General features: G+C 65.6%; 53 protein-coding genes and 1 tRNA gene (2 of these 54 running past the window's edge). 26 read left to right on the top strand and 28 right to left on the bottom strand.

Annotated elements, in window-relative coordinates; translation table 11 throughout:
* Positions 1-763 carry the 5' portion of an outer membrane protein assembly factor BamA gene (gene bamA / locus ACSFB7_RS28105; protein WP_435475604.1) on the bottom strand. Its footprint begins 1640 nt before the window's first position, so 763 of the gene's 2403 nt are visible here — the first part of the coding sequence; it begins with the start codon at positions 761-763; its stop codon lies off the left edge, out of view.
* 75 nt (positions 764-838) lie between these two features.
* Positions 839-1492: a nuclease-related domain-containing protein gene (locus tag ACSFB7_RS28100; RefSeq protein WP_435475603.1), complete on the bottom strand. Its 654-nt coding sequence runs from the start codon at positions 1490-1492 to the stop codon at positions 839-841.
* 712 nt (positions 1493-2204) lie between these two features.
* On the opposite strand from ACSFB7_RS28100, the gene ACSFB7_RS28095 reads away from it, so the two are divergent.
* The 6 genes from ACSFB7_RS28095 to ACSFB7_RS28070 all read left to right on the top strand — a co-directional run bounded on the left by ACSFB7_RS28095 (position 2205) and on the right by ACSFB7_RS28070 (position 8239).
* The gene (locus ACSFB7_RS28095) at positions 2205-3365 is read left to right on the top strand and encodes a porin (protein ID WP_435475602.1); all 1161 of its coding nucleotides are present in this window, start codon (positions 2205-2207) and stop codon (positions 3363-3365) included.
* 94 nt (positions 3366-3459) lie between these two features.
* Positions 3460-3777: a hypothetical protein gene (locus ACSFB7_RS28090; protein ID WP_435475601.1), complete on the top strand. Its 318-nt coding sequence runs from the start codon at positions 3460-3462 to the stop codon at positions 3775-3777.
* 194 nt (positions 3778-3971) lie between these two features.
* Entirely contained in the window at positions 3972-4694 is a 723-nt protein-coding gene (locus tag ACSFB7_RS28085) for a response regulator transcription factor (RefSeq protein ID WP_435475600.1), read from the top strand.
* A complete protein-coding gene (locus ACSFB7_RS28080; RefSeq protein WP_435475599.1) occupies positions 4691-6058 on the top strand; it encodes a sensor histidine kinase in 1368 nt (455 codons plus the stop codon). The genes ACSFB7_RS28085 and ACSFB7_RS28080 overlap by 4 nt, the downstream gene beginning before the upstream one ends.
* 147 nt (positions 6059-6205) lie before the next feature.
* The gene (locus ACSFB7_RS28075; protein WP_435475598.1) at positions 6206-6694 is read left to right on the top strand and encodes a tripartite tricarboxylate transporter TctB family protein; all 489 of its coding nucleotides are present in this window, start codon (positions 6206-6208) and stop codon (positions 6692-6694) included.
* 33 nt (positions 6695-6727) lie between these two features.
* On the top strand, positions 6728-8239 hold the full coding sequence (locus ACSFB7_RS28070; protein ID WP_435475597.1) for a tripartite tricarboxylate transporter permease: 1512 nt from the start codon (positions 6728-6730) through the stop codon (positions 8237-8239).
* Positions 8240-8256: 17 nt separating this feature from the next.
* Here ACSFB7_RS28070 and ACSFB7_RS28065 read toward each other — a convergent pair whose 3' ends face one another.
* Positions 8257-9177, bottom strand: a complete 921-nt coding sequence (locus ACSFB7_RS28065) for a LysR family transcriptional regulator (RefSeq protein WP_435475596.1) — start codon at positions 9175-9177, stop codon at positions 8257-8259.
* A gap of 145 nt (positions 9178-9322) precedes the next feature.
* Between ACSFB7_RS28065 and ACSFB7_RS28060 the strand changes: the two genes are divergently transcribed.
* Both ACSFB7_RS28060 and ACSFB7_RS28055 read left to right on the top strand, forming a co-directional pair.
* Positions 9323-10192, top strand: coding sequence for a pirin family protein (locus tag ACSFB7_RS28060; RefSeq protein ID WP_435475595.1), 870 nt, complete (start codon positions 9323-9325; stop codon positions 10190-10192).
* Between the two features lie 109 nt (positions 10193-10301).
* Entirely contained in the window at positions 10302-10829 is a 528-nt protein-coding gene (locus ACSFB7_RS28055; protein WP_435475594.1) for a hypothetical protein, read from the top strand.
* A 27-nt stretch (positions 10830-10856) separates the two neighbouring features.
* Here ACSFB7_RS28055 and ureG read toward each other — a convergent pair whose 3' ends face one another.
* The 7 genes from ureG to ACSFB7_RS28020 form a co-directional block, all read right to left on the bottom strand.
* Positions 10857-11507: an urease accessory protein UreG gene (ureG, locus tag ACSFB7_RS28050; RefSeq protein ID WP_435475593.1), complete on the bottom strand. Its 651-nt coding sequence runs from the start codon at positions 11505-11507 to the stop codon at positions 10857-10859.
* 19 nt (positions 11508-11526) lie between these two features.
* Positions 11527-12216: an urease accessory protein UreF gene (locus ACSFB7_RS28045; RefSeq protein ID WP_435475592.1), complete on the bottom strand. Its 690-nt coding sequence runs from the start codon at positions 12214-12216 to the stop codon at positions 11527-11529.
* A gap of 349 nt (positions 12217-12565) precedes the next feature.
* Positions 12566-13177: an urease accessory protein UreE gene (gene ureE / locus ACSFB7_RS28040; protein ID WP_435475591.1), complete on the bottom strand. Its 612-nt coding sequence runs from the start codon at positions 13175-13177 to the stop codon at positions 12566-12568.
* Between the two features lie 88 nt (positions 13178-13265).
* Positions 13266-15008 carry an urease subunit alpha gene (gene ureC, locus ACSFB7_RS28035; protein ID WP_435475590.1) on the bottom strand — a complete coding sequence of 581 codons (1743 nt, stop codon included), beginning with the start codon at positions 15006-15008 and terminating at the stop codon, positions 13266-13268.
* A gap of 2 nt (positions 15009-15010) precedes the next feature.
* Positions 15011-15316 carry an urease subunit beta gene (locus tag ACSFB7_RS28030; RefSeq protein WP_198785080.1) on the bottom strand — a complete coding sequence of 102 codons (306 nt, stop codon included), beginning with the start codon at positions 15314-15316 and terminating at the stop codon, positions 15011-15013.
* A gap of 7 nt (positions 15317-15323) precedes the next feature.
* Complete coding sequence (locus tag ACSFB7_RS28025) at positions 15324-15926, bottom strand: HupE/UreJ family protein (RefSeq protein WP_435475589.1); 603 nt, start codon at positions 15924-15926, stop codon at positions 15324-15326.
* 24 nt (positions 15927-15950) lie between these two features.
* Positions 15951-16253, bottom strand: a complete 303-nt coding sequence (locus ACSFB7_RS28020) for an urease subunit gamma (protein WP_435475588.1) — start codon at positions 16251-16253, stop codon at positions 15951-15953.
* A gap of 104 nt (positions 16254-16357) precedes the next feature.
* Here ACSFB7_RS28020 and ACSFB7_RS28015 point away from each other — a divergent pair, with 104 nt between their 5' ends.
* The 3 genes from ACSFB7_RS28015 (at position 16358) to ACSFB7_RS28005 (ending at position 21795) form a co-directional block, all read left to right on the top strand.
* Complete coding sequence (locus ACSFB7_RS28015) at positions 16358-19981, top strand: hybrid sensor histidine kinase/response regulator (protein ID WP_435475587.1); 3624 nt, start codon at positions 16358-16360, stop codon at positions 19979-19981.
* Positions 19982-20001: 20 nt separating this feature from the next.
* A complete protein-coding gene (locus tag ACSFB7_RS28010; RefSeq protein ID WP_187114151.1) occupies positions 20002-21006 on the top strand; it encodes a response regulator transcription factor in 1005 nt (334 codons plus the stop codon).
* A gap of 132 nt (positions 21007-21138) precedes the next feature.
* The gene (locus tag ACSFB7_RS28005) at positions 21139-21795 is read left to right on the top strand and encodes a hypothetical protein (protein ID WP_435475586.1); all 657 of its coding nucleotides are present in this window, start codon (positions 21139-21141) and stop codon (positions 21793-21795) included.
* A gap of 28 nt (positions 21796-21823) precedes the next feature.
* Here the strand turns inward: ACSFB7_RS28005 and ACSFB7_RS28000 are convergent, their stop codons facing one another.
* The gene (locus tag ACSFB7_RS28000) at positions 21824-22744 is read right to left on the bottom strand and encodes a LysR substrate-binding domain-containing protein (RefSeq protein WP_435475585.1); all 921 of its coding nucleotides are present in this window, start codon (positions 22742-22744) and stop codon (positions 21824-21826) included.
* Positions 22745-22837: 93 nt separating this feature from the next.
* Here ACSFB7_RS28000 and ACSFB7_RS27995 point away from each other — a divergent pair, with 93 nt between their 5' ends.
* Both ACSFB7_RS27995 and ACSFB7_RS27990 read left to right on the top strand, forming a co-directional pair.
* Positions 22838-24067: a pyridoxal-phosphate dependent enzyme gene (locus ACSFB7_RS27995; RefSeq protein ID WP_435475584.1), complete on the top strand. Its 1230-nt coding sequence runs from the start codon at positions 22838-22840 to the stop codon at positions 24065-24067.
* 282 nt (positions 24068-24349) lie between these two features.
* Positions 24350-25330, top strand: coding sequence for a Bug family tripartite tricarboxylate transporter substrate binding protein (locus ACSFB7_RS27990; protein ID WP_435475583.1), 981 nt, complete (start codon positions 24350-24352; stop codon positions 25328-25330).
* A 35-nt stretch (positions 25331-25365) separates the two neighbouring features.
* Here ACSFB7_RS27990 and ACSFB7_RS27985 read toward each other — a convergent pair whose 3' ends face one another.
* Positions 25366-25992 carry a helix-turn-helix transcriptional regulator gene (locus tag ACSFB7_RS27985; protein ID WP_435475582.1) on the bottom strand — a complete coding sequence of 209 codons (627 nt, stop codon included), beginning with the start codon at positions 25990-25992 and terminating at the stop codon, positions 25366-25368.
* Positions 25993-26082: 90 nt separating this feature from the next.
* On the opposite strand from ACSFB7_RS27985, the gene ACSFB7_RS27980 reads away from it, so the two are divergent.
* Positions 26083-27231 (top strand): threonine synthase, encoded by a 1149-nt coding sequence (locus ACSFB7_RS27980; RefSeq protein ID WP_435475581.1) that lies wholly within the window; start codon positions 26083-26085, stop codon positions 27229-27231.
* A gap of 12 nt (positions 27232-27243) precedes the next feature.
* Here ACSFB7_RS27980 and ACSFB7_RS27975 read toward each other — a convergent pair whose 3' ends face one another.
* Positions 27244-28230 (bottom strand): ornithine cyclodeaminase family protein, encoded by a 987-nt coding sequence (locus ACSFB7_RS27975; protein ID WP_435475580.1) that lies wholly within the window; start codon positions 28228-28230, stop codon positions 27244-27246.
* Positions 28231-28290: 60 nt separating this feature from the next.
* Entirely contained in the window at positions 28291-28599 is a 309-nt protein-coding gene (locus ACSFB7_RS27970) for a hypothetical protein (RefSeq protein ID WP_093238002.1), read from the bottom strand.
* A gap of 195 nt (positions 28600-28794) precedes the next feature.
* Here ACSFB7_RS27970 and secA point away from each other — a divergent pair, with 195 nt between their 5' ends.
* The 6 genes from secA to ACSFB7_RS27940 are packed head-to-tail and all read left to right on the top strand — an operon-like array spanning position 28795 to position 38180.
* Complete coding sequence (secA, locus tag ACSFB7_RS27965; protein WP_435475579.1) at positions 28795-31581, top strand: preprotein translocase subunit SecA; 2787 nt, start codon at positions 28795-28797, stop codon at positions 31579-31581.
* Positions 31582-31611: 30 nt separating this feature from the next.
* On the top strand, positions 31612-32841 hold the full coding sequence (gene argJ / locus ACSFB7_RS27960) for a bifunctional glutamate N-acetyltransferase/amino-acid acetyltransferase ArgJ (protein ID WP_435475578.1): 1230 nt from the start codon (positions 31612-31614) through the stop codon (positions 32839-32841).
* Positions 32838-33713 carry an ATP-binding protein gene (locus tag ACSFB7_RS27955; protein ID WP_435475577.1) on the top strand — a complete coding sequence of 292 codons (876 nt, stop codon included), beginning with the start codon at positions 32838-32840 and terminating at the stop codon, positions 33711-33713. Before argJ ends, ACSFB7_RS27955 begins: the two co-directional genes overlap by 4 nt.
* Positions 33710-34171 carry a (deoxy)nucleoside triphosphate pyrophosphohydrolase gene (locus tag ACSFB7_RS27950; protein WP_435475576.1) on the top strand — a complete coding sequence of 154 codons (462 nt, stop codon included), beginning with the start codon at positions 33710-33712 and terminating at the stop codon, positions 34169-34171. The genes ACSFB7_RS27955 and ACSFB7_RS27950 overlap by 4 nt, the downstream gene beginning before the upstream one ends.
* A gap of 43 nt (positions 34172-34214) precedes the next feature.
* Complete coding sequence (locus ACSFB7_RS27945; protein ID WP_435475575.1) at positions 34215-36179, top strand: acyltransferase family protein; 1965 nt, start codon at positions 34215-34217, stop codon at positions 36177-36179.
* Between the two features lie 30 nt (positions 36180-36209).
* Positions 36210-38180, top strand: coding sequence for an acyltransferase family protein (locus ACSFB7_RS27940; protein ID WP_435475574.1), 1971 nt, complete (start codon positions 36210-36212; stop codon positions 38178-38180).
* Between the two features lie 19 nt (positions 38181-38199).
* Here ACSFB7_RS27940 and ACSFB7_RS27935 read toward each other — a convergent pair whose 3' ends face one another.
* From ACSFB7_RS27935 to ACSFB7_RS27890, 10 genes are all read right to left on the bottom strand, one after another.
* Positions 38200-38409, bottom strand: coding sequence for a DNA gyrase inhibitor YacG (locus ACSFB7_RS27935; RefSeq protein ID WP_435475573.1), 210 nt, complete (start codon positions 38407-38409; stop codon positions 38200-38202).
* Positions 38406-39161 carry a cell division protein ZapD gene (zapD, locus tag ACSFB7_RS27930; RefSeq protein WP_435475572.1) on the bottom strand — a complete coding sequence of 252 codons (756 nt, stop codon included), beginning with the start codon at positions 39159-39161 and terminating at the stop codon, positions 38406-38408. The genes ACSFB7_RS27935 and zapD overlap by 4 nt, the downstream gene beginning before the upstream one ends.
* 31 nt (positions 39162-39192) lie before the next feature.
* On the bottom strand, positions 39193-40215 hold the full coding sequence (locus ACSFB7_RS27925; RefSeq protein ID WP_435475571.1) for an alginate O-acetyltransferase AlgX-related protein: 1023 nt from the start codon (positions 40213-40215) through the stop codon (positions 39193-39195).
* 1 nt (position 40216) lies between these two features.
* Entirely contained in the window at positions 40217-41710 is a 1494-nt protein-coding gene (locus ACSFB7_RS27920) for an MBOAT family O-acyltransferase (RefSeq protein WP_435475570.1), read from the bottom strand.
* A 73-nt stretch (positions 41711-41783) separates the two neighbouring features.
* The gene (gene coaE, locus ACSFB7_RS27915; RefSeq protein WP_435475569.1) at positions 41784-42392 is read right to left on the bottom strand and encodes a dephospho-CoA kinase; all 609 of its coding nucleotides are present in this window, start codon (positions 42390-42392) and stop codon (positions 41784-41786) included.
* A gap of 13 nt (positions 42393-42405) precedes the next feature.
* On the bottom strand, positions 42406-43371 hold the full coding sequence (locus ACSFB7_RS27910; protein WP_435475568.1) for a prepilin peptidase: 966 nt from the start codon (positions 43369-43371) through the stop codon (positions 42406-42408).
* Positions 43371-44600 carry a type II secretion system F family protein gene (locus ACSFB7_RS27905; protein ID WP_435475567.1) on the bottom strand — a complete coding sequence of 410 codons (1230 nt, stop codon included), beginning with the start codon at positions 44598-44600 and terminating at the stop codon, positions 43371-43373. Before ACSFB7_RS27905 ends, ACSFB7_RS27910 begins: the two co-directional genes overlap by 1 nt.
* Positions 44601-44624: 24 nt before the next feature.
* Complete coding sequence (pilB, locus tag ACSFB7_RS27900; RefSeq protein WP_435475566.1) at positions 44625-46358, bottom strand: type IV-A pilus assembly ATPase PilB; 1734 nt, start codon at positions 46356-46358, stop codon at positions 44625-44627.
* A 113-nt stretch (positions 46359-46471) separates the two neighbouring features.
* Positions 46472-46548, bottom strand: a tRNA-Pro gene (locus ACSFB7_RS27895).
* Positions 46549-46597: 49 nt separating this feature from the next.
* Positions 46598-47590 carry a polyprenyl synthetase family protein gene (locus tag ACSFB7_RS27890; RefSeq protein WP_435475565.1) on the bottom strand — a complete coding sequence of 331 codons (993 nt, stop codon included), beginning with the start codon at positions 47588-47590 and terminating at the stop codon, positions 46598-46600.
* 181 nt (positions 47591-47771) lie between these two features.
* Here ACSFB7_RS27890 and rplU point away from each other — a divergent pair, with 181 nt between their 5' ends.
* The 4 genes from rplU to proB all read left to right on the top strand — a co-directional run bounded on the left by rplU (position 47772) and on the right by proB (position 50723).
* Complete coding sequence (gene rplU, locus ACSFB7_RS27885; protein ID WP_187111866.1) at positions 47772-48083, top strand: 50S ribosomal protein L21; 312 nt, start codon at positions 47772-47774, stop codon at positions 48081-48083.
* A gap of 12 nt (positions 48084-48095) precedes the next feature.
* Positions 48096-48356, top strand: coding sequence for a 50S ribosomal protein L27 (gene rpmA, locus ACSFB7_RS27880; RefSeq protein WP_013543198.1), 261 nt, complete (start codon positions 48096-48098; stop codon positions 48354-48356).
* 71 nt (positions 48357-48427) lie between these two features.
* Positions 48428-49504 (top strand): Obg family GTPase CgtA, encoded by a 1077-nt coding sequence (gene cgtA / locus ACSFB7_RS27875; RefSeq protein ID WP_435475564.1) that lies wholly within the window; start codon positions 48428-48430, stop codon positions 49502-49504.
* Between the two features lie 76 nt (positions 49505-49580).
* Positions 49581-50723: a glutamate 5-kinase gene (proB, locus tag ACSFB7_RS27870; RefSeq protein ID WP_435475563.1), complete on the top strand. Its 1143-nt coding sequence runs from the start codon at positions 49581-49583 to the stop codon at positions 50721-50723.
* 47 nt (positions 50724-50770) lie between these two features.
* Here the strand turns inward: proB and ACSFB7_RS27865 are convergent, their stop codons facing one another.
* The gene (locus tag ACSFB7_RS27865; RefSeq protein WP_435475562.1) at positions 50771-51334 is read right to left on the bottom strand and encodes a CNP1-like family protein; all 564 of its coding nucleotides are present in this window, start codon (positions 51332-51334) and stop codon (positions 50771-50773) included.
* Entirely contained in the window at positions 51321-51980 is a 660-nt protein-coding gene (locus ACSFB7_RS27860; RefSeq protein WP_435475700.1) for an RNA pyrophosphohydrolase, read from the bottom strand. Before ACSFB7_RS27860 ends, ACSFB7_RS27865 begins: the two co-directional genes overlap by 14 nt.
* A 134-nt stretch (positions 51981-52114) precedes the next feature.
* Here ACSFB7_RS27860 and ACSFB7_RS27855 point away from each other — a divergent pair, with 134 nt between their 5' ends.
* A complete protein-coding gene (locus tag ACSFB7_RS27855) occupies positions 52115-53860 on the top strand; it encodes a proline--tRNA ligase (RefSeq protein WP_435475561.1) in 1746 nt (581 codons plus the stop codon).
* Positions 53857-54561 (top strand): lytic transglycosylase domain-containing protein, encoded by a 705-nt coding sequence (locus tag ACSFB7_RS27850; RefSeq protein WP_435475560.1) that lies wholly within the window; start codon positions 53857-53859, stop codon positions 54559-54561. The genes ACSFB7_RS27855 and ACSFB7_RS27850 overlap by 4 nt, the downstream gene beginning before the upstream one ends.
* A 15-nt stretch (positions 54562-54576) precedes the next feature.
* Here the strand turns inward: ACSFB7_RS27850 and paeA are convergent, their stop codons facing one another.
* Both paeA and ACSFB7_RS27840 read right to left on the bottom strand, forming a co-directional pair.
* Complete coding sequence (gene paeA, locus ACSFB7_RS27845; protein WP_435475559.1) at positions 54577-55887, bottom strand: polyamine export protein PaeA; 1311 nt, start codon at positions 55885-55887, stop codon at positions 54577-54579.
* Between the two features lie 87 nt (positions 55888-55974).
* Positions 55975-56382: the 3' portion of a cupin domain-containing protein gene (locus ACSFB7_RS27840; RefSeq protein WP_435475558.1), read on the bottom strand. The gene runs 105 nt beyond the window's last position; only the last 408 of its 513 coding nucleotides appear in the window; the start codon falls outside the window, past its right edge; it ends in the stop codon at positions 55975-55977.

The following is a 56382-nucleotide window of genomic DNA, read 5'->3' as shown; positions in this document are numbered from 1 at the left end:
TGTCGGGCGAGATCGCCACCTGCGTGGACTCGATGCGGAATTCGAGATACCCGCGCGTGATGTAGTAGGAGCGCAGCGTCTCCAGGTCGGCGTTGAACTTGCTGCGCGCGTACTGGTTCGACTTCGTGTACCAGGCGAGCCAGCCGCCGCTGTCCTGGTCGAACAGGTCGAGCAGCGTGCTTTCGCTGAAGTCCTTGTTGCCGACCACGTGCACTTCCTTGATGCGCGCCGTCTCGCCTTCGGTCACGGTGAAGGTGAGGTTGACGCGGTTGCGCTCGATGGGCGTGACGGTGGTGATGACCTGCGCGCTGTAGAGGCTGCGGCTGATGTACTGCTGCTTGAGTTCCTGTTCAGCGCGGTCGGTCAGCGCCTTGTCGTAGGGCTGGCCTTCGGCAAGGCCGACTTCGCGCAGCGCCTTCTGCAGCGCGGCCTTGTCGAATTCCTTGGCGCCGACGAAGTCGACGTCGGCGATGGAGGGGCGCTCTTGCACGATCACGACGATCACGTTGCCGTCGACGTCGATGCGCACATCCTTGAAGAGGCCCAGCTCGAACAGCGCACGAATGGCGGCGCTGCCGCGCTCGTCGCTGTAGGTGTCGCCGGCCTTGATGCCCAGGGTTGCGAAGATGGTGCCGGGTTCGACGCGTTGCAGGCCTTCGAGCCGGATGTCCTTGACGGTGAAGGGATCGGCGGCCCAGGCCGGAAGGGTAGCGAGCGAGGCGAGCAGCGCGGCGATGGTCGCGAGGGACTTGGGTAAGTTCATCGCCGCATGGTCTCTGCCAATGTCGGAGAAATTTGGGACCTTTCTCCTCTCTCGCTGCTTTACCGGTGTTTCTATTTATTGCAATCCGATGGCGGTTGCGTTGTTCCATCCGGTGACTGCATGCGCGCTTCTTGTGCGGCAGTTCTGCATGTGATGCGCGAGAGACAGGTCGCCTTGAATATCGATCAGGCGCTGCACGGTGCGGTCGATGGCGTCCGCATCGAGCAGCGGGTAGGTTCGCGCGGTGCGGCCGTTGTTGCGAACCAGCCGTGCGATGTAGGGCAGGTCTTGCTGGGTGATGACTGCGGCGGGCATCACGCCTTCAAGCTCGACGCCTTCGCAAGGCAGCAGCACGAAGTACTGCAGGCGAAGGTCTTCGGGCAGAAGGCTGCGCAGTTGCGTGGTCTTGCGGCCGCCTTGCCAGGCGGGGTCTTTCACTTCGCGCGCGCTGCTGCAGCCGTTCAGGCGAAGAAACCAGCGCGGCGGGGCCTGGTCGGACTTCTTCCTGTAGACGAAGGCGTTGCGCCAGGCCTTGATCTCGAACAGATAGACGCCGGTTTCGCACACCAGCACGGCGTCGATCCTTGCGGTTCGCACCATGCAACCTTCGGGCATCGGAATGATGAGGTTGCGAAGAATGCGCAGGTGGGAGAAGGCGGGACTGAATGCGCTGGCGAGCTGCTGCACACCCAGGGACGCGGCGATGGTGCTTTGCAATGCAATGGTCATGTTGGGCTCCTTCGAGGGGCTGAGCATTGCTTGGCTTTTGGGAGACTTTTAGTACGTTGCTTGTTTTGTCTTGTTCTTTTTTGGAGGGCGCCCGGTATGCGGCGCGGCGTGGTCGGCCCCGCTGTGCCGGCCCTTCGGGCTTCCCTGCGGTGCTCGCATTTCGCGGGGTCTCGCAGAACTCGCTTCGCTCAAACAGCTGCGAGCCCTGATCCGCGAAACGCTGCGCTCCTCGGCGGCCCAGAGGGGCCGACCGCGCCGCACCGCATACCAGGCGCTTGTCGTGACGTTGATGCCGCTGCCCTCACCCGAGCCCTCTCCCAGAGGGAGAGGGAGTAATTCGGGGGCGCGGTCTTGAAGGTGGAGGAAGCACCACGGCTCTGCTTACGGTGATGGGGGTTGTGCGTTGGGGTGGCCGTTGAGGCACCGCCGAGCAGCGCAGCGACGGGCGGATCAGGGCTCGCAGCTGTTTGAGCGAAGCGAGTTCTGCGAGACCCCGCCCGTCGTGAGCAGCGCAGGGAAGCCGCGAAGCGGCCGGTGACGTCGGCCGCCCCAACGCACAACCCCCATCACCGCGCCCCGAAAAACAACGACAACAAAACAACGAGAGCGAAAAAAACAACAGTCAAAGCCACCCACCAGATTCCTCCAAATTTGAACGAGACCATCCGTTCCAGCTGCTCGATGAAGAGCTGCTCAAACCGGAGAAACCTGAATGAAGAAATCCCTCACGGCACTCGCCGCGCTGGCCGTTACCGGCCTGGCCTCTGCCCAATCGTCCGTTACCTTGTTCGGTGTCGTCGATGCGGGTGTGAGCTATCAATCCGCCACATCGCGTGACCCCGTCACCGGTGCCACCAGCAAGCAAAGCCAATGGAGCCTTGCCAACTCGGGCTACAACTCCAGCCGCATCGGCTTCCGTGGCACCGAAGACCTCGGTGGCGGACTGGCCGCGAGCTTCTGGCTCGAAGCACCGATCAGCAACGACGACGGCTCCAACGGCATCTCCAGCTTCAATCGCCGCTCCACCGTCAGCCTCTCCGGTGGCTTCGGTGAAGTGCGACTGGGCCGCGACTACACCTCGACCTTCTGGAACGACACCGTCTTCGATCCCTTCGGCACCAACGGCTCGGGCACCAACGTCATCAGCACCGTGGGCGGGAGTACCGGCATCGGCAACACCAACTACGCGCGTGCCAGCAACATGGTCGGCTACTTCCTGCCGGCCAACCTCGGTGGCTTCTACGGGCAGGTGCAGTACAGCTTCAACGAGAACACACGCACCAGCGGCACCGACCTCACCGCAGCCACCAGCAGCAACGCCGGCCGCTACATCGGTGGCCGCTTCGGCTATGCGAACGGGCCGCTGGACGTGGCGTTGGCCGTGGGCCAGAACGTCGTGGTCGATACCACTTCGCTCACGCAGAAGGTGCAGACCATCAACCTGGGTGCGTCCTACGACCTCGGGCCGGTCAAGCTGTTCGGCGAAATCTCGAACGTGCAGAACAAGTTCGACATCGCCGCGGTGGGCAACAGCCACGACAGCTACAAGGGCTACCTGCTCGGCGCCAGCGTGCCGGTCGGCGCGGGCCTGATCCGCGCTTCCTACTCCACCGTGCACTACAACGAAGGCGTGCAGGGCATCACCGGCGAGAACCCGCGCGTCAACAAGTTCGCAATCGGCTATGTGCACAACCTGTCGAAGCGCACCGCGCTCTATGCCACCGTCGCGCGCGTGAACAACCGCAACGACGCGGCCTACACCGGCGACCTGACCGCCGCCAGCACCACGGGCTATGGCAGCACCGGCGTGGGCTACACGGGCCTGCCGCGTTCGTCGACGGGCTACGACTTCGGCATTCGCCACGCGTTCTGACAGACGAGGTGCATTGCGCGGCCGGTGCGGCCGGCGGGGCACTTGCCCTGCCGATCGCGCCCGGCTGCGCAAGGCGAGAGGAGATCTTCAAAAAATGAAAAACACAATCCAATACCTTGCGGGCGTGCTCGCAGCCACCAGCCTGACGGGCTGCATCATCGTGCCGCTGCCCATGGCCTACGGCCCACCGCCTGGCTTTCGCGGCGAAGGGCCGCCGGGGCCTTCCTTCGATGCCCGCTGGCCACCACCGCCCCCGATGGCCGCATGGGACATGTGCGACGGACAGCCCGAGGGCGCACGCCCCGCGCTGCCTGGTCCGCGCGCGGATGCGCTCACGGGCACCTGCGAGCGCGGTCCTTCGGGCGCGCTGGAGTTCCGCCCCTCCGGGCCGGCGAACATGGACAAACGGTAATGAAGCGCCGGCGCTTTCTCTGGTTGAATCACGGCTAGGATGGCCCCGGCAGCGGCTTCATTCACGAGCGAATGGCCGGCCGACTCCATCGCCATGAGCACCAGAACGCAGCCACTTCCCGATCTCTTTCTTTCCACGGCCCGCCTCGCTGCCCTGCACGAAGGCGCCGCGCCGAAGTGACGGGGCCGACCGCCATGTGGCGTTGCCTCATCGTGGAGGACGACGCCGACAACGCCCGCTACATTGCCGACGGCTTTCGTTCGCTCGGCCATGTGGCGGTGATCAGCCGCGACGGTGCCGACGCGCTGGCGCGCGCAACCGGCGAGTCGTGGGACCTGGTGATCCTCGACCGCATGCTGCCCAACGAGGTCGATGGCCTTTCGATTCTTTCGACGATGCGCGCCCTCGGCAAGAAAACGCCGGTGCTGGTGCTCAGCGCATTGAGCGCGCTCGACGAACGTGTGCGCGGGCTCAAGGCCGGTGGCGACGACTACCTGGCCAAGCCCTTTGCTTTCTCCGAACTGGCGGCGCGTGCCGAAGCGCTGGTGCGGCGCTCGCGCACCGGGCCCGAGATCCGCATGCTGCAGTTGGCCGACCTCACGCTCGACCTGGCGCGGCGGCATGTGGAGCGCGCCGGCCGGCCCATTGCACTGCAGCCGCGCGAGTTCCGACTGCTGGCCTATCTGATGATGCATCCGGGCCAGGTGGTCACGCGCACCATGCTGCTCGAAGCGGTGTGGGACTACCAGTTCGATCCGCAGACCAACGTGATCGACGTGCAGGTGAGCCGCCTGCGCCGCAAGCTCGATGCCGGCGGCGCGCCGACGCTGATCCACACCTTGCGCGGCGTGGGCTACCGGCTGGCGCAGGGTGATGGCAATGGCGATGCGCTCGACGCCGGAGTGCCGCCGCAATGATCAAGACCCTGCGCCAACTGTGGCGCTCGGTCGGCTTCCGGCTCGCGTTCTATTACGGCCTGCTCGTGGCGATCACGATGCTTGCCGCGCTGGCCATCGTCTACATGCAGACCGTCGGCGTGCTGCAGCAGCGCATGGTGCGGCAGGTGTCGGCCAGCGTGCAGCAACTGATGGTGCGCTACGACGCGCGCGGCGCGGACGGCGTGGCGGGCGAGATCGGCTTCGCGCTGTCCGACGGGCGCAACTCCGACAACGAGATCTACCTGCTCACCGACCGCGAGGGCCGCAAGCTCGCGGGCAACCTCGACCAGATGCCGTCGCTGGCGCCGGATGCGGGCGACGGCGTGCATCGGCGCGTGGTGCGTTCGGGCCAGAGCGCCATCGGTTATCTCGTGATGCGGCACCTGCCCGATGGCGGCCTGCTCGTGGTGGGCCATGACCTGCGCGATCAGGAGTCGATCGAATCGCTGGTGGCGAGCGCGAGCGCGGCGGCGGGCATCGTGGCGGTGCTGCTGCTGATCGGCGGCACTTTCGTCTTCAGGCAGGAGCTTGAACGCAGCGTGGGCGCGGTGCGGCGCACGGCCGCGCGCATTGCGGCGGGCGAGTTGCAGGAGCGGGTGGCGCCGTCGGGGCAGGAAGACGAGTTCGCGCTGCTGGAGAACGACATCAACGCGATGCTGGACCGCATCCAGTCGCTGATGGACGGCGTGCGCCATGTGTCCAACACCATCGCGCACAACCTGCGCACGCCGCTCACGCGCGTGCTGGTGCGGCTGCGCGCGGTCGAGCAGGAACTGGGCGGCAACGACGTGCAGCGACAGGCGGTGGCCACAGCGATCCGCGAACTCGATGAACTGGCGGTGGTGTTCGAGAAACTGCTGCAGATCGCCGAGGTCGAGGCCGGCGCGCGGCGCCAGCAGTTCGCGCCGGTGGCGCTGCATGTGATTGCCGATGACGTGGTGGAGCTTTACGAGGCGGTGGCGGAGGTGCAGGGCATCACGCTCTTGCGCGAGCCGGCCGACATGGCAGTGGCGCTGGGTGACCGCGATCTGCTCGCGGGCGCCGCTGCGAATCTGCTCGATAACGGGCTGAAGTACGCCGGCAGCGGTGCCACGGTGCGCGTCGGCACGCACACGGTGGACGGCCGTGCGCAGCTCTTCGTGCAGGACAACGGGCCTGGCATTCCCGCCGGCGAGTTCGAGCGCATCGGCGTGCGCTTTCATCGGCTGGATCGCAGCACGCCGGGGCATGGGCTGGGCCTGGCCAGCGTGCAGGCGGTGGTCGCATTGCATGGCGGGCGGTTGCAGTTGGGCGATGCTGCGCCGGGCCTGCGCGTGTGCATCGACCTGCCATCGACCGACTGACCGATCGGCTGATCGGCTGATCGACTGGGCGGCCGCGCTGCGCCCGCCACATTGCCAAACCGCAATGTTTTGTTCATACACACCGGACCGCTGAATTCCTAGGATCGGCTGCGCACGTCTTGTGCCAAGTTCCAGGAGACATCAACGGTGAGAATCAAGAGTCAGAGAGATTTCTGCTCAGGCGTACTTTTCAGCGCCTTCGGCGTGGCCTTCGCATGGGGTGCCACGACCTACAACGTCGGCAGCGGCGCCCGCATGGGCCCCGGTTATTTCCCGCTGATCGTGGGCATCCTCATTGCGCTCATGGGCGTGATGATCACGCTCAAGGCATTGACGGTGGAGACCGAAGACGGCGAGCCCATCGGTCGCATCGCGTGGAAGCCGCTGGTGTTCATCATCGGCGCGAACCTGATCTTCGGCGTGCTGCTCGGCGGTCTGCCCAGCATCGGCCTGCCGTCGATGGGGCTGATCGTCGCGATCTATGCGCTGACCTTCATCGCCAGCCTGGCGGGCGACAACTTCGGCTGGAAGGGCGTGACCGTGCTCGCGAGCACCCTGGCGCTGGGCAGCTACCTGGCCTTCGTGGTCGCGCTCAAGCTGCAGTTCCAGGTGTGGCCCACCTTCATCGCCGGCTGATCCGCGCAGAACAACAAGAACACGACAAGAAAAATGGACCTGATTACCAATCTCTCGATCGGCTTCGGCGTGGCCTTCACCGCGCAGAACCTTGTCTATGCCTTCGTCGGCTGTCTGCTCGGCACGCTGATCGGCGTGCTGCCGGGCATCGGCCCGGTGGCGACCATCGCGATGCTGCTGCCCGCGACCTATGCGCTGCCGCCGGTGGCCGCGCTCATCATGCTGGCGGGTATCTATTACGGCGCGCAGTACGGCGGCTCGACCACGGCCATTCTGGTGAACCTGCCGGGTGAATCTTCTTCGGTGGTGACCGTGATCGACGGCTACCAGATGGCACGCAAGGGCCGGGCCGGGCCGGCGCTCGCCGCGGCGGGCCTGGGCTCGTTCTTCGCGGGTTGCGTGGGCACGCTGATCCTGGCGGCCTTTGCGCCACCGCTGACCGAACTGGCCTTCAAGTTCGGCCCGGCCGAATACTTCTCGCTGATGATCCTGGGCCTGATCGGGGCGGTGGTGCTGGCCTCGGGCTCGCTGCTGAAGGCCATCACGATGATTCTTCTGGGGCTCGCGCTGGGCCTCGTGGGCACCGACGTCAATTCGGGCGTGGCGCGCTACAGCTTCGACATTCCTGAACTCACCGACGGCATCGGCTTCATCGCCATCGCGATGGGTGTGTTCGGCTACGGCGAAATCATTGCCAACCTCGCGGTGCCGGAGCATGAGCGCGAGGTGTTCACCGCCAAGGTCAAGGGCCTGTGGCCCACCAAGCAGGACTTCAAGGACATGACGCCTGCTGTGTTGCGCGGCACGGCGTTGGGTTCGGCGCTGGGCATCCTGCCGGGCGGCGGTGCGCTGCTGTCGGCCTTCGCTGCCTACACCATCGAGAAGAAGATCAAGCTCAAGCAAGGCGAAGTAGCCTTCGGCAAGGGCAACATCCGCGGCGTGGCGGGCCCCGAGTCGGCCAACAACGCGGGCGCGCAGACCTCCTTCATTCCGCTGCTGACGCTGGGCATTCCACCCAATGCGGTGATGGCGCTGATGGTGGGTGCCATGACCATCCACAACATCCAGCCGGGCCCGCAGGTGATGACCAGCAACCCCGAGCTGTTCTGGGGCCTGATCGCCTCGATGTGGATCGGCAACCTGATGCTGATCGTGCTGAACCTGCCGATGATCGGCATCTGGATCAAGCTGCTGACCATTCCCTACAAGTGGCTGTTTCCGTCGATCGTGCTGTTCTGCGCGGTGGGTGTCTATTCGGAGAACAACAACACCTTCGACGTGTGGATGGTCGCGATCTTCGGCATCGTGGGCTATGCCTTCCTGAAGCTCAAATGCGAGCCCGCGCCGCTGCTGCTGGGCTTCATCCTCGGGCCGATGATGGAAGAGAACCTGCGGCGCGCATTGCTGCTGTCGCGCGGCGACTGGAGCGTGTTCGTCACGCGGCCGCTGTCGGCGGGCCTGCTGGCTGCCGCTGCGCTGCTGCTGATCGTCGTGCTGCTGCCTTCGGTGAAGGCCAAGCGCGAAGAAGCGTTCGTCGAAGAGTGAACGTGAGGTGATCTGATTCAGGGCGCGGGGGCTTGAGCAGCCTCCAGCGCCTCGAACTCACCCGCAAGAAAGTCCACCAGCTTGCGCACCGAGGGCAGCAGCCCGCGGCGCGACGGGAACACCGCGTGGACGATGCCGGCGCGCGGCGCCCATTGCGGCAACACGTCGACGAGGCGGCCGGCCTTCAGGTCTTCATGGACCATCATCGTCGGCAGCTTGGCGACACCCACGCCCTGCAAGGCGGCGAAGCGCAAGGCGACCATGTCGTCGGTCACCAGCCGGGGCTGGTGGCGCACCTCGGCCGTGGCGCCGTTGGGGCCTTCGAGGCTCCAGGTGTGCTGGGGCTGCGCAGGGCCCAGGTCGAGGCTGGGCAAGGTGCTCAGATCCAGCGGACCGGTGGGTGCCGCCGGGCCTTCGAGCAGGCGGGGGTGAGCCACCAGACGCTGGGCGCTCTTGCCCAGCACCTTCATCACGAGATCTGTGTCTTCCAGCGGCGGAAAGCGCACGCGCAGCGCGAGGTCGAAGCCTTCGCGGATCACGTCGACGCGGCGGTTGGTGCTGTCCATGTGCACCTGCACGCGCGGGCACTCGGTCATGAACTTCGCGATCATTTCGCCGACCTGGTAGTACACCAGCGCCGACGGGCAGGCCAGCCGCACCAGCCCCTGCGGGTCGGCGTGGATGCGGTCGATGGCCTCCTGCGCGGCATCGGCCTCGACCAGCATCGCGACGCAATGCTCGTAGTACTGCCGGCCGATGTCGGTGACGATGAAGCGGCGCGTGGAGCGCTGGATCAGCCGCACGCCCAGCCGTTCTTCGAGCAGCGCGACGCGCCGGCTCAGGCTGGACTTGGGCACGCCCAGCGCCCGGCCGGCCGGAGCGAAGCCGCCGTGGTCGACGACCTGGGCGTAGAAGTAGAGATCGTTCAGGTCGCGCATGGTTTGCCGTGGCCTCCGTTGTCCTTGATCGTTCGCCAGATGGAACGATGAGGGCGAATTCTGGCATCTACTCAAAGCATCGTTGCGGCCGCATCCTCTGTACATGGCCTTTCCGCATCGGGAAGGCGTTCAGAAGGAGCACCCCATGAAGAAGATCCTCGGCACCTACAGCGCACCGCGCCCCCATTGGGTGGGCGACGGTTTTCCCGTGCGCTCGCTGTTCAGCTACGACACGCTGGGCCGCCACACCAGCCCGTTTCTGCTGCTCGACTACGCCGGCCCGGCGAAGTTCGAGCCGACCGTGCAGCCGCGCGGCGTGGGCCAGCACCCGCACCGTGGCTTCGAGACCGTGACCATCGTCTACAAGGGCGAGGTGTCGCACCGCGACTCGACCGGGCAGGGCGGCACCATCGGCCCCGGCGACGTGCAATGGATGACCGCGGGCGCGGGCATCCTGCATGAGGAGTTCCATTCCGACGCCTTCACCCGCGACGGTGGCGAGCTGGAAATGGTGCAACTGTGGGTCAACCTGCCCGCCAAGGACAAGATGGCCGCCCCGGGCTACCAGGGCATCACCGATGCGCAGATTCCATCGGTGGAACTGGGCGACGGCGCGGGCCGCGTGCGCGTGATCGCGGGCGACTACCTCGGCCACAAGGGACCGGCCCACACCTTCACGCCCATCGACGTGTGGGACGTGCGCCTGAACCAGGGCGCGAGCGTGACGCTGCCGGTGCCCGAAGGCCGCGTGGCAGCCATCGTCGTGCTGCGCGGCACGGTGATGGTGAACGGCGACGAAGTGGCGCGCGATGCGCAGATGGTGCTGCTCGACCGCGCCGGCGATGCGCTGACGCTGGAGGCGAACAACGAAGCCGTGGTGCTGCTGCTGAGCGGCGAGCCGATCGACGAACCCATCGTCGGGCACGGCCCGTTCGTGATGAACACGCGCGACGAGATCGTGCAGGCGATGAAGGACTTCGGCAACGGCCGGTTCGGGCAGATGCAGGCGCACTGAGCGTGCCGGGCACACGGAGCCGCTCTGCTGGGGCTGTCAGAGGGCGGTGGCAGCACCGTGGAACTCCGCGTCATACTCGCGGTCCCACGGTGCCGCCGCCTTTCTCCAGATGCTTCACGTGCGATCCATTGCCTCTTCGACCCTTCTTCGGGCGCTTGCCGCCAGCGTTGCCTTCCTGGCCGCCGGTGCGTTGCATGCGCAGGCCCTGCCACCGGGCGTGCGCCTGGGCATGACGGCCGATGAGCTGCGGGCTGCATTGCCTGCGGCGGAGCGCGTGCAGCGGCCGCAGCGCCTGAGCGGTGGCCTGCTTGGCAGTTGGCGCGCGGCGCCGGTCACGATGGCCGGGCTGGTGTTTGAGCCGACCTTCTTCTTTGCCGCCTCCGAGCTGCGTCGCGTCGAGTACGTGGCGACCGCGCAGGCGTTGCCCGACAGCGGTGCCGCAACCTTCGCGGCGCTCGTGCAATGGGGCCGCGGCGTGTTCGGCAACGAGCTGGCATCGCGCGATCCGGGCAGCGCCTATGCGGCCTGGGTGAGCAATGACACCGACGTTTATGTGCAGCAGGTCAGCGACCCGCGCCATGCGAGCGTGCGGCTGGTCTACAAGGCGCGGCAACTGCGGGACGGCAGCGAACTCTGAGCGCCTGCTCTTTCGCCGGCTGAAGTTTCAACCGGCGGTGAGCATGCCCCGCTGCTCGATGAACGCCACCACCTCGGCCACGCCCGTGTGCGTCTTGAGGTTGGTCATCACATACGGGCGCTGGCGGCGCATGCGTTGCGTGTCCTGTTCCATCACGTCGAGGTTCGCGCCCACGTACGGCGCCAGATCGGTCTTGTTGATGACGAACAGGTCGCTCTTGGTGATGCCGGGGCCGCCCTTGCGCGGGATCTTCTCGCCGGCCGCCACGTCGATCACGTAGATCGTGAGGTCCGACAGCTCGGGGCTGAAGGTGGCCGCGAGGTTGTCGCCGCCCGACTCGACGAACACGATGTCGGCATCGGGAAAGTCTTCGAGCATGCGGTCGATGGCTTCGAGGTTGATCGAGGCGTCTTCACGGATCGCGGTGTGCGGGCAGCCGCCGGTTTCCACGCCCATGATGCGTTCGGCCGGCAGCGCGCCGGCCACGGTCAATAGGCGCTGGTCTTCCTTGGTGTAGATGTCGTTGGTGATCGCGACGAGGTCGTACTTGTCGCGCATCGCCTTGCAGAGCATTTCGAGCAGCGTGGTCTTGCCCGAGCCGACCGGGCCGCCGATGCCCACGCGCAGTGGGGGCAGTCTTTTGGTGCGGTGGGGGATGTGGTGCAGGGCGGAGGTCATGGAGAAGTGTCCGGTTCGATCAGCTTCGGAAGAGGCGGGAGTATTGTGTTTCATGGCGGGCCGACAACACCGCCAGCAGGGGCGCGAAGGCCTGGCGTTGGTCGTCGGTGAGGCTCATGGCGCGGGTCACGGCGGCGGGGATGTCGTTCGCCAGTTGGCCGAGGATGCGCTGGCCCGCGCTCTGGCCCAGCGGCACGGCCTTCACGGCGGCGGCGACCATGTTTTCGGCCCAGCCGAAGGCGAAGGCCAGGCAGCCGTCGTGCACGGTGGCGCCGGTGCGGCTGACGGCGAATGCGAAGGCCACGGGGTACGTTGCGGGCAGGCTCGCGAAGACCTCGGCCGTGTCGGCACGGTGCAGCTTGAGCCACTCGACGAAGGAGCGGCCCATCTGTTCGGTCTGCAGGAAGAACTCGGCCGATTCGCGCGTGACCATCACCCATTCGTTGAGTTCGCGGATGCGCTGCGTGTCGTTCGCGCGCCAGGCCGCGATGGCTTGCGCCAGCAGGGCGAGGTCGCCGCGCGCAAAGCTCAGGTGCAACTGGTCAGAAAGCCACTCGGCCGTTTTCGATTCCGAATCGATGCCAGCCCATTCGACGGCGGCCTCGACGCCTTCGGAGTACGAGAAGCCGCCGACCGGGAGTGCGGGGGAAGCCAGCCAGATGAGCTGCAGGAGGCTGTGGGCGCCGGGTGTGCCGGACGGGGTTTGCATGTCAGTTTTTTGTCGCGCGTTGTGTTTGTTGTGCGTTCGGGTTCGGGTTCATTCAGGGCGAGTGCGAATGACACCAGGAGCTCCCCTCCGCGAATGTCCCCCGCTTCGCTCCTCCTTTATTTCGCTGCGGGGAGCACCTGGTGCCATTCGCACATGGACGCGCTGCTGGTGATCGTCGATCAACCAGTGCTCTGAGCGCTCACGTCGATACGGGGCTCTTTTTCGCGAAATAAAGGAGGAGCGAAGCGGGGGACATTCGCGAAAAAGAGCACCGTGTCGGCGGGAGCGACGCCCTGAATAACCGCCCCCCAAACGAACAACGCAAAGAGCAGAAAGACAAGGCCGCATCTCAGTGGGAATGCCCGTGATGCCCATGGTCATGACCGTGCGAATGCTCATGGTCGTCGAGCAGTTCCGGCGCAAGCACGAGCGGCTTCGGTCCCTTGCTGTTGCTGCTGTGCGAGTGCCCATGATCATGCGAGTGGTCATGGCCGTGACCACCGCCGTGCGATCCATACGCGCCGCCCTCGGGTTCGAAGGCTTCCTCGACCGCCACCACGATCAGGTGCATCGAACGCAGCATGTCGGCCAACACATGGTCGGGCTCGATCTTCAAGTGGTCGGGCTTGAGTTCGATAGGCACATGCCGGTTGCCCAGGTGATAGGCCGCGCGCGTCAGGTCGAAGGGCGTGCCGTGCGCAGTGCAGTGCGTGATGCGCAGCACTGGCTGCGGCGCGGCGATCACGCGGATCAGCGAGCCGTCTTCGGCCACCAGCACGTCGCCACCCCGCACCGCAGTGCCGCGCGGCAGAAAGATGCCGATCTGCCGGCCCTGCGAGTCGGTCGCGTCGAAACGGCTTTTCTGGCGCACGTCCCAGTCGAGTTCGATGGTGGCGGCGCGCTTGAGCAACACGGGCGCAAGGCCGCGGCCCTGGGGCATGAGTTTGTTGGCGGTGAGCATGATGAAAAAAGGGTGCCCCGCGGCGCCCGTTGACTGGATGAATACCTTCGAGGATACGCAGCCTGTCAAGCAGGCGCATACCCCGGCTTCAAAACAGGAAATACCGCTGCGCCATCGGCAGCAGCTTCGCCGGCTCGCAGGTCAGCAGGTGCCCGTCGGCGCGCACTGCATAAGTCTGCGCGTCGATCTCCATCTTCGGCGTGTAGCCGTTGTGGACCATGTGCTGCTTGCGCACGTTGCGGATGTTCTTCACCGCGCTGAGGTGCTTGGCCAAGCCGTAGCGCTCCTTGATGCCCGAAGCCAATCCGGCCTGCGAGACGAAGGTCAGCGAGCTTTTGGCGAGCGAGCCGCCGTAGGCACCGAACATCGGGCGAAAGTGCACCGGCTGCGGCGTCGGGATCGATGCGTTCGGGTCGCCCATCGCAGCCATCGCGATGGTGCCGCCCTTGAGGATGGTGAAGGGCTTCACGCCGAAGAAGGCAGGCTTCCAGATCACGATGTCGGCCCACTTGCCAATTTCGAGCGAACCGACCTCGTGCGCGATGCCGTGTGCAATGGCGGGGTTGATCGTGTACTTGGCGACGAAGCGCTTGGCGCGGAAGTTGTCGTTGCGCTCGCTGTCTTCGGGCAGCTTGCCGCGCTGCAGCTTCATCTTGTGCGCGGTCTGCCAAGTGCGGATGATGACCTCGCCGACACGGCCCATGGCCTGGCTGTCGGAGCTGAACATGCTGATTGCGCCCAGGTCGTGCAGCACGTCCTCGGCTGCAATCGTTTCCTTGCGGATGCGCGACTCGGCAAAGGCCAGGTCTTCGGCGATGCCGGCGTCCAGGTGGTGGCACACCATGAGCATGTCGACGTGCTCGTCGAGCGTGTTCACGGTGTAGGGCATCGTGGGGTTGGTGGACGAGGGCAGGAAGTTGGCCTCGCCCACCACGCGCAGGATGTCGGGCGCATGGCCGCCACCCGCGCCCTCGGTGTGAAAGGCACAGATCGAGCGGCCACCCACGGCGGCGATGGTGTTCTCGACAAAGCCCGATTCGTTGAGCGTGTCGCTGTGAATGGCCACCTGCGTGTCGGTGGCGTCGGCCACGTCCATGCAGCTGCTGATGGCCGAGGGCGTGGTGCCCCAGTCTTCATGCAGCTTCAGGCCCATGACGCCGGCTTCGATCTGCTCATGCAGGGCGTCCGGCAGGCTGGCGTTGCCCTTGCCGAGAAAGCCCAGGTTCATCGGGAACGCATCGGCGGCCTGCAGCATGCGCTCGATGTGCCAGGGGCCGGGCGTTGCGGTGGTGGCGAAGGTGCCGGTGGCGGGGCCGGTGCCGCCGCCGAGCATGGTGGTCACGCCGGAAGACAACGCCTCTTCGATCTGCTGCGGGCAGATGAAGTGGATGTGGCTGTCGATGCCGCCTGCGGTGACGATGTTGCCTTCGCAACTGATGATCTCGGTGCCGGGGCCGATGACGATGTCCACGCCTGGTTGCACATCAGGATTGCCAGCCTTGCCGATGGCGGCGATGCGGCCGTTCTTCAGGCCGATGTCGGCCTTGACGATGCCCCAGTGGTCGAGGATGAGCGCGTTGGTGAGCACCGTGTCGACGGCGCCACCGGCCGTGGGGCCGCTGCCTTTGCCATCGCGCGTGCGCTGCGATTGCGCCATGCCGTCGCGGATGGTCTTGCCGCCGCCGAATTTCACTTCTTCGCCGTAGCCGCCGGCGCGCAGCGTGTAGTCGGCTTCGACTTCAATCAGCAGGTCGGTGTCTGCCAGACGGACACGGTCGCCCACGGTGGGGCCGAAGATTTCTGCATAGGCGCGTCGCCCGATGGTGGCCATGTTTAGAGCTTTCCTTGAACCAGGCCGCGAAAGCCGTAGACGATGCGATCGCCCGAGTAGTCGACCAGCTCGACCGTGCGCTGCTGGCCCGGCTCGAAACGCACCGCGGCGCCCGAGGCGATGTTCAGCCGCATGCCGCGTGCGGCCTCGCGGTCGAAGCCGAGGGCGCCGTTGGTCTCGGCAAAGTGATAGTGCGAGCCGACCTGGATCGGCCGGTCGGCGGTGTTCTGCACCACCAGCGTGAGGGTGCGGCGACCGGGGTTGAGCGTGTGCTCGCCGTCGTCGGTGAAGAGTTCGCCGGGTGTCATGGCGGGCTCAGATCGCCTGGGCCAGCAGCGTCGCGCCGAGGGCGACGACAGCGGCGCCAGCCACGCGCGGCAGCCACGCATTGGCATGGCGCAGCGCCCAGCCGATGGCGATGCCGGCGGCATGCAGCAGCACGGTCGCGCAGACCATGCCGGCCAGCGTGAAGGCGGCACCTTCTTCGCTCGCCAGTTCGTAGCCGTGCGCCACGCCGTGGAACACGGCGAACACGCCGACCACTGCCATCGCCACCACGGCCGGCAGGTGAATGCGCGTGACCACCAGCAGGCCCAGCACCAGCAGCGAGGCCGCGATCATTGGCTCGACGGCCGGCAATTGCACGCCCGCCAGACCCATCAGCGCACCGACCAGCAGCATGCCGGCGAAGGCCAATGGCGCCCACAGCAGATCGGGCCAGGCGCGGCGCGCGGCCAATGCGCTCCAGAGCCCGACCGCGACCATGGCCGCAAGGTGGTCCGCGCCGGTCAGCGGATGCATGAAGCCGGTGGTGAAGCCGTGGTGCAGGCCGCCATCGACGCCGGTGTGGGCGCTGGCCGCGAGCGGCAGCAGCATGGCGAGCAGGGCGAGGGTCTTGGAAGCAGCGGTGTGGCGCATGAGAGGTCTCTCTTGTTCTGGGTGTCAGACGATGGGCTGGTGAACGGTGACCAGCTTGGTGCCGTCGGGAAAAGTGGCTTCGACCTGGATGTCCGGGATCATCTCGGCGATGCCTTCCATCACGTCGGCGCGGGTCAGCACCGAGCGGCCCTCGCTCATCAGGGCCGCGACGCTCTTGCCGTCGCGGGCGCCTTCCATCACGGCGGCGGAAATCAGGGCGACGGCTTCGGGGTAGTTGAGCTTCAGGCCGCGCGCCTTGCGGCGTTCGGCCAGCAGTGCCGCGGTGAAGATCAGCAGCTTGTCTTTTTCGCGCGGGGTCAGTTCCATGGGATCGGCATCGGGTGGCGGAGGGAGGCGGCCATTATGGGCAAGCCTTCTTCTTTGCAACAGTCGTGCCCCGTTCGCCAAAAGTCGTACGGATGGCACGAAAGATGCACCGAAACGGTGTGAACGCTGCCGACACGCCAACGACCCCCGACGACGCGCCCCAGCGCATCGTCAAGGTCCGGCGCGACTACAACAGCTGGGTCGCGAGCGAAACGCTGGAAGACTACGCGCTGCGCTACACGCCCCAGCGCTTTCGCAAATGGTCCGAATGGCGGGTGGCCAACACGGCCTTCGGGGCGGCGTCGTTCCTCGTGCTCGAAGCGGTCGGCGCCACGCTGCTGGTGCAGTACGGCTTTGCCAACGCCTTCTGGGCGATCCTGGCGACGGGGCTCATCATTTTCCTGGCGGGGTTGCCGATCAGCGTGTACGCGGCGCGCTACGGGGTCGACATGGACCTGCTCACGCGCGGCGCCGGCTTCGGCTACATCGGCTCGACGCTCACTTCGCTGATCTACGCGAGCTTCACCTTCATCTTCTTCGCGCTGGAGGCCGCAGTCATGGCCTATGCGCTGGAACTGGCGCTGGGCATTCCGCCGGTCTGGGGCTACCTGGTGTGCGCGCTGGTGGTGATTCCGCTGGTCACGCACGGGGTGTCGGCTATCAGCCGGCTGCAACTGTGGACGCAGCCGTTGTGGCTTCTGATGCTGGTGGTGCCTTTCGTCTATGTGCTGGTGCGCGATCCTGGTGCGTTCGCGGGCATTGCGCACTACAACGGGGTCAAGATCGGCACCAAGGGATTCGATCTGCACCTGTTTGGCGCAGCCCTGACGGTCGGCATTGCGCTGATCACCCAGATGGGCGAGCAGGCCGACTACCTGCGCTTCATGCCCGCGCGCACGGCAGCCACGGCGCGCCGCTGGTGGGCCGGCGTGCTGGCCGGCGGGCCGGGCTGGGTGGTGCTGGGCGTGTTCAAGATGCTGGGCGGCGCGCTGCTGGCCTACCTGGCGATCACGCACATGGTGCCCGTCGAACGCGCGGTCGATCCGAACCAGATGTACCTGGCGGCCTACGAATACGTGTTCCCGAACTACGGCTGGGCGGTGGCCGCGACGGCGCTGTTCGTGGTGATCTCGCAGCTCAAGATCAACGTCACCAATGCCTATGCGGGCTCGCTGGCCTGGAGCAATTTCTTCTCGCGCGTGACGCACAGCCACCCGGGGCGCGTGGTGTGGGTGGTGTTCAACGCGCTGATCGCCTTCATGCTGATGGAGATGAATGTGTTCGAGGCGCTGGGCGACGTGCTCGGCCTGTTCGCCAACATCGCCATCGCCTGGATGATGGCCGTGGTGGCCGACCTGGTCATCAACAAGCCGCTGGGGCTGTCGCCGCCGGGCATCGAGTTCAAGCGCGCGCACCTGTGGGACATCAACCCGGTGGGCGTGGGCGCGATGGCGCTGGCCTCGGTGCTGTCGATCACCGCGCACCTGGGCGTGTTCGGGCCGCTGGCGCAGGCCTTCTCGGCGTTGATCGCGCTGGGCACGGCGCTGGTGGCGTCGCCGCTGCTGGCCTGGGCGACCGGCGGCAAGTACTACCTGGCGCGCACCTCGGGGCCGGGCAGCGCCGCGCTGTTCGCGCCGGCCGAGGGCTCGCGCTCGGTGCGCTGGGCACGGGTCGAGCGCAACGATGAAGAGGGCAGTTATCAGCGCTTGAAGGTGCAGCACTGCGTGATCTGCGAGCGCGAGTACGAAGGGCCCGACATGGCGCATTGCCCGGCCTACCAGGGCGCGATCTGCTCGCTGTGCTGCACGCTCGATGCGCGCTGCGGTGACCTGTGCAAGCCGCACGCGAGCCTGTCGGCGCAGTGGTCGGCGGTGTTGCGCTGGCTGCTGCCGCGCCGCAGTTGGCGCTATCTCGACACGGGGCTCGGGCACTTCCTGCTGCTGATGCTGGTCATCGTGCCGCTGCTGGCCGTGGTGTTCGGCGTGCTCTACCAGCAGGAGCTGCGCGCGCTGGCCGAAAGCGCGCTGACGCTCGCGTCGCAGGCGGACGTGTCCGAGGCCTGGGCGGGCGTGCAGCAGTCGTCGCTGCGTTCTGGCTTTTTGAAGGCCTACATGGCGCTGCTGGTCATCGCGGGCATCGTGGCGTGGTGGCTCGTGCTGGCGCACCAGAGCCGCAAGGTGGCGCAGGAAGAGTCGAACCGCCAGACCCACCTGCTGGTGCGCGAGATCGAACTGCACCGCGAGACCGACCGTGCACTGCAGGCCGCCAAGCAGACCGCCGACGAAGCCCGCGAGATCGCGGAGCAAGCCAAGCTCGCGGCGGAGCAAGCCAGGCAGGCCGCCGACCAGGCCAACCAGGCCAAGAGCCGCTACATCAGCGCCATCAGCCACGAGCTGCGCACGCCGCTCAACAGCATCCTGGGCTACGCGCAACTGATGGGCGAAGACCATTCCGTGCCACCGCACCGCCAGCAGGCGGTGGCCGTCATCAAGCGCGGTGGCGAGCATCTGCTGTCGCTCATCGAAGGCACGCTGGCCATTGCGCACATCGAGGCCGGCAAGCTCACGCTGCATGCGCGGCCGATGCGTTTTGCCGACACGCTGCGCGAGCTGGCCGACATGTTCGAGCTGCAGGCGGCCGAGAAGGGCCTGCAGTTCCGCTTCGAGGCGGCGGGGGCGTTGCCCGAGGTGGTGCGCGCCGACGAAAAGCGCGTGTGCCAGATCCTCATCAACCTGCTGGGCAACGCGATCAAGTTCACGGCGGCGGGGCAGGTCACGCTGCGGCTGGCCTATGCGCGGGAGTTCGCCTCGGTGGAGATAGAGGACACCGGCCCCGGCATGCCGGCAGAAGACATCGAGCGCATCTTCGAGCCCTTCGCGCGCGGCAATGCGGCCGGCGCGTCGGCCGCACCGGGCGCGGGGCTCGGGCTCACCATCGCCAAGATGCTGACCGACCTGATGGGCGGCGAGATGAAGGTGAGCAGCACACCGGGCGTGGGCTCGCTCTTCTGCGTGCGCCTGTTCCTGCCGCGCGTGCACGACATCGCGGTTGCGGCCAACCGGCCCGCACCGGTGCAGCGTGCGCGGCGCGGCTACGAAGGCGCGCGCCGCCGCCTGCTGGTGGTCGACAACGAAGAGGCCGATCGCGACCTGCTCGGCCATGTGCTCGCGCCGCTGGGCTTCGAGCTGCGCAGCGCGGCCAGCGGGCACGATGCGCTCGACCTCATCGCCGCCGGCTATCGGCCCGACGCGATGTTCGTCGACCTCGCGATGCCGGGCATTGATGGCTGGGAAACCATCCGCCGCGCACGCAAGCTGGGGCTGGTCGATGCCTCGGTCGCCATCGTCTCGGCCAATGCCTTCGACAAGGGGCTCGACAACGACGTGGGCATCGTGCCCGAGGACTTCTTCGTCAAGCCAGTGCGCCACACTGAACTGCTCGACTGGCTCGAACGCCGGTTGGGCCTTCAATGGACCGATGCCGTCGTCAAGCCCGCGCCCGCCGCGGCGGCGCCGCGCGCGATGCAGGCGCCTTCGCTGCCCCGCCTGCGCGCGCTCGAAGAGGCCGTGAGCCTGGGCTACTTCCGCGGCATCATGAATCAGCTCGACGACATCGACGCCGCGCAGCCCGAGTGCGTGGCGTGGACCGAAGCCCAGCGCGTGCTGGCCCGCCAGTTCCAGTTCGAAGCCATGAGCCGCGCGCTGGCCGAGGCAGTGAGCGCCCCATGAACCCCACGACACCCCCGACCATGGAAACATCGCCGCTTGCCCGGACGTTGCGCGAGCAGGGCGCCAACAGCGACCTCGTGCTGATCGTCGACGACGTGCCCGACAACCTCGCGGTGCTGCACGACGCGCTCGACGAATCGGGCTACACCGTGCTCGTTGCCACCAGCGGCGAGCAGGCGCTGCAGCGCGCCGCGCAGGCCCGGCCCGACATCGTGCTGCTCGACGCGATGATGCCGGGCATCGATGGCTTCGAGGTCGCGCGCCGGCTCAAGGCCGATGCCGCGACGGCCCACATTCCCATCGTGTTCATGACCGGCCTGACCGAGACCGAGCACCTCGTGGCCGCGCTGGAAGCAGGTGGCGTCGACTACGTCACCAAGCCCATCAAGCCGAAGGAGGTGCTGGCGCGCATGAACGTGCACCTGCAGGGCGCGCGCCGCGCCCGGCAGGACGCGCAGCAGGCCGGCCAGGCACGCAATGCGCTCGACGCCTTCGGCTACGCGAGCATCACCGTGCGGCTGCCCGAGGGGCGGCTGATCTGGCAGACGGCGCTGGCGCGCGACCTGCTGCAGCGCTATTGCGAAACGCGCGCACCTGAAACACCGCCGGCCGTGCTCGACTGGCTGCGCAGCCACACGCCCGATGCGCGGCAGCGCGGCATCGAGCCGCCGGCGCTGTCGATCGCGCAGGGCGCCAGCAGCCTCACCTTGCGGCTGCACCAGCAGACCAGCAGCGACGACGACGGCGACGAGTGGATGATCATCATGCGCGAGGTGTCCGACACCGGCGTGATCGAGGCCATGAGCCTGAGCCTGAAGCTCACGGCGCGCGAGGCCGAGGTGCTGTACTGGGTGGTCAAGGGCAAGACCAACAAGGACATCGGCGAGATCCTGGGCAGCAGCCCGGCCACCGCCAAGAAGCACCTGGAGCGGGTGTACGTGAAGCTGGGTGTCGAAACGCGCACGGCCGCGGCGGGCGTGGCCATCAAGCGCATCCGCGAATTGCAGCCGCAGTTCGAGATCTGAGCGCGCTTTTCAGTACCGGCGCGGCGTCACGGCGCCGACTTTCCGCGTCCCTAGAATGGTTCGAGGGCCTTTGGGACGCAAGAGATGAAGAGCAGGCACAGAACAACAACCCGACCGCCACGCCTCGGCTGGATGCTTGCCGCTTCCTGCTCGCTCGCCAGCCTGGGTGCGCAGGCGGCCGGGCATTTCGATGTCGACGATGCCGGCACGCTCGATCCGGGCCAGTGCCAGTACGAAACCTGGTGGGGCCGCACGGGCACGGAGCCGGTCACGGGTTTCCACATCGGGCCGGCCTGCCGGGTCGGGCCGGTCGAGCTGGGCCTGAACTTCGACCGGCTCTCGGCGGACGGTGTTCACACGATCACCGGTGGCCCGCAGATCAAGTGGAATTTTCTCGGACAGGCGGCGGACGCGCCCTTCAGCGCGGCGGTGTCGATGGGCACCGTGTCCGACCTGAGGCGCGGCGGCCGCATGGGCGGCCAGTTCGTCGTGCCGCTGACATGGCGACCGACCAGCAGCCTGCAGGTGCACGCCAACCTCGGTGCCGACTGGGCGCTGGGCACGGGCGTGCGCACGCCGCGTGGCGGTGTCGCCGTCGAATGGGCGTGGAACGACACCGTGTCGCTGATCGCGGAACGCAGCAAAGCCGCGGGCGTGTGGACCTCGCGCATCGGCGGGCGTTTCAGCATCACGCCGCTGATCAGCGTGGACGTCAGCGCATCGCACACCGGGCCGCAGGGCGTGCGGGGTTTCGTGATCGGCCTGAACCACGAGTTCACCTGGAAGTGAAAGAAAAAAGAAGAAGGCGCGGCAGCCTTCAGCGCAGGTAGCGCTGCAACCGCTTTTCGTCCTCGACCAGTTGCAGCCGCATGAGCGAGATGAAGTCGCGCGCCGTCGCAGACAAGACCTTGCCCGCCGGCAGCGCCAGCAGGCAGGTGAAGGACACGTCGATCGAGAAGCGGCGCACCACGAGCCCGCGTTCGGCGTAGTCGAGCGCCGTGATCGGGTTGACCAGGCCCACGCCGAGGCCGCGCAGCGCCATCTCGCACACGCTGGCCGCGTAAGGCGTCTGCACCAGCACGCGCAGTGCCACGCCGTAGGGCGCGAGTGCGGCCTCCAGCCGCTGGTGCGACGGGTCTTCGGGGTTGAGCGAGAGGAAGGGCGCCTCCGCCAGTTGCTCCGGCTTGATGGTCTTGAAGCGTGCCAGCGCGTGGCCCTCGGGCATGACGACCACGCCCGGAACGCGCGAGAAGGTCGAATGGTCGATGCCTTCGAGCGAGAGTTCGTCGGCCATCAGTCCGAAGTCCGAAATGCCCATCGCCACGCGGTCGCGCACGTCCTTCGAGCTGAGCACCTGCAGCGACACCTGCGGCCATGGGCTCGCGCCGCGATGCGCCTTCAGCCTTGCCAGCGCACGCGGCATGAAGCCCAGGCCGTAGGCCGGAAAGCAGCTCAGCTCCAGTTGGCTGACGCCGAAGTCGCGCAGGCTGCGCACGCGGTGCTCGATGGCGTCCATGCCGATGAACACGCGCTCCACCTCGATCCACAGCGCGCGCGCCTCGGGCGTGGGCACCAGCCGCCCGCCGGTGCGCTGGAACAGCAGCATGCCGGCCTGCGCTTCGAGGCGCTTGAGCGACTGGCTGATGGCGGGTTGCGTCACATGCAGCAACGCGGCGGCCTTGCGGGTGGAGCTGCCGCGCATGAGGGCGCGGAAGGTTTCTATTTCTGTGAACCGCATCGATAAGTTTATTTATCGGTTGAGTATCTGGGGCTGCGTAATTTTATTTCCGAATGCATAAGATTTAGGCAACAACTTACAAAGCATGACCTCGTGACGACATCGCCAGTCCTGGACTTCAAGTTCACCGCGCCGCCCGCGGATTCTTTGGCGCACCTCTCTGGCAACCCCACGACCGTCGTCCGGGACCGAACGCCGAAGCCGCCGCGCAATCCGCATCTGCGCGGCTTGCAGTGCCTGCGATGCGATGCGCTCTACCCGGTCACGCTGGCGCACGACGGCTGCCCCGCCTGCAAGCGCGCGGGCTTTCATGTCGCGCTGCGTGCGAGCTATCTGCCCGATGGACCCGAGGCCATGCCGATGCCTTACGGGCCCGGCTTCACGCTGGGAGAGGGCCGCACGCCGCAGCAGGACATGCCTGCGCTCGCGCAGCGCTTCGGCGTGGCCCGCCTGAGCCTGAAGGACGAATCGTGCAACCCCACCGGCTCCCACAAGGACCGCATGACCGCAGTGGGCGTGGCGCAGGCACTGGACTTCGACGCCCACACGCTGGTGCTCGCGTCCTCGGGCAATGCGGCGGTGTCGGCGGCGCACTACGCGTGGGCCGCGGGCCTGGGCTGCGAGGTCGCCACCTATGAAGGCATGCCCGCCACCTATGCGCGGCAGCTCGATGCGCTGGGCGCGCGGCGCTATGTCTTCGCCGACAACGCAGGCCGGTGGGCCTTCGTGCGAGAGCGTTCGCAATACCCCGGCTACTTCGCGCTGACCAACTACCGCCTGCCCGCGCTGGGCAGTGCGCCGCTGGCGATCGAGGGCTACAAGCCCATCGCGCTCGAATGCCTGAACGACGGCGGACTGCCGGACCACATCGTGATCCCGACCGCGCGCGGCGACCTCGCATGGGGCATCTACGCGGGCTTTCGCGATCTGCTCGCGGCGGGCCGCATCGCGCGCCTGCCCAGGCTCTGGCTGGTGGAACCCTTCGCGCGCCTGTCGCGCGTGCTGGCGGGTGGCGCGATCAACGGCAGCTACCCCGGTCACACGGCGCAGTTCTCGACGGCAGGCGCCACCGTGACGTACCTGCAATGGCAGGCCGCCACCGCCACTGGCGGCGGTGCGGTAGTGGTGAGCGACGACGAAGCCCGCGCGGCCCGGCGCCTGCTCACGGCAGCCGGCGTCAGTGCCGAGTTGTGCGCGGCCGGCGGCCTCGCTGCGTTGCAGCAACTGCGCGAGAGCAACGCCATCGCGGCCGATGCCCACGTGGTGTTGATGCTGACCGCCAACGCGTCGAGCGATCCGAGCTGGCCCGACCGCCCCGTGTAGGGTCTGTTCACACTACGCAATGGGTCGCGAAGCTCGCCACAGCCCGCCCATCAAGGCGCGTGACGCCGTGCGTGCGTCCGCACGCACAAGGAACGCAACGCCGAGGGGCGGGCTGTGGCGAGCTTCCCTTCGGGTTGCTTCGCAAAGGGGCCGTCTGCGGCGTTGCCCGCGCTTGCAAGGCGCGAGCCTTGCTGCGCGCGGGCGCCTTGCAGTCAGCCCCTTTGCGAAGCAACGCGACCCATTGCGTAGTGTGAACAGACCCTAAACCTCCAGGAATCCTTCATGCCGACGATGCATCGCCGGGCCTTTCTGGCCGCCGGCTCTACAGCCCTGCTCACTGCAACCGGAACCGCATGGGCAGCCTACCCCGACAAGCCCATCAAGCTCGTCGTGCCCTGGGCCGCGGGCGGCAGCACCGATGCGATTGCGCGGGCGATGGCGCAGCGCATGAGCCAGACCATCGGCAGCCCGGTGATCGTGGACAACCGGCCCGGCGCGGCCGGCATGATCGGCACCGACGCCGCCGCCAAGGCCGCGCCCGATGGCTACACGATAGCCATCGTCGAACTGCCGCACGCGATTGCGCCGGCTGTGACTGCCAAGCTGCCCTACGACCTGCTGCGCGACTTCACGCCGGTGACCATGATTGGTACTTCGCCGCTGGTGTTCTTCGCGGGCATGGACGACGACAGCAAGGACTTCAAGACCTTCATCAGGACGGCAGCCGCGAAGCCGGCGCCGCCCGCCATTGCGCACAGCGGCGCGGGCACCGTGAGCCACCTCGCGGCCGAGCTGCTGGCGAGCCGCACGAAGATCCGCTTCAACATGGTTCCGTACCGGGGCTCGGCGCCGGCGCTCACCGACGTGGCGGCGGGCACGGTGGCGGGCCACTTCGCCACGCTGGCCAGCGGCTCCAGCCTGCTGGGCGCCAACCGCATCCGGCCGCTGCTGGTGACGAGCACGCAGCGCGTGAACATTCCCGGCCTGCAGAACGTGCCTGCGCTCGCGGAGAACGGGCTCAAGGGGCTGGAGATCGACCAGTGGTGGGCCATGGTGGCGCCGGCCACCACGCCGCTCGACGTGATCGAGAAGCTGCGCCGCGAAGCCATCGCCGCGCTGGACCATCCGCAGGTGAAGGAGCGCCTGTCGGTGCTGGGTGTGCAGATGAAGGGCTCGACGCCGGGCGAGCTGCGCGCCTTCCTGCGCTCCGAAGCCGAGCGCTGGCAGAAGGCCGCGCACGAGATCGGGCTGCAGCCCCAGTAGCCTGGGCGCCTCCTCGCAAGAGGCGCAGTCGTCTGCTACTTGGCGTCGCTGTAGACCGTGGCGCGCGACACGCCCATGTGCGCCGCGGCAATCTCGGCGCCGCGCCGCACTTCCAGCAGCCCGGCCTTCTTCAGCTCCTGCACCAGTTGCTTGCGGTCGGCCGGCTTGAGCGAGCGCGAGGTGGTCGCGCGCGCGGCCGCGAATTCGTCGATGCGCGCGTGGATGCGATCCGAGTGGTTGCCACCGGCATCGAGCTGCTCGTGCACTTCCTTGTCGTCGATGCGCGTGAACTGCGAGATCGCGCCCTGGAAGCTCTGGAACAGCGTGAGGTCGACGTTGAGGCACAGCGCGGCCACGTACTCGCCGCTTTCGTCCTTGATGCCGATGGAGGTGCTCTTGACCTTGCGCCCATCGGGAAAGGTGTTGGCGTAGTTCGCGATCACCGCCGGGAATTCGGGGTCGCGGATGCGCGCCAGCCCGAGCTCAGTCACCGACTGGCCCACCTCGCGCCCGCTCAGGCTGTTCTCGATCGCGTAGATCGCGTTCTTCGGATTGCTCAGGTCGTGCACCACGACTTCGCAGAACGGCGCGAAGGTTTCGCCCAGGCCTTCGGCCACGTGGCCGAGCATTTCCAGCAGTTGCTTGTTCGACTTCTTTTTCATGCCCGGAATGTATCCAGGTCTGGACGAAGCATCCAATTTGTACAAAAAGTACAATGACGGACGTATTGTCCAAATCTCATGGAGCCGTGAATGACCACGAAAGAACGCGCACGCTACGTCGACCCGCTCACTGGCCGGCATCACGAACTCTCCGAACGCCGCTGGCGCTCGGACGACGGCAACCCGATGATGGTGACGCCGTTGCCCGGCATCACGCGCGACGACATCGACGCGCGCGAGCGCTCGGTGTGGCGCTACCGCGCGGCGCTGCCGGTGGTGATCGAGCGGCCATCGAGCCTGGGCGAGGGCTGTACGCCGCTGGTGCAGAAGCCCTGGGGCGGGCTGTCGCCTTACTTCAAGCTCGAATGGTTCAACCCGACCTGCAGCTTCAAGGACCGTGGCGCGGCCGTGATGATGTCGTTCCTGCGCCAGATCGGCGTCGATGCGGTGCTGGAAGACAGCTCGGGCAACGGCGGCGCGGCCATCGCTGCAGCCGGTGCGGCGGCCGGCATGCGGGTCAAGGTGCTGGCGCCCAGCTACACGCCGGCGCCCAAGGTGGCGCAGATCCGCGCGTTCGGTGCCGAGGTGCAACTGGTGCCGGGGCCGCGCGAAGAGTCGGAGTACGAGGCGGTGCGCCAGTCGGAATCGATCTTCTACGCCAGCCACAACTGGCACCCGTTCTTCCTGCAGGGCACGAAGACGCTGGCGTATGAAGTGTGGGAAGACCTGGGCTTCGTCGCGCCCGACAACGTGGTAATTCCGGCGGGCGCGGGCAGCAATGTGCTGGGCTGCCACATCGGCTTCAAGGAGCTGCTGGCGGCGGGGCAGATCACGAAGCTGCCGCGCATCTTCGTGGCGCAGCCGCTGAACTGCTCGCCGATCGATGCCAGCTTCATCGCGGGCGTCGACACGCTGGTGGAGCGGGCCGTGAAGCCGACGATCGCGGAAGGCACGGCCATCAAGCGGCCCGTGCGCCTGCGGGAAATTCTTCAGGCGCTGCGCGAGACGAACGGCAGGACGGTGGCGCTGACCGAAGAGCAGATCGCAGCCGCCGTGCGCCGGCTGGCCGCCGCCGGCCTTTATGCCGAACCGACCTCCGCCACAGCGGCGGCGGCCATCGAGGTGCTGGCGCAGCGCGGCGATATCCGGTCGAGCGAAACCACGGTGGCGCTGCTGACGGGCACCGGCCTGAAGTCGACGCAGTTCATGACCGAGCTGTTCGGCGGCACGCCCGCCTGAACGGCTCTGGCTCTACCAGGGCCACGCGATGCGTGTGCCCGTGCCGGTGGCAGCGGCTCGCTCGTGCAGCAGGCGCGCGACGGTCAGGTCCTGCAGCGCGAGGCCGGTCATGTCGAACACGGTGATGTCGGTGGCGGCGCGCTCGAAGGGCGTCTTGCCGGTCAGCAGGTCGCCCAGTTCGATGGATGGCGTGTCGGGCGCCCATTGGGTTTCGCCGATCTGCTGCGCCTGGGTACGGTCATCGACGACGAGGCGAACGCGTGGCAACAGGCCTTCGGGCAGTTCGCGCTTGCCTCGGGTGTCGGCGCCGACGCAGTTCAGGTGCGTGCCGGGTTGCACGGCCTGCAGGTCGAACAGCGCGCCACCGCCCGGGGTGGCGGTGATCACGATGTCGCTTTGCGCCACGGCCGCGTTGCGGTCGCCGGCGGGCGCGATGTGGCAGCGCTGCGCGAAGTGGGCCTCGAACGCGGCGTTGCGCTGGCCGCCCGTGCCGACATAAAGAACCTCGCGCAGCGACGGAAGCAGGCGCAGCGCGAAGTCGAGCTGGATGCGCGCCTGCACACCGGTGCCGAAGATGCACAGCCGCGTGCTGTCGGTCCGCGCGAGTTGCTGAAGGCCGAGCCCGCCCGCCGCACCAGTGCGCACGGTAGTCACGGCGTTGCCGTCGATCATGCACAGCGGCCGGCCAGTGGCCGGGTCGATCAGCAGGATCGTCGCCTGGTGCGGCTCGCCGCCGCGCTGGCGGTTGGCGGGCCAGAAGCCGGCGGCCTTGAAGCCGAGCAGCCCCTGCGCCTGCACGTCGCCCGACTTGATGCCGAACACGCCGCCAGTGGAAAGTGGCTCGCGCACGACCGGGAAGACGCGGCCTTCGCGCTCGCTGTGCAGCACGAAAGCCTCGCGCACGGCCTGGAGCACGTCGTCGGGGGAGAGAAGGGCGTCGACCTGGTGCTTGTCGAGCAGCAGGAGTTGGGCGTCGGCGGGTGCCGTGGGATGTGTCATCTGGAAATATTATCCATATCCAGACAAATCATAAAATATTGGCGACCAATGCCGCGAGCATCAGCGCCCGGTGTGCACCTTGATCCGGATGGTCGACACGTCCCAGCCCTTGTTCTTGAGCCGCGTCACCAGCATCGGCGAGAGCTGGCGCAGCTTGGCGGCCGCGGCGCTGCCCTTGACCAGCAGGCACCAGACATCGCCCTCGGCCGGCCCGGCCTGGATGGCGGCGCGCATGGCCGGCGGGATCAATCCTTCCACCGCCTTCAGCCGGTCCGACGCATCGCGTGCGCGCGCCATCAGGCTTCCCAGGGTGGGCGAGCCTTCTGCAGCTTGCTGCAGTGAAATGGGCGGGGGCGTGCGGCGATACATGGGTAATCCAGGGGTTAGAAACAAGACAGCTAAAATGCCCGGTTTGCCGGCGTTCGCGCCGGAAAAATGGGCCGCTCGCCTGCGGATTTGATTTCAAAACTTGATTTCAAAGGGGGCGCGCCCAACTGCTTTCACCATATCTTAGGGAATCCGGTCGAAGTGCCTGTCGCGTCAGGTGCCCGCCCATCTCCACCCATGGCAACCAACTTCCTGACCCAGATTTTCGGCAGTCGCAACGATCGGCTGCTCAAGCAGTATCGCAAGACGGTGGAACGCATCAATGCGCTCGAACCCGAGTTCGAGAAGCTCAGCGACGACGCGCTGCGCGCCAAGACGCAGGAGTTCAAGGACCGCGTCGCCAAGGGCGAATCGCTCGACGCCCTGTTGCCGGAAGCCTTTGCAACCGTGCGCGAAGGCTCCAAGCGCGTCATGAAGATGCGTCACTTCGACGTACAGATGCTCGGCGGCATGGCGCTGCACAACGGCAAGATCTCCGAAATGCGCACCGGCGAAGGCAAGACGCTGACCGCCACGCTGCCGGTGTACCTGAATGCGCTGTCCGGCAAGGGCGTGCACGTGGTCACGGTGAACGACTACCTCGCCAGCCGCGACGCCAAGTGGATGGGCCGCCTGTACAACTTCCTCGGACTGTCGGTGGGCATCAACCTGCCGCAGATGCCGCGCGAAGAAAAGCAGGAAGCCTATGGCAGCGACATCACCTACGGCACCAACAACGAATACGGTTTCGACTACCTGCGCGACAACATGGTCTATGAGCCCGGCGACCGGGTTCAGCGCGGCCTGAACTTCGCCATCGTCGACGAAGTGGACTCGATCCTGATCGACGAGGCCCGCACGCCGCTGATCATCAGCGGCCAGGCCGAAGACCACACCGACCTCTACCTGGCCATCAACAAGGTGGTGCCGCTGCTGACCAAGCAGGAAGGCGAAGCCGACCCGCGCACGGGCGAAGGCGTCACGGTGCCCGGCGACTTCACGGTCGACGAGAAGACCCACCAGGTGTTCCTGACCGAAGACGGCCACGAGAACGCCGAGCGCATCCTGGGCGAGTTCAAGCTGCTGCCCGAAGGCGCCTCGCTCTACGACCCGGCCAACATCACGCTGATGCATCACCTGAATGCAGCGCTGCGTGCCCGCCACCTGTACCACCGCGACCAGAGCTACGTGGTGCAGCAGGGCGAAGTGGTGATCGTCGACGAATTCACCGGCCGCCTGATGAGTGGCCGCCGCTGGAGCGACGGCCTGCACCAGGCCGTGGAAGCCAAGGAAGGCGTGGAAATCCAGGCCGAGAACCAGACGCTGGCCTCGATCACTTTCCAGAACTACTTCCGCCTGTACGGCAAGCTGGCCGGCATGACTGGCACGGCCGACACCGAGGCCTACGAATTCCAGGAAATCTACGGTCTCGAGACCACGATCATTCCGCCCAACCGCATCAGCAAGCGCGAAGACCAGCTCGACCGCGTCTACAAGACGACGCGCGAGAAGTACGAAGCCGCCATCCAGGACATCCGCGAGTGCTACGAGCGCGGCCAGCCGGTGCTGGTGGGCACCTCGTCCATCGAGAACTCCGAAATCATCGACGGCCTGCTGACGCAGGCGGGCCTGCCGCACCAGGTGCTCAACGCCAAGCAGCATGCGCGCGAAGCCGACATCGTGGCGCAGGCCGGCCGCACGAAGATGATCACCATCGCGACCAACATGGCCGGTCGCGGTACCGACATCGTGCTGGGCGGCAACATCGAGAAGATGATCGAGGCGATCGAGAACGACGAAGGCCGTGACGATGCCGCCAAGGAAGCGGACATCGCGCACATCCGCGCCGAGTGGACCAAGGACCATGAATTCGTCAAGTCGCTCGGCGGCCTGCGCATCATCGCGACCGAGCGCCACGAATCGCGCCGCATCGACAACCAGTTGCGCGGCCGTTCGGGCCGCCAGGGCGACCCGGGTTCCTCGCGCTTCTACCTGAGCCTGGACGATCCGCTGATGCGCATCTTCGCGGGTGACCGCGTGAAGGCGATCATGGACCGCCTGAAGATGCCTGACGGCGAAGCCATCGAGGCCGGCATCGTCACGCGCAGCATCGAGAGCGCGCAGCGCAAGGTCGAGGCGCGCAACTTCGACATCCGCAAGCAGCTGCTCGAATACGACGACGTGTCGAACGACCAGCGCAAGGTGATCTACCAGCAGCGCAACGACATCCTCGACGCGAGCGACCTCACGGCCCAGATCGCGGCACTGCGCGAAGGCTGCTTCATGGACCTGGTGCGCCAGTACGTACCGGCCGAGTCGGTCGAGGAGCAGTGGGACCTGGACGCCCTTGAAAAGAGCCTCTTCACCGAGTGGGGCCTGGACATGCCGCTCAAGAAGGAAGTCGAGGCCTCCGACGCCATCTCCGACGAGGACGTGCTCGAGAAGGTGGTCAAGGCCGCCAACGAAACCTTCGAGGCCAAGCTGGCGCTGATCGGCCAGGAAAACTTCACGCAGTTCGAGCGCATGGTCCTGCTGCAGAGCATCGACACGCACTGGCGCGAACATCTGGCGTCGCTCGACTACCTGCGCCAGGGCATCCATCTGCGCGGCTATGCGCAAAAGCAGCCCAAGCAGGAATACAAGCGCGAAGCCTTCGAGCTTTTCGGGCAGTTGCTCGACTCGGTCAAGAACGAAGTCACGCGCCAACTGATGACGGTGCGCGTGCAGTCGGGCGAACAGCTCGAAGAAGCCGCCGAAGCGCTCGAAAGCCGTGGCGAGAACCTTGCCAACATCACCTACACCGCGCCCACCGAAACGGGCGAGGTCGAAGTGCGTGTCGACGAGGAAAGCCAGCGTCGCCTTGCGGGCGCCGGTGCGGGCGCGCTGAGCGCCGAAGCCCTGGCTTTTGCGCGCGTGGGCCGCAACGATCCGTGCCCTTGCGGCAGCGGAAAAAAATACAAGCAATGCCACGGCAAGCTGAGCTGACGTCCAGAACCTTTCATTGAGAGAAATTCCATGCCCGTGAACCTGTCCGCCCCTGATCCTGCCGCCTTGTTTGCGGTGCCCGGCGTCCGCATCGGCGTGGCCGAAGCGGGCGTGCGAAAGGCCAATCGCAAGGACCTGACGGTCGTGCTGATCGACGAAGGCTCGGCGGTCGGTGGCGTGTTCACGCAGAACCGTTTCTGCGCGGCGCCGGTGCAGGTGTGCCGCGACCATCTGGCGGCCAACTTCGGCATTCGCGCGATGGTCATCAACACCGGCAATGCGAATGCCGGCACGGGCGAAGACGGGCTGATGCGCACGCGCTCCACCTGTATCGCGCTCGCGCGCAAGCTGGAGATCGCGCCCGAGCAGATCCTGCCGTTCTCGACCGGCGTGATCATGGAGCCGCTGCCCGTCGACCGCATCGAAGCCGGCCTGCCGGCCGCGCTGGCTGACGCATCGGCCGACCACTGGGCCCGTGCCGCCGAAGGCATCATGACCACCGACACGATCCCGAAGGCGTTCAGCCAGCGGGCGCAGGTCGGCGGCGCCACCGTCACCATCACCGGCATCAGCAAGGGCGCCGGCATGATCCGCCCGAACATGGCGACCATGCTCGGCTTCATGGCGACCGACGCGAAGATCGACCCGTCGCTGATCCAGCCGCTGGCCAAGCTGCTGGCCGATGCCTCGTTCAATCGCGTGACCATCGACGGCGACACCTCGACCAACGACTCGTTCGTGGTCATCGCGACGCAGAAGGCGGCGCACGCCACCATCACCTCGCTCGACTCGGCGGACGGCCAGGCGCTCGTGGCGGCCATGCAGAACGTGGCCCGCCAATTGGCGCAAGCCATCGTGCGCGACGGCGAAGGCGCGACCAAGTTCATCACCATCCAGGTCGAAGGCGGCCGCGATGCGGCCGAGTGCAAGCAGGTGGCTTATGCCGTGGCGCATTCGCCGCTGGTCAAGACCGCGTTCTTCGCCAGCGACCCGAACCTGGGCCGCATCCTGGCGGCCGTCGGCTATGCCGGCATCGCTGATCTGGATCAGACCGGCATCGACCTGTTCCTCGACGACGTGCATGTGGCCGTCAAGGGCGGACGCAATCCGTCGTACCGTGAGGAAGACGGCCAGCGCGTGATGAAGCAAAGCGAGATCACCGTGCGCATCGGCCTGGGCCGTGGCAAGGCCAGCGAAACCGTGTGGACCTGCGACCTGAGCCACGACTACGTGACCATCAACGCCGATTACCGGTCATGAACGAGCAGTTCCAGAAGCTGATCGAGCGCGCCGAACAGCTCATCAACCGCATCGAATCGATCCTGCCGCAGCCTCTGGCGGCGCCCGCCGACTGGAGTGCATCGATTGCCTGGCGCTACCGCCGCCGCAACTCCGGCCATGGCGTGCTGGAGCCGGTGCGCCATGTGGCCACGATGGCGCTCGATTCGCTGAAGGAAATCGACGTCCAGAAGGAAAAGATCGAGCGCAACACGCGACAGTTCGTCGAAGGCAAGCCGGCCAACAACGTGCTGCTGACGGGTGCGCGCGGCACGGGCAAGTCATCGTTGATCCGCGCCTGCCTGCAGGCTTATGCGCCGCAGGGCCTGCGCCTGATCGAAGTCGACAAGGCCGAGCTGGTCGACCTGCCGGACATCGTCGAGGTGGTCTCGCAGCGGCCCGAGAAGTTCATCGTCTTCAGCGACGACCTGAGCTTCGACGAGGGCGAGCCGGGCTACAAGGCGCTCAAGTCGATCCTCGACGGATCGATTGCCGCATCGACACCCAACGTGCTGATCTACGCGACCAGCAACCGGCGCCACCTGCTGCCCGAGTACATGAAGGACAACCTCACGTACAAGCACACCGACGACGGCGAAGTGCACCCGGGTGAGGTGATCGAAGAAAAGATCTCGCTGTCGGAGCGCTTCGGCCTCTGGGTGAGTTTCTATCCCTTCAGCCAGAACGAATACCTGACGATCGTGGGCCAGTGGCTCTCGTCGTTCGGCGTCGATGCGGCCGCCATCGCGGCGGCGCGGCCCGAGGCGCTGGTCTGGGCGCTGGAGCGCGGTTCTCGCAGCGGCCGCGTGGCCTACCAGTTCGCACGCGACTACGCAGGGCGGGCCGACGCGTGAGCGAGTCGCAGGAGCCGCAAGGCCGCAAGCACACCGAGGTCGCGGTTGGCGTGCTGATCCGTCTGGCCGACGACGCGCTGCTGCTCTCGACCCGGCCCGAAGGCAAGGCCTACGCGGGCTACTGGGAGTTTCCCGGCGGCAAGATCGAAGCCGGCGAGACGGTCGAGCAGGCCCTGCGGCGCGAGCTGCAGGAAGAACTCGGCATCACCATCGAAGACGCCGAGGTCTGGAAGGTCACGGAGCACGACTACCCGCATGCGCTGGTGCGCCTGCACTGGTGCAAGGTGACGGCCTGGACCGGTGAGTTCGAGATGCGCGAAGGCCAGGCGATGGCGTGGCAACACTTGCCGCTCGACGTGGCGCCGGTGTTGCCCGGTGCCTTGCCCGTGCTGGAGTGGCTGGTGCAGGAGCGCGGTCTGCCCGCGTCCGCGGCGCAGGCCGTCTCGACCCTCGCGTAGCAGGCCTGCGGTAAGAAGCCGCAAGCCAGCAGACAACAGATACATGCATCCCAAGTACCGCGCTGACATTGATGGCCTGCGCGCCGTGGCCGTGGCCTCGGTGGTGATCTTCCACGCCTTTCCGACGCTGCTGCCCGGTGGCTTCATTGGCGTCGACATCTTCTTCGTGATCTCGGGCTTCCTGATCACGACGATCATCCTGCAGAGCCATGCAGCGGCCGATTTCAGCTACCGCGACTTCTATGCGCGGCGCATCCGTCGGATCTTTCCGGCGCTGATGCTGGTGCTGGCTGCCACGCTGGCCTTCGGCTGGTATGTGCTGCTGAGCCGCGAGTTTGCCGAGCTGGGCAAGCAGGTGGTGGGTGGTGCATCCTTCGTGGCCAATTTCGTCTTCTGGAGCGAGGCGGGTTACTTCGACACAGCCTCCGAGGCCAAGCCGCTGCTGCACCTGTGGTCGCTGGGCATCGAGGAACAGTTCTACATTTTCTGGCCGCTGTTGCTGGGCATTGCATGGCGCCGGCGCTGGCCGATCGTGCGGGTGCTCTGGGTGCTGGCGGCGGTTTCCTTTCTCGTCAATGTGCTGACGATCCATCCGTTTCGCACGGCGGCTTTCTACTCACCGGCCTCGCGCTTCTGGGAATTGATGGCGGGCGCGATCCTGGCTGGCATGCGACTGGCGCCGGCGACGACGGTGTCGAAGCCGTGGCGCAGCCATGTGCAGTCGGTGCTGGGGGTGGGGTTGATCGCACTGGGCCTCGTCGCGATCCGCAGCGACAAGGCATTCCCGGGCTGGTGGGCGTTGCTGCCCGTGCTCGGTGCAGCGAGCTGCATCGCGGCCGGGCCGGCAGGGGTGTTGAACAAGTACATCCTGTCGAACCGTGCGATGGTGTGGCTGGGGCTCATCAGCTACCCGCTCTATCTCTGGCACTGGCCGCTGCTGGCGTTCGCGCGCATCTTCGAAGGCGCGGAGCCGCCACTGGGCGTGCGTGCAGCAATGGTGGTGGCAAGCGTCGTGCTGGCGTGGTTGACCTACCGGTATGTGGAGCGCTTCGTGCGCGAACGCTCGGGTGCGGGCACGCTGCGCGTGCTCTGGCAAAGCGGTGTCGTGGTCCTCATGGCCGGCTTGGCCATCATGGCCGGAGCGCCCGCGCGCATCAACAGCGAATTGCTGCAAAAGGTGGTCGATGCTGAATCAGACCGCAATTACTACGCAGGGGTTATGCAGGCCGATCTGGGCGGATTTTCGGTCCGACAGTTCGGCAACGGCGAGCGCAAGGTGCTGCTGATCGGCGACAGCCATGTGATGCAGTACGCGCCGCGTGCCGTGGAACTGGCCCGGTCTTCACCGGATCGGATGGCGACAGTCGACTTCGCCACCTTTTTCGCCTGCCCGCTCATTCCCGGTGTGTTTGCCAGGGACGTTCCCGGCTGCGGTGAAAAAGGGCGCGAGAAGATCCTGCAATTGGCTCTCGATCCCAAGTTCGACGCGATCGTGATTGGCGGATGCTGGAACTGCTATTTCACTGGCGGCTCGCTTGTCGTCTACGAGTTTCGTGGCGAGGCAGCGACCTATACGCTGGCCGAGGGCGGGCCCGGTGTCCCGCACGCGCTGGATGCACTCGCGGCTGTCCTGAGGGGCTTGGTCGAGGGGGGGAAAAAGGTCTATCTGTTGCTGGACAATCCAAAGGGTTCGCAGTTCGATCCCAAGAGTCTGGTTGAAGGAAGTCGTTTGGGCACACTGGGCGTGACCGATGTACGAACCGCAGCCCTGCCACCCGACCAGGCCAACCTGGACGCACAGCTTCGGCGAATCGCAGTGACGAGCGGGGCGCAGGTCATCGACGTTACTTCTCATCTGTGTGAGAACGGTCAGTGTTTAAGGGCGATGTCGGACCACACGCCGATCTACACGGATGACAACCATCTGAGGGCGAGCTTCACCCAACGCTTCGCAACCTATCTCGACCCGATCTTCCTTGGCACCGACAAGGAAGCCGCATCGCGATAAGCGGTTGCCGCAGGCCTGAACAACGCACCGATGCATCCCAAGTACCGTCCCGACATCGATGGCCTGCGCGCCGTGGCCGTGGCGTCGGTGTTGGCGTACCACGCGTTTCCCGATGCATTGCCCGGTGGCTTCATCGGGGTCGACATCTTCTTCGTGATCTCGGGTTTCCTGATCACGACGATCATCATGCAGAGCCACGCGGCGGGCGACTTCAGCTACCGCGACTTCTATGCACGGCGCATCCGGCGGATCTTTCCGGCGTTGACGCTCGTACTGGCGAGCGCGCTGGCGCTGGGCTGGTATGTGCTGCTGCCAAGAGAGTTTTCCGAGCTTGGCAAGCAGGCCGCGGGCGGCATGGCCTTCGTGGCCAACTTCATCTTCTGGGGCGAATCCGGCTACTTCGACACGATCGCCGAGACCAAGCCGCTGCTGCACCTGTGGTCACTGGGCATCGAGGAGCAGTTCTATATTTTCTGGCCGCTGCTGCTCGGGTTTGCGTGGCGCATGCGCTGGCCCATCGTGCGGATGCTCTGGGTGCTGGCGGCGGTGTCGTTCGTTGCGAACGTGCTGATGGTGCATCCATACCGCGAAGCCGCTTTCTATTCGCCGGGCTCGCGCTTCTGGGAGCTGATGGTGGGCGGCATCCTGGCCTGCATGCGGCTGAAGCCGGTGCAGCCCTCGCCCTGGCGCAGCCATGCGCAGTCGGTGCTGGGCGTGGGGCTGATCGTGTACGGACTGGTGTCGATCCGTGCATACAAGGCATTTCCGGGCTGGTGGGCGTTGCTGCCGACATTGGGTGCGGTGAGCTGCATCGCGGCGGGGCCGAACGGCCTGCTCAATCGCTATGTGCTGTCGAACCGGGTGATGGTGTGGATCGGGCTCATCAGTTATCCGCTGTACCTGTGGCACTGGCCGCTGCTTGTGTATGCGCGCATCGTCGAGCAGGGCACGCCTTCGGCCGCCGTGCGCGCGGCTGCGGTGGTCGCGAGCGTGGTGCTGGCCTGGGCCACTTACCGTTTCGTCGAGCGCTACACACGGGCCAAGACGGGCGTCGGCATGCTGCGCGCGTTGCTGGGCGGCGGTGTCCTCATTGTGGTCGTCGGCTTGCTTGCCTTTGGTGGCATGTCGCCGCGCAACGGCGGCGACATGCTGCGCATGGTGTCCGATGCCACTGTGGATGGCGGCTACTACGACGATGTGCCACGGGAGAAATTGGGCTCGCGCTTCGTGAATCGCGTGGGCAACGGAAGTGGCAAGGTGGCGCTGATCGGCGACAGCCACATGCAGCAGTACGGGCCGCGAGCAGCGGAACTGGCGCGCACTTCGCCCGAGCGAATGGCGACGGCCTACTTCTCGACCTATGGCGCCTGCCCGCCCATTCCCGGGTTGATCGCTGAAGGCAATCCCGACTGCGCAAGACAGCGCGACAGGATGCTCGAACTGGCGCGCGATCCGCGAATCGACACGGTCGTGGTCGGGGCTTGCTGGAACTGCTACTTCACCGGAAATTTCCCGCTGGACTTCGAGTTTCGGGATGGCGTTTCAGCCTATCCGGTGAACAACGGCGGCCCGGGCATCGGGCGCTCGCTCGATGCGCTTCAGGTGTTGCTGACGGATCTGGTGAATCGCAAGAAGAAGGTGTACCTGCTGCTGGACAACCCGAGTGGCCCGGCCTTCGAGCCGCTGCGACTGATCGAAGGCAGCCGCCTGGGCACGATGACAGCCACGCGGAGCACGCCGACTGCGCCGCTGCCGCCTGCAGAGGCGCAGCTCAACGAGCGGCTGCGGCGCATCGCCGAGGCCAGTGGTGCGGAGGCTGTCGACGTGATCGCACAGTTGTGCAAGGCGGGCGAATGCCTGCGCGCCATGCCCGATGGCAATCCGATCTACAAGGACAAGGAGCATCTGCGGCCGTACTACACGCGGCAGAACGCGAGCTATGTGGATCGGCTGCTCCTTGGGGACGGCCATGGCGGCCCGTCTCCAGTCGGCAACCGCTAGGCTGCCGGACCGGCGCCTGTCACTGGATCTTGGGGTCGCCGAACAGTTCGTCGTCGGTCGGCGCTTCGGCCGGCATCCGGAATTCCTCGTTCGCCCAGGCGCCAAGGTCGATGCCCTTGCAACGCGCGCTGCAGAAGGGCCGGTAGGGGTTGCTGGGGGCGTAGATGCTGTCGCCGCCGCACGCGGGGCAGCGAACGATCCGCTCGGTTGTCTTGTTCACGTCGCTCATGCGCAGAGTGTCAGTTCGAAGGGGGCGTCGTCCGTGCTCTGGTGCAGCCGGTCGTCGGCTTCATGGCGCATCAGCCGCACCGACACCATGAGGCGGTTGCCACTGATTTCTGGGACCAGCCCGAGCTTGGGATCGATGCGCAGGCGCAGCAACTGGAAGCTGCGGCCCTGCGGCAGGTTCTGCTGAAATTGGCCATGGCTGGCGATCACCTTGTAGGGCACGTCGGCGTCGCGCAGCAATTTCAGCAGCAGGTAGATCGACGAGGCCAGCGGCGACAGCGTGTTGGACCAGCGTTCGAGGTCCGCACGGCGGCTGGGCGCGGCGCGATGTTGCCAGGCGTAGTAAGCGGGCAGGTCGAACTCGCAGGTGCCGCCCGGAATGCCGGCGCGGCTGCGGATGCTCATGAGCCACTCGTTCTCGGTCAGGGCCTGGCCGGCCTTGCCCGTCACGCCATTGAGCGCGGTGAAATTGCGCTCGAGCTGGCCGACCACCTGGTCGAGCACGGCTTCGGCAATCGCCGGATTGCCGCGGTAGCTGTTGAAGACGCTCTTGTGCTTGTCGAGGTCGCGCAGCACGTCGGCCTTGAGGTCGGCGCGGGCGGCGACGTCCATGATCTCGAAGATCGTGATCAGGGCGTAGTGATGGGAGAGCGGCGATTCCGAGGGCACCAGTTCGCCAAGCCGGCGAAACAGGTGCTCCAGCCTCAAGTAGGTCCGGATGCGCTCGTTGAAGGGGTATTCGTAGAGGATCACGGGCGGGTTCCTGTCGTCGAATCGAATGAGCTCACGGGTGACGCGAGGGCGGTTCGGGCAGTTTCTTGCGGACTTCGTTCAGCATCAACTCACCCAGTTCGAGCTGTCCGTGCATCGAGAGGTGAGTATCGTTCGGAAAAAAGAAGTCGCGAGTCAGCGCATGCCGCGTCTCTGCCCAGCCGAACAGGTCCGGGCCGAGGTTGGAGCCCCGGAACGCGGTAACGAAGTCTTTCGAGTGGTCGTGATCGATATAGACCGTGGTCTTGTTGGGAATCACCATCCACAGCAGCGGTGTGCGGCGGGCCGCGGTGAAGGTTTTCATGGCCTCCACGTTCGCCGCGGTGAGTTCGCCGTTGCGGATGTCTTCCGACAGGAACAGGGCCTTGTCGCACAGGCGGTTGCTGAAGAACTTGCAGCCGTCTTGAACCGGGCGCGCCATGGTCTCGGTGTTGAAGACGGTGTCGCCCGGCGTCTTGATGGCGCGCTGGGTATTGCGGTAGGTGATCAGGCCCGAGGTGAGCTGGGCGTTCCAGTTGAGGGCAAAGGCCGGCAGGTCTTCGAGCGGAGAGGAGAACGGCACGAGCTTCGCTTCATAGGGCCTAACCATGGTCGGGCACTGGGCACTGGAACGTAACCGCTCGTTGAGCAGCCGCTCGACGCTTTCGACGATGACCAGCTTGCCGCGAAAGCCGGCCTTGGCCAGCCAGTCGTCCATGTCGCCGCACAGGGCCTCGCCGAACTGGAGCCAGTAGGTGGTCGAGACGCGATAGCCCGCCTTGACCAGCGCGGACTGCCACCGGTAGGTCATGGAGAAGCTGTCTCCGATCACGACGATGTCGGCCTGGTCGAGGGGCGTGCCGCGCAGCAGCTCAGGGTCGACCTTGGGCGGTGGCGCGAGCCAGCCGAACTGGTGATCGGACAGGCGCCCGATACGAGACAGGTCGCCGTAGGGAATGGGCGTTGCCAGGGTGACGGCGAGCATCGCGGAAATGACCGCGAAGCCCACGAAAAAGGTCAGCAGCCAGACTTTGGCTGGCGTCGTGATACGGGCCATCTCAGAACTGGAAATAGAGGAACGGGCTGTAGCTGCCGAGTCGCGAGATACAGAAACCCAGCAAGACCACTGTGAAGAGCGCCATCAGGGCGGTCGAGAGCCAGGCCAGGCGAGCACGGCCGGCGAGCATCTGCACGCGCGGCACCCAGCGTTCGAGCGTGATCGTGGGTGGGAAGGCCAGGCAGATGATCAGTGCGATCAGCATGGTCTGGAAGAACTTGGGCTTGCGGAAAGGGATGGCACCCATTTCGTGGAACACCGAGACCGGCGCGCCGTGCATGCCCAGCATGCCCTTGTAGATCGCAATGGCGGCCTGCATGCTTTCGGCACGGAAGACGATCCAGGCAATGATGACGCAGAGGAAGGTGAGCAGCCAGCCCAGGAAGCGCGCCAGGCGGCCGGGCGTGGCATGAGGCCTGACCTTGGCGTTCCAGAGGTGGTTGATCATCAGGAACATGCCGTGCAGCGCGCCCCAGATCACGAAGGTCCATGCGGCGCCGTGCCAGAGGCCGCCGAGCAGCATCGTGAGGAACAGGTTCAGGTAGCGCCGTGCCGGGCCCTTGCGATTGCCGCCCAGCGGCACGTAGAGGTAATCGCGCAGAAAGGTCGACAGCGAGATGTGCCAGCGGCGCCAGAACTCGATGATGCTCGTGGACTTGTAGGGGGAGCGGAAATTCAGGGGCAACTGCACACCCAGGCACAGGGAGAGGCCGACCGCCATGTCCGAGTAGCCCGAGAAGTCGAAATAGATCTGCAGCGTATAGGCCAGCGCACCGAACCATGCGGTGTAGAGCGTGGGCTCCAGCCCCTGGTGCACGCCGTTGAACATCAGGTCGGCGTACTGCCCCATCGGGTCCGCGATCAACAGCTTCTTGGCGAGGCCGAAGGTGAAGATCGCTAGGCCCAACGCCAGCTTGTCCGGGTTGACGCGGTAGGTCGCCGGGTTGGCGAACTGCGGCATCATTTGCGCGTGATGCAGCACGGGGCCTGCGATCAGGTGCGGAAAGTAGGTCACGAACAGGACGTAGTGAATGAAGCTGCGTTCATGCACCTTGCCTTGCCAGCAATCGACCAGAAAGGCGATCTGGGTGAAGGTATAGAACGAGATGCCGATCGGCAGCACGATGTGCAGCATCGGGATCGGCGAGAGGCCGGCCGCTACAAGGCCGTCGTTCACGTTCGCGACGAAGAAGTTGGCGTACTTGAAGATCGCCAGCACGCCGAGATTGACTGCCAGCGCGATCACCAGCAGGGTTTTGCGCTTCCGATCGTCACGACCGGGCGCCGGCGACAGCCGCAAACCGAACCAGTAGTTGACGCAGATGGAGCCCAGCAGCAAGGGTAGTGCCTTGACGCTCCACCAGCCATAGAAGAAGAGCGAGGCCAGCGCAAGGAACCCGGCTGCGGCCCGGGCGTTGCGCTTGCCGATCAGAAAGAACCCGATCAGGACCAGCGGGAAGTAGACAAAAATAAAGGGATACGAGTTGAACAGCATCTCGGGGAGGGCACTTCAGCGAGTGCCTTTTTGTCGTAGTCGTTGTGCCGCCGCAAGGGGCGGCGGTCTTGGATTATCGCGTGGTGGCCGCAGACCACTGCTTCCAGAGACCCTGCACGGCGGTTTCTAGTTCCGCCAGCGTCAATGACTCATTGAAAATGACGGCATCTGCGGCAGCCCGGCGCGCCTTGCGCGGTGCTTGCTGGGCTATCACCGCCCGGACGGCGTCGGGCGCCCATTTCGAGCGTGCAACAACACGTTTCAGTTGCGTTTCTTCGGTGGCGTCGACCACCAGCACCCGGTCCACGATGGCTCGCCAGCGTCCGGATTCGACCAGCAATGGAACGTCGAACACGACGATCGCGTCGTTACCCGCCGCGATAGCCTGTCGCTGGGTTTCGGCCCCGATCAACGGATGCAGGATGGATTCGAGGCGCGCCTTGGCGCTCGCATCGGCGAACACGAGCTGGCGCATGGCGGCCCTGTCCAAGCCGCCATCCGGGGCGATGACGCTGCGGCCGAAGGCGGCCTCTAAGGCCGGCATGGCAATGCCGCCCGGTTGAGCGATGGCGCGCGCGATGGCGTCCGTGTCGACCAGCACGGCGCCCTGGGCGACCAGCAACGCGGCCACGGTGCTCTTGCCGCTGCCGATGCCACCCGTCAGGCCGATGCGCCGGACCATGTCTTGCCTTGTGTCAACGGATCAGCGCGCCGAGGGGGAACGCGAACGGAATCCACTGACGCACGAGTTCAGGCCCTGCCACAAGGCACACGAGGCCTGCGCCAGCCAGGAAAGGGCCGAAGGCGATGGGGATGTCCTTGTGCGCCAGCTTGCCGGCAAAGCGCAGCGTCAGGCCGATCACGGCGCCCACCAGCGAAGAGACGAGGATGATTGCAATGAGGTAGTCGGCCCCGAGCCAGGCGCCCAGTGCCGCGAGCAATTTGAAGTCTCCATAGCCCATGCCTTCCTTGCCCGTGACCAGGCGAAAGCCATGGTACACAAGCCAGAGGCTCAGGTAGCCGAAGACCGCACCCCAGACGGCCGAACTCAGCGAGACGCCCGTCCAGCCCATGGCTGCGCCGATAAGGCCGAGCCAGAGCAACGGGTAGTTCAGCGAGTCGGGCAGGAACTGGGTGTCGAAATCGATCAGGAACTGGCAGATCAGCAGCGCCCCGAAGGCGGCCCACAACACGCCTGAGGGCGTGAGGCCGAAGCGATAGGCGCAAAGCGCGAAGAGGGCGCCCGTGACCAGTTCGACCAGCGGATAGCGCAGGCTGATCGCGGTCTTGCAGGAAGCGCAACGACCGCGCAAGAACAGGTAACTCAGCACGGGGATGTTCTGGTACCAGCGGATCTTGTGGCCGCAGGCTCCGCAGCGCGACGCGGGACGTGTGAGGTCGAAAGGTGGCAGGCCCTCGATGGCCGTCGCGGCTTTGTCGGCCGCCGCTTCCAGCCCTTCGGGTGGCACGGCCCTCGGACCGAAGACCAGCGACCAGAGCGAGGGCGCATCCTTCAACGGCCTGAGGTTGTCGACGGCCTCGGCCAGCCAGGTCCGATACATCATCACCGGCACGCGGTAGATCACCACGTTCATGAAGCTGCCGATCAATAGCCCCAGCACACCGGCGAAAGCGGTGTCGAATTCCCGCGAAACCAGCATCAAACGACCTGGCCGAGCTTGAAGATGGGCAGGTACATCGACACCACGATGCCGCCGATGATCGTGCCGAGGAACACGATGATGATCGGCTCCATCAGGCTCGACAGGCCCGCCACCATGTCGTCGACCTCGGACTCGTAGAAGTCGGCGGCCTTGCCCAGCATGTGGTCGATGGAGCCGGATTCTTCGCCGATGGAAGTCATCTGGATCACCATGGACGGGAACAGGTTCGCGTTGGTCATGGCCGTGGTGAGGCTGGTGCCGGTCGACACTTCCTGCTGGATCTTGGTGGTGGCGTCGCCGTAGACGGTGTTGCCGGAGGCACCACCCACCGAGTCGAGGGCTTCGACCAGCGGGACGCCGGCCGCAAACATGGTGGCGAGGGTTCGGGTCCAGCGGGCAATGCAGGACTTTTCGATCAGGGTGCCGAAGATGGGGATGCGCAGCAATGCGCGATCCATGACTCGTTGCACGCGCTCATTGCGCTTCCAGGCCTGCAGAAAGAAATAGATGCCGCCTCCGATGCCGCCGAAGATCAGCCACCAGTAGGAAACGAAAAATTCGCTGATTGCCATCACGAACAACGTGGGTGCAGGCAGATCGGCTCCGAACGAGGTGAACACCTGCTTAAAGGCCGGAATCACGAAGATCATGATGATCGCCACCACCACGAAGGCCACGACAACCACCGAGGTCGGATACATCAATGCCGATTTGATCTTGGACTTAATTGCTTCGGTTTTTTCCATGTATGTGGCAAGCCGGTCCAGCAGATCTTCCAAAATGCCAGCGGCTTCACCAGCCTCCACCAGGTTGCAGTAGAGGTTGTCGAAGTACTTCGGAAACTTGCGAAAGGCCGCCGACAACGATGTGCCGGTTTCCACATCGCTGCGGATGTCGTTCAGGAGCTTGGCCACGCTGGCGTTGGCATTGCCGCGCCCTACGATGTCGAAGGACTGCATCAGGGGCACGCCGGCCTTCATCATGGTCGCCAACTGGCGCGTGAAGATCGCAATGTCCTTGGGCTTGATCGCCTTGCCCGATCGCATCCGACGCTTCTTGATCTTGGATGCGAGCACGCCCTGGCGACGCAGTGCAGCCTGCACCTGGTTTTCGCCGGCGGCCCGCAGTTCGCCACGCACCAGCTTGCCGTTGCGGTCCTTGCCTTCCCATTCGAAGACAAATTCCTTGTGGGTGACTTGGGAGCGGGAGGGTGCCACTGTTGCCATTCGATCTCCGGTGTTCAGCGTTCGTTATTCGTTGGTGCACGCCACGACTTCTTCGAGCGAAGTGAGGCCCTGCATGACTTTTCGAAGACCCGACTGGCGCAGCGAGCGCACCCCTTCGGCCTCGGACTGGTTTGCGATGTCAAGCGCGCTGCCATCGCGCAGGATGATTTCCTGGATGGCTTCGGTGATCGGCATCACCTGGTAGATGCCGACCCGGCCCTTGTAGCCGCCGCTGCATGCGGAGCAGCCAACGGGCTTGTAGGGCTTCCAGGTGCCGTCCAGGTCTTCTTCCCTGAAGCCAGCATCGAGCAGAGCCTCGCGTGGGACGTCGGCGGGCACGCGGCAGACGGTGCACAGCCGGCGCGCCAGACGCTGCGCGGTAATCAGGATCACGCTGGACGCAATGTTGAAGGGCGCGATACCCATGTTGCGCATCCGCGTGAGCGTCGTCGGCGCGTCGTTTGTGTGCAGCGTCGACAGCACCAAGTGGCCGGTTTGAGCGGCCTTGATCGAGATGTCGGCGGTTTCGAGGTCGCGGATTTCGCCTACCATGATGATGTCCGGATCCTGCCGCAGGAAGGCGCGCAACGCGGTCGCGAAGGTCAGGCCCGCGCGCTCGTTGACGTTGACCTGATTGACGCCGGGCAGGTTGATTTCCGAAGGGTCTTCCGCCGTCGCGATGTTGACGCCCGGCTGGTTGAGCAGATTCAGGCAGGTGTAGAGCGACACGGTCTTGCCCGAACCGGTGGGACCGGTCACGAGCACCATGCCGTAGGGGCGGCCGATGGCGCGAAGAAGGCGTTCCTTCTCGTCCGCGTCGTAGCCGAGGGCATCGATGCCCAAGCGTGCACTGCTCGGGTCAAGAATACGAACGACGATCTTTTCGCCGAACAGCGTGGGCAAGGTGCTCACGCGAAAGTCGATCACGCGATCGGGCCCGATCTTGAGCTTCATGCGACCGTCTTGCGGCACGCGCTTTTCGGAGATGTCCAGCCGGGAAATGACCTTGATCCGCGAAGCGAGCTTGTCCTTGATGACCGTTGGCGGGCTTGCGATCTCGCGCAGCTCGCCGTCGACGCGAAAGCGCACGCGGTAGTGATGCTCGTAGGGCTCGAAGTGGATGTCCGAAGCCCGCATGCCGACGGCATCGAGCAGCATCTTGTGGAGGAAGCGAACGACCGGCGCGTCCTCGACCTCGGCGATGGCCTGCTCGTTGGCGTCACCCGAGGTGTCGGCGGATACATCGTCGAACTCGAACTCGCTGCCGACGATGCTGTTGATCGTTTCTGCCGCGCTGACGGCGGCGGCTTCGATCATCCGAGAGAGCTTGTCGTACTCGGCGATGACCCAGTCCACGCCCATCTGGGAGGCGAACTTGATCTTTTCTGCCGCTTGTTGATCCGACGGATCCGCTGTCGCAACGATCAGACGGTTGTTGCGTTTGCTGAGAACGACGATGCGGTACGCGTGACACAGCTTCGGATCGAGCAGGTCCTTGGGCAGGCGCTGGTGATCAATGGCATCCAGGTCGAGCAGCGGGGCACCGAAGGCGCTCGAGAGGGTATGAGCCAGATCGGCCGCCGACACGGCACCGGTGCCGGTCAGCTCGGCAATAAAGCTGGTGCGGCCGCTCAGCGACTTCTGGTAGATGTCTTCTGCGATCTTGGCGGGGAGCTTGCCAGCCGAAACCAGGGCGCGCGCAAGCCCCGGGAGGGCGATCTGCGTAGGTTCTTTAACAGGAAGTTCGGCAGCGGCCATTCAGCGAATGCAAGAGATGTGAAAAAGTGCTTCACGATCATCGCTGAACACACCTGTGCTGTAAATCGCTACACAGCAACAGGCATGGGCATATATTTGTTCCAGCCAAAGGCTGGTCGGGGTGAGAGGATTCGAACCTCCGGCCTCTACGTCCCGAACGTAGCGCTCTACCAGGCTAAGCTACACCCCGATGGTTGCAAAAAAAGAAATCGTCCTAGATGCCAACTCTGGTGAGGTGTTCAGGCACGTCGCTCAAGCAACTGAGCCGCCAATTGTAGCAAACCGGAAGCGTGCGAATTGGGTGCAAAGCCACTGAGTGCGTGAATTGCACGTTGCGCTTCGGCGGCGGCGGCGGCCCGGGACGCATCCAAGGCGCCGGTTTCGCGAACAATTTCAACGACTTTCCCCAGCTGCGCGGTGTCGCCAGCCTCGATGGCTGCGCGTACCAGGGCGCTCTGGGCCGACGTGCCGCGCTGCATGGCAAAGATCAGTGGCAGCGTGGTTTTGCCTTCGCGCAGGTCGTCGCCTACGTTCTTTCCTGTTTCATGGGCATCGCCGGCGTAGTCGAGCACATCGTCGATGACCTGAAAGGCTGTTCCGAGTGCTTGTCCATAGGTGGCGCAGGCTTCTTCGACCTCTGGCGCGGCGCCTGCCAGTACGGCGGCGAGTCGCGTGCTGGCCTCGAAGAGCTTGGCGGTCTTCGAGCGGATGACGCGCAGGTACGCAGCCTCGTCCAGCGAGGCGTCGTGCATGTTCATCAGCTGAAGCACCTCGCCTTCCGCGATCACATTGGTCGCTTCGGCAAGGATCTGCATGATGCGCATGTTGTTGGCATCCAACATCATCTGGAATGCGCGCGAGTACAGAAAGTCTCCAACCAGCACGCTGGCCGGATTGCCGAAAGATTCATTGGCGGTCGCGCGGCCGCGCCGCAGGGTCGATTCGTCGACCACGTCGTCGTGCAGCAAGGTGGCTGTGTGGATGAACTCCACGACGGCCGCCAGGTTGAAGCGCTGCTCGCCTGTGTAGCCCAGCGCGCCGGACATCAACAGCAAAAGCGCGGGCCGCAGGCGTTTGCCGCCTGCAGAGATGATGTACCTGGAAACTTGGCTGACCAGCGGCACGCCCGTGTCGAGGCGACGGGCAATCACGCGGTCGACTTCGACCATGTCGCCGGCAATCAGGTCCAGCACGGTGGCGGTGGGGGAGGTGTCGGCGGCTGGAACTGGCAAAGCGGAGGCGCGGGGCGCTGCTGAGAAGGAAGGCGGCCCAAGGGCCGGAAGGCCCAAATTATAGGGAGCCGCCGTCGGTTGCTGCGCGCGGGCGGGGCTTGAATGGCCAGGGCAGCCAAACCGCGCTATAATCTTGGGCTCTGCGGAATTCGCTGCGGAGACTCATTTCTAAGAGGTTTACATGTACGCGGTCATAAAAACCGGCGGCAAGCAGTATCGCGTTGCTTCCGGCGAAAAAATTAAAGTAGAACAGATTGCTGCGGACGTAGGCCAGGAAATCGTGATCGACCAGGTTCTGGCCGTCGGAAACGGCGCTGAAATCAAGGTTGGCACGCCCCTGGTGTCCGGCGCAACGGTGACAGTCACGGTGCTGTCGCATGGCTTGCACGACAAAGTGCACATCTTCAAGATGCGCCGTCGCAAGCACTATCAGAAACGTCAAGGCCATCGCCAGCAGTTCACCGAACTGCAAATTGGCGCGATCGCCGGCTAAGGAGCACATTCCATGGCACAGAAAAAAGGCGGCGGCTCAACGCGAAATGGGCGCGATTCCAAGCCCAAGATGCTCGGCGTGAAAGCGTTCGGCGGCGAACTGATCAGCGCAGGCTCGATCATCGTGCGTCAGCGCGGCACCCAGTTCCACCCCGGCGTGAATGTCGGCGTGGGCAAGGACCACACGCTGTTTGCCCTGGTCGACGGCCACGTGTCGTTCGGTCACAAGGGTGCGCTCAACAAGCACATGGTCAACGTGACCCCCGCGGCGTAAGCCTCGCGTCACTTCGATCAGCCCGAGGCCCCGCATTGCCGGGGCTTCTTCATTTGTAAATTGGACATCCCATGAAGTTCGTCGACGAAGCCTTCATCGACATCGCCGCCGGCGATGGCGGCAACGGCTGCGTGTCGTTCCGTCATGAGAAGTACAAGGAGTTCGGCGGCCCCAACGGCGGCGACGGCGGCCGCGGCGGCCACGTCTACGCAGTGGCCGACTCGAACCTCAACACGCTGGTGGACTTTCGCTACTCGCGCCGGCATGAAGCCAAGCGCGGCGAGCATGGCATGGGTTCCGACATGTTCGGGGCCGCTGGCTCCGACATCACACTCAGGATGCCGGTCGGCACCATCATCTCCGACGCCGAAACGGGCGAGGTGCTGTACGAATTGCTGACGGAGGGCGAGGTTGTCACCATCGCCAAGGGCGGCGACGGTGGTTTCGGCAACATGCGCTTCAAGAGCGCCATCAATCGCGCGCCGCGTCAGAAAACCCCCGGCTGGCCGGGCGACAAGAAGAGCCTCAAGCTCGAACTCAAGGTGCTGGCCGATGTGGGCCTGCTGGGCATGCCCAACGCGGGCAAGTCGACCCTGATCAGCGCGATCTCGAATGCCCGCCCGCGCATTGCGGACTACCCCTTCACCACGCTGCACCCCAATCTGGGTGTTGTGCGCGTCGGCCCCGAGCAGAGCTTCGTGGTGGCCGACCTGCCTGGGCTGATCGAAGGTGCCTCCGATGGCGCCGGCCTCGGTCATCTCTTCCTTCGCCATCTGCAGCGCACGCGCTTGCTGCTGCATGTGATCGACATGGCGCCGTTCGACGACGCAGTCGATCCGGTCGCGCAGGCCAAGGCCATCGTGGGCGAACTGAAGAAATACGATGCCGCGCTCTACGACAAGCCGCGCTGGCTCGTGCTCAACAAGCTGGACATGGTGCCCGCCGAGGAGCGCGCTGCGCGCGTCAAGGACTTTGTGAAGCGCCTGCGCTTCAAGGGGCCGGTCTTCGAGATCTCGGCGCTCACGCGCGAAGGCTGCGAGCATCTGGTGCAGGCTGTCTATCAGCAGGTCAAGGCGCAGCAGGTGGCCGAACAGGAGCCGGTTGAAATCGACCCGCGCTTCGTCGAGCTGCCACCCGATCCGTCCTGATCGCGGCGTGGCATCGATTTCGATGCTACTCAATTCATAGCTAGAAACGACCCATTCACGCCCGCTACAGCCGAAAATGACCTCGAACTCCGGATCCACTGCCTTGCGGGATGCCCGCCGTATCGTCGTCAAGGTGGGCTCCAGCCTCGTGACCAACGAGGGGCGCGGTCTGGATGAAGCCGCCATCGGTGAATGGTGCCGGCAGCTTGCAGAGCTGGTGCGCGACGGGCGCGAGGTCGTGATGGTGTCGAGCGGGGCGATTGCCGAGGGCATGAAGCGCCTCGGCTGGCGCACCCGGCCGCACGAAATCCATGAACTCCAGGCCGCGGCGGCCGTCGGGCAGATGGGCTTGGCCCAGATGTACGAGACCAAGCTGCGCGAGAACCAGATCGGCAGCGCCCAGGTGCTGCTGACCCACGCCGATCTGGCCGACCGCGAGCGCTACCTCAACGCACGCTCGACGCTCGTCACGCTGCTTCGGCTGGGCGTGGTGCCGGTCATCAACGAGAACGACACGGTCGTCAACGACGAGATCAAGTTCGGTGACAACGACACGCTGGGCGCGCTTGTGGCCAACCTCGTCGAGGCCGATGCGCTCGTCATCCTGACGGACCAGAAGGGCCTGTACACCGCCGACCCGCGCAAGGATCCGCAGGCGAAGTTCGTGCACGAAGCCGCTGCTGGCGACCCGGCGCTTGAAGCGATGGCGGGTGGCGCCGGTTCCAGCATCGGTCGCGGCGGCATGATCACCAAGATTCTCGCGGCCAAGCGCGCGGCCGGATCGGGTGCATCCACCGTGATCGCCTGGGGGCGTGAGTCCGATGCCCTGCTGCGCTTGACGCGTGGCGAATCCATCGGAACGCTGCTGGTCGCGCAGACTGCCAAGCACCAGGCGCGCAAGCGCTGGATGGCTGATCACCTGCAACTGCGTGGCTCGGTCATCGTCGATGCTGGGGCGGCAGCCAAGGTGCGGGCCGAAGGCAAAAGCCTGCTGCCGATCGGCATGACCAGCGTGTCTGGCGAGTTTTCGCGCGGCGACGTGATTGCTGTGCGGGATGTCGATGGCGTCGAACTCGCGCGCGGGCTGGCCAACTACTCCAGCGTGGAAGCGCGCCTGCTGTGCCGCAAGCCCTCGGTTGAATTCGAGCGCCTGCTGGGCTACGCGGCGGAGCCGGAGATGGTGCACCGCGACAACATGGTGCTGATGCCGGCGGGCTGAAAAGACGCTGAAATTGAATGCGGGGCCGGGCATGCCCCGCCATGTCGCTACTGCAGTTTGCGGACCGGATCGCGGAGATTGGCGACGATGTCCTTCACCGAGTCACGCGGCGCATCGCCACGGCACAGGCCCTGTATTGCCAGCTGCCGCGAGTAACCCGAATTCAAGTCCCGGAAGCTCTTCCACTCGGGTTTTTTCACTTCTTCCCAGGCGCCATTGTTGAAGCGCGCATAGCTCTTCATTTCGGCGGTCGAGCAGCGCACGGCCTCGTAGTAGGCGTTGATCGAGCCGTTGGGGTTGTGGGCGTTGCTCGCCACGACCACGTAGCGCACAACACCATCGTGAGTGATCGTGATGGTGGCCGGATCAACGCCGAACTTCAGCGTCATGTAGGGAGGCATCGCGATCGGTTCGAGGCGCTTCACATCGAACTTCGGCGGTGGTGGCGCCTCGCTTTCCTTCCATTCGCCATCCATGTTCGTGACCTTGGGCGGCAGCGGCATGCCACCCTGGGCCCAGTCGGGATTGTCGGTGTTGTAGCCCTTCGAGCTGCACGCGGCAATGAGCGCGCACAGGCCGACGAGGATCAGCGCGCGTTCAACGCGGCGCATGGTACGGCCCCGTTGGAGGGAAGGGGGTGTCGTTCGCGAGTTTGGCATTGGGGTCCGGGTCGAAGCTTGCGCCCGGAGGCAGCTCGAAATTGGGTTCATGGCCCGGCGCAGCAGGATGGCGCTCGAACTCTCGGGCGCGCACATTGCTGCGCAGGAAGCGATTGCGAAAATCCTGCCGCGGCAGGTAGCGAGCAAGCTCGGTCAGCGCCATCTCGTAGACGCCGCGCTTGAACTCGACGACGACTTCAAGCGGCACCCAGTAGTCGTGCCAGCGCCATGCGTCGAATTCGGGATGATCGGTGGCACGCAGGTTGAGATCCCAGTCGTGGCCGACGAGTTGCAGCAAATACCAGATTTGTTTCTGGCCCTTGTAGTGGCCCCGTGCGTCACGGCGGATGAACCGATCCGGCACCTCGTAGCGCAACCAGTCGCGGGTACGGGCCACGATGCGCACATGCTCCGGATGGAGCCCCACTTCCTCATGCAGTTCCCGGAACATGGCTTGTTCGGGACTTTCGCCGCGATCGATGCCGCCTTGCGGAAACTGCCAGGAATGTGTGCGTATGCGTTTGCCCCAGAAAACCTGGTTTCTCTGGTTGAGCAGGATGATGCCGACGTTGGGCCTGAAGCCGTCCCGGTCGAGCATAATCAAACCCCAATTTTTGAACTGAGTCGATTATGCATGCCGGGTTGCCCTCGGCAAGCTGCGATGCAGGCTCTCAGGGTCTCTCCGGGGGAGCAGTCCCCCACTTCCATTCCGTTTCCATCACCGCGATCCCGATGAAAGCTTCCCGATTTTTTGTCTCCACCCTCAAGGAAGCGCCCGCTGACGCCGAGGTCGCGAGCCACCGGCTCATGATGCGCGCCGGCATGATCAAGAAGCTCGGCACGGGCATCTACACCTACATGCCGATGGGGTTGCGCGTGATCCGCAAGGTCGAGGCCATCGTGCGCGAGGAAATGAACCGCGCGGGCGCCGTCGAGCTCGCCATGCCGGTGGTGCAGCCGGCCGAGTTCTGGCAGGAGACAGGCCGTTTCGACAAGATGGGCCCCGAGCTGCTGCGCATCAAGGACCGGCATGACCGCGACTTCGTGATCCAGCCCACCAGCGAAGAGGTGGTGACCGACATCGCGCGCCAGGAAATCCGCAGCTACAAGCAGCTGCCGAAGAATTTCTACCAGATCCAGACCAAGTTCCGCGACGAGCGCCGTCCGCGCTTCGGCCTGATGCGCGGGCGTGAATTCATCATGAAGGACGCCTACAGCTTCGACCGCGACCTCGATGCGGCCAAGGCCAGCTACCAGGTCATGGCACAGGCCTACCGCAACATCTTCGATCGCTTCGGCCTGCGCTACCGCGCCGTCGCGGCCGACAGCGGCGCCATCGGCGGCGACCTGAGCGAAGAATTCCAGGTGATCGCCGCGACGGGTGAAGACGCCATCGTCTACTGCCCGGACAGCAGCTACGCCGCCAATATGGAAAAGGCCGAGGCGCTGGCACCGGCCGGCCCGCGACCCGCAGCCGCCAAGGCGCTGGAGAAGACACCGACCCCTGGCAAAAGCACCTGCGCCGACGTGGCCGAGTTGCTCGGCGTGCCGCTGTCGACCACCATCAAGTCGCTGGTGCTGGCCACCGACATCGTCGACGCGGCCGGCAACCCGAAGGGCTCGCAGGTCTGGCTGCTGCTGCTGCGCGGCGACCACGACATGAACGAGATCAAGGTCAGTAAGCTCCCCGGCCTGGACCAGGGCTTCCGCTTCGCGACCCTCGCCGAAATCGACGAGCACTTCGGCTGCAAGCCCGGCTACCTGGGCCCGCTGAACCTCAAGAAGCCGGTCAAGCTCGTGGCCGACCGCGACGCGGCCGTGCTGGCCGACTGGATCACCGGCGCCAACGAAGTCGACTTCCACATGACCGGCGTCAACTGGGGGCGTGACCTGCCCGAGCCCGACCTGGTCGCCGACATCCGCAACGTGGTCGCCGGCGACGCCTCGCCCGACGGCAAGGGCGTGCTCGCCATCGAGCGCGGCATCGAAGTCGGCCACGTCTTCGTGCTCGGCACCAAGTACAGCAAGGACATGAACGCCACCTACCTCGACGAAGGCGGCAAGCCGCAACTGCTCGAGATGGGCTGCTACGGCATTGGCATCACGCGCTTGCCCGCTGCCGCCATCGAACAGAACCATGACGAGCGCGGCATCATCTGGCCGGACGCGCTGGCGCCGTTCACGGTGGTGGTCTGCCCCATCGGCATGGACCGCAGCCCCGAGGTCAAGGTTGCGGCCGAGGCGCTTTACGAGCAACTGCTCGCCGCCGGCGTCGACGTGCTGCTCGACGACCGTGGCGAACGCCCCGGCGCGATGTTCGCCGACTGGGAACTGATCGGCGTGCCGCACCGCGTGGTGATCTCCGACCGTGGCCTCAAGGAAGGCCAGCTCGAATACCAGCATCGCCGCGACACGGCCGCGACCAAGGTGCCCGCCGCCGGCATCGCCGACTTCATCGCCGGCAAACTCGCCGCATGAGCCTGCCGGGCCGTCCCGACGATCTCGCGGTGACGGCCGCGCAGGGCGGGGTCACCCGCCGGCAGTGCATCACGGGCGCCACGGTTGCCGGCGTTCTCTCGATGGCTTCGCTGCCCCGCGTCGCCTTTGCCGGGGCGCAGATCGAAGAACCGCTGATCGACTCGGTGCGTACCGCGCTCAGCTCGGCCATCCACAACAAGGCGCCACCCGTCCCGGAGTTCTCGAACACCGAAGCCCGGCTGGCCTACCTGCGCTGGCTTGGCGAAATGAGCGAGCGGCTCAAGAAGAAGATCACCGACTGGCCCTCGCGCAAGGAATTCCTGCAGACCGTCTGGTACGAGGCCAAGCGCTCGGGGCTCGATGTGAGCCTGGTGCTGGGGCTGGTGCAGGTCGAGAGCAATTTTCGCAAGTTCGCGGTGTCGAGCGCCGGCGCGCGCGGCTACATGCAGGTCATGCCGTTCTGGACGCGCGTGATCGGCGACAGCGACCCGGCCAAGCTGTTCCACATGCAGACCAACCTGCGCTTCGGCTGCGTGATCCTGCGCCACTACCTCGACCGCGAGAACGGCGACCTGTACATGACGCTCGGCCGCTACAACGGCAGCCGGGGCAAGTCGCCGTATCCGAACGCGGTGTTCGCGAACCAGCGGATCTGGGCGTTCAACGACAAGGAACGCGAGCGCGACCGCTCGGCCGCCTGAGGCGGTCCGGTCCGTTCAGGCGGCCACGGCCTTGGCGGTCGCTGAGCCCTTGGTCACCATCACCTGGTCGATGCGGTAGCTGTCGACGTCCATCACCTCGAAGGTGTAGCCGCCCCAGGTCACGCTGTCCGTGCGTTTGGGCACCCGGCGCAGCATCACCATCAGGAAGCCGGCCAGCGTCTCGTATTCCTCGGCGTGCGGCAGTTCGTCGATGTGCAGTGCGCGCTGTACGTCCTGGATCGGCGTGATGCCGTCGATCAGCCACGAGTTCTCGTCGCGCTGAACGATCTGCTCCTCGTCGGGCATCGACACGAGGTCGCCCATCACCGTGCTCATCACGTCGTTGAGCGTGATCACACCAACCACGAGGCTGTATTCGTTGACGATGATCGCGAAGTCTTCGTGCGCCTGCTGGAACTGCTCCAGTACCTCGGTGAGCGAGAGCCGGTCGGGAATCACCAGCGCCTTGTGCAGCGTCAGGCCCTGGTCGAAGGCCAGCGGCTGGCCGCTCAGCACGCGCTGGAACATGTCCTTGGCGTCCACGTAGCCGAGCACGTGGTCGATGTCGCCGTCGCACACCGGGTAGGCGGAGAAAGGCTCGGCCACGATGCGCGCGCGCAGCACCGACTCCGGGTCGTCATGCAGGAACCACGCGATGCTTTCACGGGCCGTCATCACGCTGCTGACGAGGCGCGTTTCCAGTTCGAACACGTTGGCGATCACCTGCTGCTCGCGCACCGCGAGCACGCCGGCCCGCGCGCCGGCCTCGGTCATGGCCAGGATGTCGGCCGAGGTGATCTTGTCGTCGCGCGCCAGCGGCATGCCGAGTACCTTGAAGAGCAGGTCGGTGCAGCGCGTGAAGAACCACACCAGCGGCTTGAAGGTGGTGATCAGCAATTGCATGGGCCCGACCAGGCGCACCGCCAACTGCTCGGGGTTGCTCATGCCGAGCCGCTTGGGGAACAGGTCGGCGAACACCAGGAACACCGCGATGACGATCACGAATGAGCACAGGAAGGCGATGTTGGCCGAAGCCTCGACGCTCAGCCACCGCTCGAAGAACATCGCAAAGTACGGGCTCAGCGAGCCTTCGCCCACGACGCCGCCGAGGATTGCCACGGCATTGAGGCCGATCTGCACCACGGTGAAGTAGTGGCCGGGCTGCTCCTGCACCCGCAGCACTTTCTCCGCGCGCGGGTCGCCTTCGTCGGCCATCTGGCGCAGGCGCAGGCGGCGCGAGGCGGCCAGGGTGATCTCGGCGAGGGAAAAGAAGGCACTCATCGCGATCAGCAGGACGATGATGAGCAGGCTTTGGGTAAGGGTCATGGCAGGCACGGTGAAGACCGCCATGGTGCCATGACTGGCCGCGGTTCCAGGAACGCCGGGATGCCGGCGCCCCTCAACAGGGTCTGGTCAGACCCCGCCGTGTGGGTGCGTGGGGTCGACCCAGAGCACCGATTCGGGTTTCTCTACAGGCTCGATGTCGAGATTCACCGCCACCGCTTCGCCGTCGCTGCGGCACAGCACGCATTCGAGTGGCTCGGTCGCGCTGGCGTTGATTTCCTGGTGCGGCACGAACGGCGGCACGTAGATGAAGTCGCCCGGACCGGCTTCGGCGGTGAATTCGAGCTTTTCGCCCCATCGCATGCGGGCCCGGCCGCGCACGACGTAGATCACCGATTCGAGGTGCCCGTGGTGGTGGGCGCCGGTCTTGGCATCGGCATGGATGGTCACCGTGCCGGCCCAGAGCTTCTGGGCGCCCACGCGGGCGAAGTTGATGGCGGCGGCCCGGTTCATGCCGGGCGTCTGCGCGGTGTTGGC

It is taken from the genome of Variovorax raffinosi, assembly GCF_051216615.1.
Classification (GTDB): Bacteria; Pseudomonadota; Gammaproteobacteria; order Burkholderiales; family Burkholderiaceae_C; genus Variovorax.
The sequence above is the reverse complement of the archived record's forward strand: the minus strand, read 5'-3'. Positions and strand labels throughout refer to the sequence as shown.

Coding starts and splice junctions, on each gene's coding strand:
- ACSFB7_RS27910 (WP_435475568.1), bottom strand. CDS start 43,371: ATGCTGGTTTCGCGGGAATTCGACACCGCTTTCGCCGGTGTGCTGGGG.
- ureG (WP_435475593.1), bottom strand. CDS start 11,507: ATGACCTCCGCCCTGCACCACATCCCCCACCGCACCAAAAGACTGCCC.
- ACSFB7_RS27920 (WP_435475570.1), bottom strand. CDS start 41,710: ATGCTGTTCAACTCGTATCCCTTTATTTTTGTCTACTTCCCGCTGGTC.
- ACSFB7_RS27940 (WP_435475574.1), top strand. CDS start 36,210: ATGCATCCCAAGTACCGTCCCGACATCGATGGCCTGCGCGCCGTGGCC.
- ACSFB7_RS28095 (WP_435475602.1), top strand. CDS start 2,205: ATGAAGAAATCCCTCACGGCACTCGCCGCGCTGGCCGTTACCGGCCTG.
- ACSFB7_RS28030 (WP_198785080.1), bottom strand. CDS start 15,316: ATGACACCCGGCGAACTCTTCACCGACGACGGCGAGCACACGCTCAAC.
- ACSFB7_RS27980 (WP_435475581.1), top strand. CDS start 26,083: ATGACCACGAAAGAACGCGCACGCTACGTCGACCCGCTCACTGGCCGG.
- paeA (WP_435475559.1), bottom strand. CDS start 55,887: ATGACCCTTACCCAAAGCCTGCTCATCATCGTCCTGCTGATCGCGATG.
- ACSFB7_RS28000 (WP_435475585.1), bottom strand. CDS start 22,744: ATGCGGTTCACAGAAATAGAAACCTTCCGCGCCCTCATGCGCGGCAGC.
- ACSFB7_RS27905 (WP_435475567.1), bottom strand. CDS start 44,600: ATGGCAACAGTGGCACCCTCCCGCTCCCAAGTCACCCACAAGGAATTT.
- ACSFB7_RS27860 (WP_435475700.1), bottom strand. CDS start 51,980: ATGCTCGACCGGGACGGCTTCAGGCCCAACGTCGGCATCATCCTGCTC.
- ACSFB7_RS27975 (WP_435475580.1), bottom strand. CDS start 28,230: ATGACACATCCCACGGCACCCGCCGACGCCCAACTCCTGCTGCTCGAC.
- ACSFB7_RS28060 (WP_435475595.1), top strand. CDS start 9,323: ATGAAGAAGATCCTCGGCACCTACAGCGCACCGCGCCCCCATTGGGTG.
- ACSFB7_RS28010 (WP_187114151.1), top strand. CDS start 20,002: ATGGAAACATCGCCGCTTGCCCGGACGTTGCGCGAGCAGGGCGCCAAC.
- rplU (WP_187111866.1), top strand. CDS start 47,772: ATGTACGCGGTCATAAAAACCGGCGGCAAGCAGTATCGCGTTGCTTCC.
- ACSFB7_RS27850 (WP_435475560.1), top strand. CDS start 53,857: ATGAGCCTGCCGGGCCGTCCCGACGATCTCGCGGTGACGGCCGCGCAG.
- ACSFB7_RS27955 (WP_435475577.1), top strand. CDS start 32,838: ATGAACGAGCAGTTCCAGAAGCTGATCGAGCGCGCCGAACAGCTCATC.
- ACSFB7_RS28015 (WP_435475587.1), top strand. CDS start 16,358: ATGCACCGAAACGGTGTGAACGCTGCCGACACGCCAACGACCCCCGAC.
- secA (WP_435475579.1), top strand. CDS start 28,795: ATGGCAACCAACTTCCTGACCCAGATTTTCGGCAGTCGCAACGATCGG.
- ACSFB7_RS27935 (WP_435475573.1), bottom strand. CDS start 38,409: ATGAGCGACGTGAACAAGACAACCGAGCGGATCGTTCGCTGCCCCGCG.
- ACSFB7_RS27970 (WP_093238002.1), bottom strand. CDS start 28,599: ATGTATCGCCGCACGCCCCCGCCCATTTCACTGCAGCAAGCTGCAGAA.
- ureE (WP_435475591.1), bottom strand. CDS start 13,177: ATGCTCACCGCCAACAAACTCATGCCCCAGGGCCGCGGCCTTGCGCCC.
- ACSFB7_RS27985 (WP_435475582.1), bottom strand. CDS start 25,992: ATGAAAAAGAAGTCGAACAAGCAACTGCTGGAAATGCTCGGCCACGTG.
- cgtA (WP_435475564.1), top strand. CDS start 48,428: ATGAAGTTCGTCGACGAAGCCTTCATCGACATCGCCGCCGGCGATGGC.
- ACSFB7_RS28080 (WP_435475599.1), top strand. CDS start 4,691: ATGATCAAGACCCTGCGCCAACTGTGGCGCTCGGTCGGCTTCCGGCTC.
- ACSFB7_RS27990 (WP_435475583.1), top strand. CDS start 24,350: ATGCCGACGATGCATCGCCGGGCCTTTCTGGCCGCCGGCTCTACAGCC.
- ACSFB7_RS27855 (WP_435475561.1), top strand. CDS start 52,115: ATGAAAGCTTCCCGATTTTTTGTCTCCACCCTCAAGGAAGCGCCCGCT.
- pilB (WP_435475566.1), bottom strand. CDS start 46,358: ATGGCCGCTGCCGAACTTCCTGTTAAAGAACCTACGCAGATCGCCCTC.
- ACSFB7_RS27865 (WP_435475562.1), bottom strand. CDS start 51,334: ATGCGCCGCGTTGAACGCGCGCTGATCCTCGTCGGCCTGTGCGCGCTC.
- ACSFB7_RS28045 (WP_435475592.1), bottom strand. CDS start 12,216: ATGCAAACCCCGTCCGGCACACCCGGCGCCCACAGCCTCCTGCAGCTC.
- ACSFB7_RS28065 (WP_435475596.1), bottom strand. CDS start 9,177: ATGCGCGACCTGAACGATCTCTACTTCTACGCCCAGGTCGTCGACCAC.
- ACSFB7_RS27945 (WP_435475575.1), top strand. CDS start 34,215: ATGCATCCCAAGTACCGCGCTGACATTGATGGCCTGCGCGCCGTGGCC.
- rpmA (WP_013543198.1), top strand. CDS start 48,096: ATGGCACAGAAAAAAGGCGGCGGCTCAACGCGAAATGGGCGCGATTCC.
- ACSFB7_RS28025 (WP_435475589.1), bottom strand. CDS start 15,926: ATGCGCCACACCGCTGCTTCCAAGACCCTCGCCCTGCTCGCCATGCTG.
- ACSFB7_RS28005 (WP_435475586.1), top strand. CDS start 21,139: ATGCTTGCCGCTTCCTGCTCGCTCGCCAGCCTGGGTGCGCAGGCGGCC.
- ACSFB7_RS28020 (WP_435475588.1), bottom strand. CDS start 16,253: ATGGAACTGACCCCGCGCGAAAAAGACAAGCTGCTGATCTTCACCGCG.
- ureC (WP_435475590.1), bottom strand. CDS start 15,008: ATGGCCACCATCGGGCGACGCGCCTATGCAGAAATCTTCGGCCCCACC.
- coaE (WP_435475569.1), bottom strand. CDS start 42,392: ATGGTCCGGCGCATCGGCCTGACGGGTGGCATCGGCAGCGGCAAGAGC.
- proB (WP_435475563.1), top strand. CDS start 49,581: ATGACCTCGAACTCCGGATCCACTGCCTTGCGGGATGCCCGCCGTATC.
- argJ (WP_435475578.1), top strand. CDS start 31,612: ATGCCCGTGAACCTGTCCGCCCCTGATCCTGCCGCCTTGTTTGCGGTG.
- ACSFB7_RS28070 (WP_435475597.1), top strand. CDS start 6,728: ATGGACCTGATTACCAATCTCTCGATCGGCTTCGGCGTGGCCTTCACC.
- ACSFB7_RS28055 (WP_435475594.1), top strand. CDS start 10,302: ATGCTTCACGTGCGATCCATTGCCTCTTCGACCCTTCTTCGGGCGCTT.
- ACSFB7_RS28085 (WP_435475600.1), top strand. CDS start 3,972: ATGTGGCGTTGCCTCATCGTGGAGGACGACGCCGACAACGCCCGCTAC.
- ACSFB7_RS28090 (WP_435475601.1), top strand. CDS start 3,460: ATGAAAAACACAATCCAATACCTTGCGGGCGTGCTCGCAGCCACCAGC.
- ACSFB7_RS27925 (WP_435475571.1), bottom strand. CDS start 40,215: ATGGCCCGTATCACGACGCCAGCCAAAGTCTGGCTGCTGACCTTTTTC.
- ACSFB7_RS28100 (WP_435475603.1), bottom strand. CDS start 1,492: ATGACCATTGCATTGCAAAGCACCATCGCCGCGTCCCTGGGTGTGCAG.